Here is a 57,174-nt window from a genome sequence, read left to right as displayed (position 1 = left end):
CGGCACGGCTGCCGTTCTGGCGCGGTGACAGCGTGGGCCGGCCTGCCGAGTTGGGCGCCGCGGTCGGACGGTTCACCGGCGAGCTGGCCGCGCTGGGCCGCGCCGACTTCGATGTGCGCTGCGCAGAAACCGGTTTCGACGATTTCGCCACCGACAATCTGTGGCAACTGCTCGACGAACAACGCCAGTCCACCGGCGTGGTGCCCACCGATACCACGCTGGTGGTGGAACGGTTCCACGACGAGCTGGGTGACTGGCGGCTGATCTTGCACTCCCCGTACGGGCTGCGGGTGCACGGCCCGCTGGCACTGGCCGTGTCACGGCGGCTCCACGAGCGCTACGGCATCGACGAGAAGCCGACGGCCTCCGATGACGGCATCATCGTCCGGCTGCCCGATACGGATGAAAAGCCACCCGGGGCAGATATTTTCGTGTTCGAGGCCGACGAGATCGAGCCACTCGTCACCACCGAGGTGGGCGGGTCGGCGCTGTTCGCCTCGCGGTTCCGCGAATGCGCGGCGCGTGCGCTGCTGCTGCCGCGCAGGAATCCGGGCAAACGGTCACCGCTGTGGCATCAACGCCAGCGGGCCTCGCAGTTGCTCGACGTGGCCCGCAAATATCCCGACTTCCCGATCGTGCTGGAGACCGTCCGCGAATGCCTGCAGGACGTCTATGACGTGCCGGCGCTGACCGACCTGATGAGTCGGATCGCCCAACGCCGGGTGCGGTTGATCGACGTCGAAACCACCACGCCCTCACCCTTCGCGGCGTCCGTACTGTTCGGCTACGTCGGCGCGTTCATGTACGAGGGCGACAGCCCGCTGGCCGAACGCCGGGCGGCCGCGCTGTCCTTGGACAGCGTGCTGCTCGCCGAATTGCTCGGCCGGGTCGAGCTGCGGGACCTGCTCGACCCCGAGGTGCTCGCCGCGACCGCCCGTCAGTTACAGCATCTCGATCCCGACCGGGCTGCCCGTGACGCGGAGGGTATCGCCGACCTGCTGCGGCTGCTGGGCCCGCTCACGGCGGACGAACTGGCCGACCGCTGCACCACGACGGAGATCGGTGGCTGGCTCGAAGGCCTGCGCACCGCACGCCGGGCGCTGACGGTGACGTTCGCCGGGGCGACCTGGTGGGTGTCGATCGAAGACATCGGGCTGTTGCGCGACGGAGTCGGGGTGGCCGTACCGGTCGGAGTGCCGCTGACGTTCCTGGAGTCCGCGACCGATCCGCTGGGCGAACTGCTGGGCCGCTACGCCCGCACCCACGGCCCGTTCAGCACCGCCGAGGCGGCCGCGCGATTCGGGCTGGGACTGCGGGTGACCGCCGATGTGCTGGGCCGGATGGCCGCGGACGGCAAACTCGTGCGGGGTGAGTTCAGCGATGCCGCGGCCGACCCGGCGGCGGCACCGGGCCCGCGTGGCGAACAGTGGTGTGACGCAGTCGTTCTGAAGATCCTGCGGCGACGGTCCTTGGCGGCGTTGCGCGCCGCGGTGGAACCGGTCAGCCCCGCCGCCTATGGCCGGTTCCTGCCGGCCTGGCAGCACGTCGGATCCCCGAACAACCGCGGCGTCGACGGGCTGGCCGCGGTGATCGATCAGCTGGCCGGGGTGCCGCTGCCGGCCTCGGCGGTCGAATCCCTGGTGCTGCCACAACGGGTCGCCGACTATCAGCCGGCCATGCTCGACGAACTCCTGGCCTCCGGCGAGGTGACATGGTCCGGTGCCGGACAGATCGGGGCCGCCGACGGCTGGGTGGTCTTCCATCTGGCCGACTCGGCACCGTTGACCCTGCCCGCGCCCGCCGCGATCGAGCTGACCGACACCCACCGTGCCCTGCTGGACACCTTGTCGGCCGGCGGCGCGTACTTCTTCCGGCAACTCACCGAAGACGGCACGGAAAGCACGTTCAGCGCTGCGTTGTGGGAGTTGATCTGGGCCGGCATGGTCACCGGCGACACGTTCGCCCCGGTGCGGGCGGTACTGCACGGGTCTCGGCGGGCACCCGCACACCGGCAGCGCCAGCGTCCGCCGAAGCTGAGCCGATACCGGATCGCACATCCCGCGCCACGCACCGACCCGAAGGTCTCCGGACGCTGGTCGGCACTGCCCGCACCGGAACCGGACTCGACCGTGCGCGCCCACTTCCAGGCCGAGCTGCTGCTGAACCGGCACGGAGTCCTGACTCGCGGTGCCACCGAGGGGCTGCCCGGCGGGTTCGCAATGCTCTACAAGGTGCTCACCGCCTTCGAGGACGCCGGGCGTTGTCAACGCGGCTATTTCATCGAATCACTGGGCGGCGCCCAGTTCGCCGCGGCGTCGACGGTGGACCGGCTGCGCAGTTATCTGGACGGGGTCGACCCGGAGCGCCCCGAATGGCATGCGGTGGTGCTCGCGGCGACCGACCCGGCCAACCCATACGGAGCCGCACTGCCCTGGCCCGGCGAAGGTGACTTCCGGCCGGGCCGCAAGGCCGGCGCACTGGTGGTGCTGGTCGACGGCCGGCTGGTGTGGTTCCTGGAACGGGGCGGCCGCTCACTGCTCAACTTCGGTGCCGAATCCGGGGCCCAGCAGGCCGCCGCCACCGCGCTGGCCGATCTGGTCCGAGACCAGCGGGTGTCGTCACTGCTGGTCGAACGGGTCAACGGCGTATCCGTGCTGGACCCGGCCTCCGACGAGGGACGCGAGGCGCGCGCGGCCGCGCAGTCCGCCCTCACCGAAGCCGGTTTCGCGCGGACGCCGCGCGGACTACGGCTGCGCTGACTCGGCAGACGAAATGGCAAAATTGACGAAACGTGCCCCGGCGCGGGCCATACTGGCGGCATGGTCTCGCTCGCCGTTCACCTGATTCTCGGACTTGCCGTCATCGCCTGGATCGTCAACGCCAACCGCGACATCTTCACCCGCCCGGCGACCGGTCCGAACATCTCCGCCCTGGAGGTCACGTTCTACCTCGTCGGCATCGCCGGCACCGTCATCGGCTACTACTTCAACTACCGCTATGTCGCCGAGTACGCGACCCCGTCGAGCAATCCGATCTGGGGCCCGGGCAGTTGGCAGGAATTCATCACGCTCGGCTACACCAATCCGGCGGCGAGCTCGGCCAGCCAGGACTACACCATCATCAACGTCATCCTGCTGCCCCTGTTCACCATCGTCGACGGCCACCGGCGCGGGATCAACCGGCCGTGGCTGTACTTCGTGTCGAGCCTGTTCACCAGTTGCGCGTTCGCCTACGCGTTCTACTTCGCCACCCTGGACCGGCAGCACCGTCACCAGAAGGCGCTCACCGGGGTCGGTGTTCAATGATGGTATGCCCGAAGGTGACACCGTCTTCCACACCGCCGCCACACTGAGGCAGGCACTCGTGGGAAAGACGTTGACCCGCTGCGACATCCGGGTGCCGCGCTATGCGACGGTGGATCTGACCGGCGACGTGGTCGACGAAGTGCTCAGCCGGGGCAAGCACCTGTTCATCCGGGTGGGCTCCAAGGATGGTGGAGCCAGCATCCATTCCCACCTCAAGATGGACGGCAGCTGGCGGATCGGTCCGGGCCGGGTGGAGCCGCACCGGATCCGCATCGTGCTCGGCACGGCGGACGGTCTGGCCACCGGTATCGACCTGGGCGTGCTGGAGGTCCTCGAGCGGGCCCACGACCAGGACGTGGTCGCCCACCTGGGCCCGGATCTGCTCGGCCAGGATTGGGACCCGCGACGCGCGGCGGCGAACCTGAGCGCCGATCCCGATCGCGCCCTGGCCGAGGCCCTACTGGATCAGCGGGTGATGGCCGGGGTGGGCAATGTGTACGCCAACGAGCTGTGCTTTGTCTTCGGGCGCAGGCCCACGGCCCGGGTCGGGACCGTCCCCGATCCCCTACGGCTGGTACAGCGCGCTCGGGACATGTTGTGGCTCAACAGATCACGAACGAACAGGTGCACCACCGGTGACACCCGGCGCGGGCAGCAGGTGTGGGTGTACGGACGGTCCGCACAGCCGTGTCGCCGCTGCGGGACCTCCATCGAGATGGACCGCAGCGGCGACCGGATCAGCTTCTGGTGCCCGAATTGTCAGGCACCGTAGGTCATTTCGGGTTCGGCAGCGCCAGCCGGCAGATCTTCTTGACGACCGAGAAGAACTGCTTGGGCAGCGGCCCACCGTTGTAGGGCAGACCGTATCGCCGGCAGATCTCCTTCACCTCACCCGAGATCTCGGCATAACGGTGCGCCGGAATGTCGGGGAACAGATGGTGCTCGATCTGGAAGGACAGGTTGCCACTGAAGATGTGGAACCACTTTCCCCCGGTGAGGTTCGCCGAACCCAACAGCTGCCGGTAGTACCACTGCCCGCGTGTCTCGGCCTTGGTCTCTTCGACGGTGAACTCATGCGTGCCCTCCGGGAAATGGCCGCAGAAGATGATCATGTACGACCACACATTGCGCATCAGGTTGGCGGTCATGTTGCCCGTGAAGACGAACGGCGCGAACGGGCCGGCCAGCAGCGGGAAGGCCACGTAGTCCTTCACGGTCTGCTTCCTGACCTTCGCCCACATCTCGGTGAGCATGTCCTTCTTGTCCCGCAGCTTGATCTCACCGGAGCGGATGCGCTCGGTCTCCAGCTCGTGCAGGGCCACGCCGTACTGGAAGAACACCATCAGCAGGAACGCGTAGACCGGGTTGCCCAGGTAGTACGGATGCCACTTCTGGTCCTCACTCATCCGCAGCACGCCGTAGCCGATGTCGCGATCCAGGTCGACGATGTTGGTGTAGGTGTGGTGCATGTAGTTGTGCGAGTGCCGCCACTGGTTGGACGGGCAGGCCGAATCCCATTCGAAGTTCTGGCCGCGCAGCGCCGGATCGCCCATCCAGTCGTACTGGCCGTGCATGACGTTGTGGCCGATCTCCATGTTGTCGAGGATCTTCGACAGCCCGAGCATCACGGTGCCGATCGGCCATGCCGGCGGCAGGAACAGCAGGGCGCGGCCGCCGACCTCGAGGCTGCGCTGCATCTTGATGATCTTGCGGATGTAGGCGGCGTCACGCTCCCCCAGCTCGGCCAGCGCACGTTCACGGATGGCGTCGAGTTCTTTGCCGAACGCGTCGGCCTGCTCGGGGGTGAGCGCGTACTTCGCCGAAGGGGCGGAAACGGTGGAGCTACGGGGCAATTCGAGTGTGGTCATTGCTTGTCCTTTCGCGTCACAGGATGTTCAGGGTTCTCTACAGATCGATCTCGACATCGCCGACGGGGGCGGTGACGCAGATTCGGATGTCTTCGCAGTCGTCGGTGGACACCGTGCCGTTGAGCACATTGCGCACGGCGCCGCGGGTTTTGGTTCGGGTGCAGCTGAAGCAGATGCCCATCCGGCATCCGCTTTCCGGGTTCAGCCCGGCGGCCTCGGCCTGTTGGAGCAACGTCTGACCGCTGTCGGTCACCTTCACAGCACTGCCGGCGAAGGTGACGGTGCCACCGGTGGCTTCGGCAGGCACGGCGAACACCGGCGGGACGAAGCTCTCCGATCGTGCGTCCGGACGCAGCCCCCGCACCGCGTCGACGAGCGCGGGCGGACCGCACACGAAGATCGCGTCCGGTTCGGCCATCGCCGCAGCCAGGTGATGCGGGGCGAAGTATCCGTCCAGATCGGCGCCGGCGTCGTCGCGGGTGTAGCCGTGCAGCACCCGAACGCCGGGCATGGTGTCGAGTTCGTCGCGATAGCAGGCCTCTTCGGCGGAGCGCGCATAGTGGATGAACGCGGCGTCGCCGGTGAAGCCCTCGGCTTTGAGCGTGCGCAGCATCGACAGCACCGGGGTGATACCGCTGCCGCCGGAGACGAACAGGATGCGCCCGGGGCGCTGTGCCGGCATGAAGAAGTCGCCGCCGACGGAGTCGAGGCCGACGATCATCCCGGGCTTGGCGTTCTCGTAGAGGTAGGTCGACACCAGGCCACCGTCATGCAGCCCGACGGTCAGTTCGATGAGGCGGCCACCCTCCGCGCTGGCCGGGGAGTACGGGCGGGTGCGGCGGCGTCCGTTGATCTCCACCGACAGGTTGATGTGCTGACCGGCCATGAAGCCGGTGAAGGCCCGGTTGGGTTCCAGCGTCAAGGTGACACTGCGGGGCGTCTGGCGACGGACGGCCACCACCTTTGCGCGCGCACTGCCCTTGATCCACACCGGATCGACGATCTCGGTGTACCGGTCGACGCCGTGCGGTCCGGTGAGCAGATCCAGCAGCGGCGACCGGAGCACCCGGTCCCTCAGCTTGTGCGTCAATGTTTCGGTGAACATATGTACACTGTGGGCGCGATGAACTCGCATGGTCAAGGAAAACCTGCAGGTTGTGATGGGCATAACACAGTGAACGTTCGTACTCTGAATTCACAAACGATTGACAACGCAGCGCCGAGCGAATCGGAGGGGCATCCGGTTGTACGCTCGTTGGTTGTGGATAGTGACGTTCCGAAGTCGCGCTCCGGGCGGCCCAGTCGCTCAGGACGGCCTCGCTCGCGTGACACCTTGTCGCGCGAAGAGCGCAAAGAGGTCACCCGACGCGCGATCGTGGCCGCCGCACTGCACCTGCTCGAGGAGGGCAGCTTCACCGGCCTGAGCCTGCGGGAGGTCACCCGCGAAGCGGGCATCGTGCCCGCGGCCTTCTACCGCCACTTCGATTCGATGGAAGCTCTCGGCCTTGTGCTGATCGACGAATCGTTCCGATCACTGCGTGACATGCTGCGCGGTGCCCGCGCCGGGAAACTCGATCCCAACCACGTCATCGACTCGTCGGCGGAGATCCTCATCGCCAGTATCAGCGACCGCCGCGAGCACTGGCGCTTCATCACCCGGGAGCGTGCCAGTGGTGTGGCCATGCTGCGCTACGCCATTCGCACCGAGATCCGGTTGATCACCTCGGAGCTCGCCATCGACCTGGCCCGCTTCCCCGGGATGAAGGACTGGAGCAGCGAGGACCTCAACATTCTGGCCAACCTGTTCGTCAACGCCATGATCTCGATCGCCGAAACCGCCGAGGACGCCTCCGACCCGTCGGCGCTGGAGGAGATCAAGCGCACCGCCGTCAAGCAGATGCGGATGATCGCGGTCGGCGTCAGGGGCTGGCGCAGCGCCGAGCGGGACTGACTAGCGCGGGGTCCCCCCGCCGTCGACGATGACCACCTGACCGGTGATATAGCTACCGGCCCGAGAGCACAGCAGCAGCGCGGTACCGATCATTTCGTCCGGCGATGCGAGCCGGCGCATCAGGGTGTTCGCCGCCATCGCGTCGACGGCCTCCTGCGGATTGTTGCGCATCATGTCGGTGTCCACGGGCCCGGGTGCGAGGGCGTTGACCCGGATGCCCAGCGGGGCGAACTCGGCCGCCATCGAGCGGGTCACCGACATCAGCGCGGCCTTACCCGAGGCGTAGATGGACAACGAGGGCGCGAAGTTGAAGGCGCCCACCGAGACCATGTTCAGCACCGCCGCCGCCGGACTCTGCGTCAGATACGGCAACGCATGCTGAACCAGGAACACCGGGCCCTGCAGATTCACGGAGTAGGACTTGTTCCAGGCATCGACGGTCATCGACCCGAACGGCTGCGCCAGCGCATTGGCCGCGTTGTTGACCACCACGTCGATGCCACCGAATTCCGACACGGTGCGGTCCACCAGCGCCGCCAGATCATCGACCGCACCAAGATGGGCCGGCACGCCGATCGCCTCGCCGCCCAGGCTCCGGAGATGCGCGGCGGCCGCAGCGCACGCGTCGGGCTTGCGGCTGGCCACCACCACCCGGGCTCCGCTGAGGGCGAACCCCTCACTCAACGCCAATCCGATGCCGCGGGTACCGCCGGTGACGATGACGGTGCGGTCGGACATGTCGAACAACTGGTCAAACGCGGCACGATCCATGCCGGTCAGTAGATCAGACCTGGTCAGGCAGTCTGGTCACTTGCGTCATCAACTAGCTACGTGCCGGTAGTGTGGGCGGGCGTTGCTGTGTGCCGACTTGGCGTCCGGCAAGAGCGTCCCCTACGACGGAGGTAGATATGCAGGTCGCGGGCCGCAATCTCGGCTTGATTGCGAAATCTGCGCTGGACCGCAGGCACTACGTCGCGGCCGCCAACATGGTCCGGCTCTACGAACACCCGGCGGAGATGTTCAAGCGCTATCTGATCGGCAAGGGGACCTACCCGTACACGGTGCGCGTCCGCACCCCGCAATCATGGCTCGACCTGCGCCTGCACTCCGGCCATGACGTCCTCACCGTCAACGAGATCTTCTGCCGCAATGACTACCTGGCCGACACCTCGGACACGGTGATCGTCGACTTCGGCTCGAATATCGGCATCTCCGCCGCCTACTTCCTGACCCGCAACGCCGCCGCATACACGTATCTGTTCGAACCACTGCCCTCCAATGTGGCGAAACTCAAGGACAACCTGCGCCAGTTCGAAGGTCGCTTCGAAGTGCACCAGGCCGCGGTCGGCACCAGCGACGGCGAGGTGGAGTTCGCATGGGAGGAGTCCGGCCGGTACGGCGGCGTCGGGGCCGGCCACGGCAACACCCTGACCGTCCCGTTGGTGAACTCCCGCAACGTGCTCGAAGAGGCGATCGAAAAGCACGGCAAGATCGACATCCTCAAGATCGACATCGAGGGACTGGAAGCGGCCGTCATCGAGAACATCCCGGTCGAGCAGGCGCGAAAGATCAAGAAGCTCTACGTCGAGTACACCTTCGACCGGAATCCCCTGGCCGAGACGCACGACTACCGCGACTACGGTCCGATCGCCCAGTTCACCTTGAGAACGGTCTAGAGAACCCGACCGCTGACGAAATCGCGGCGCACACCACTGAGTGGGTCGTCGAACGCGAGCCGCTGGGCCAGCAGCTGCAGCGGAGCCGAGAAGTCACCGGGCGCCACGTCGACGACGTCCGGATAGAGCGGGTCGTTGTCGATCGGCACACCGATGGACGCCATCTGCACCCGCAGTTGATGGGTGCGCCCGGTGTACGGGGTCAGACGGTAGAGCCCGTCTTCGAGAAGCTCGACATGGGTCCGCGCGTTCGGCTCACCTGGTTCCTCGAAGGCTTGTAACCGGCTGCGCTGCTTGATGATCCGGCTGGTCAGCAGTGCCGGCAGTGCGACGGTGGGGGTCCCGCCGGCCCGGGCCAGATACGTCTTGCGCGCCCGCCCTTCGGCGAACATCGTCTGGTAGGCACCCCGGACCTCGCGGCGCACCGTGAACAGCAGCACCCCGGCCGTGAGCCGGTCCAGCCGGTGCGCGGGACTGAGTTCGGGCAGTTCCAGTTCACGCCGCAGCCGCACCAAGGCCGTCTGCACGACGTGACCGCCGCGCGGCATGGTGGCCAGGAAATGCGGCTTGTCCACGACGAGGATGTCGTGGTCGCGGTACAGGATCGGCATCTCGAAGGGCACCGGAATCTCGTCGGGCAGATCGCGGTACAGGTAGACATAGGAGTTCGGCGGCAGCACCGTATCGGCGGCCACCACGCCGCCGTTCGGTAGATACACCTCTCCGGCAAGCACTTTCGTGGCCGCGGGCTCGCCGAATCGGTCGGCGAGCTCGACCAAGACCGAGCCGCCGCGCAACCGGACGCGCGCCGGCCCGACACCGTCGCGGTCCGGCAGGGGCCGTTTCACCGGCGTATCAATTCAGCGGCACCGGTTCCAGGATCTCGGCGCGCGCCTCCGGCGCCGCGGCCCGCAGCGCATCGGCGCTTTCGTCATCCGGCTGAGTCTGCGACTGCACCTCGGCCTCCACCCGCGCCAGGTACGTCGACACCTCGCGGTCGACATCCTCGGGGCTCCAACCAAGAACGGGCGCAACGACTTCGGCCACCTCCCGCGCGCAGTTCACACCACGGTGCGGGTACTCGATGGAGATCCGCATCCGCCGGGCGAGGATGTCCTCCAGATGCAGTGCCCCTTCGGCGGCCACCGCGTACACCGCCTCCACCTTGAGGTACACCGGGGCCTCGGTGATCGGTTCCAGCAGTTGCGGATTGCCGTCAGCCATGGCCAGTACCTCGCCGATCAGCGAGCCGTAACGGTCCAGCAGGTGGCGTACCCGGTACGGATGCAGGCCGTAGTGGGCGCCGACATGCTCGGTCTGGTTGACCAGGGCGAAGTAACCGTCGGCCCCCATCAGCGGCACCTTCTCGGTGATCGACGGCGCCACCCGGGTCGGGACGAATTCGGCCGCGGCGTCGATCGCGTCCTGGCCCATCACCCGGTAGGTGGTGTACTTGCCGCCGGCGATGGCCACCAGCCCCGGCGACGGCACCGCCACAGCATGTTCGCGGGACAGCTTCGACGTGGACTCGCTCTCCCCCGCCAGCAGCGGCCGCAGCCCCGCGTAGACACCGTCGATATCGTCATGGGTCAGCGGGGTGGCCAGCACCGTGTTGACGTGGCCGAGGATGTAGTCGATATCGGCCTTGGTGGCAGCCGGGTGCGCCAGGTCGAGATTCCAGTCGGTGTCGGTGGTGCCGATGATCCAGTGCGTGCCCCACGGAATGACGAAGAGCACCGACTTCTCGGTGCGCAGAATGATCGCGACCTCACTGACGACGCGGTCGCGGGGCACCACGATGTGCACGCCCTTGGAGGCCCGCACCCGGAACCGGCCGCGCTCCTTCGACAGCGCCTGGATCTCATCGGTCCACACGCCCGTCGCGTTGACGACCACGTGCCCGCGCACCTCGGTGACGGCACCGTTCTCCGAGTCGCGCACCTTGACCCCGGTGACCCGGTCGCCCTCGCGCAGCAGCGCCACCACCTGCGTGGAGGTCCGCACCACTGCGCCGTAGTGTGCGGCCGTGCGCGCCACCGTCATGGTGTGGCGGGCATCGTCGACCACGGTGTCGTAGTACCGGATACCGCCGATGAGCGAGCTGCGCTTGAGCCCCGGCGCCAGCCGCAGTGCCCCGGCCTTGAGTAGATGCTTCTGCGCCGGAACGGATTTCGCGCCGCCCAGCTGGTCGTAGAGGAAGATGCCCGCCGCCACATACGGCCGCTCCCACCACCGTCTGGTCAGCGGGAACAGGAACGGCAGTGGTTTCACCAGATGCGGGGCCAGCGTCGTCAGCGACAGCTCGCGTTCGTGCAACGCCTCGCGGACCAGGCCGAACTCCAGCTGTTCGAGGTAGCGCAGGCCACCGTGGAACATCTTGCTGCTCCGACTCGACGTGCCGGACGCGAAGTCGCGGGCTTCGACCAGCGCGACCCTCAGCCCGCGGGTCGCCGCGTCCAGGGCCGCACCCGCGCCGACCACCCCGCCGCCGATGACCACGACATCGAACTGTTCGCTGCCGAGGCGCTGCCAGGCCGCCGCACGGTGCTCGGGTCCGAGCTGAGCTTGTCCCTTGCCTGAGATCGGGTCAGTCACGCCGGAGGCTCCTCGTGGTTACTCGTGGGTAGGCGTTGCCGTTGCGAGCCTACGTCGCGCAGCCGACCCTTTGTGGGTCCAGCGCTTCGAACTGACCTTTAGTCCAGGTCATCGTGTGCCATCAGACGTCGCGCCGCCTCGACGATCGACCCGGACAGCGACGGGTACACCGACAGCGTCTGGGCCAGGTCACCCACCGAGATCCGGTTCTGCACCGCCAGGGCGATGGGCAGGATCAGCTCGGAGGCGATCGGCGCGACCACCACACCGCCGATCACCACACCGGTGGCCGGCCGGCAGAAGATCTTGACGAAGCCGAAGCGCAGCAGCGACATCTTGGCCCTGGCGTTCGTCGTCAGCGGCAACATCAGGGTTCGGGCGGGCACGGTGCCGTCGTCGATCTTGGTCTGCGGGACCCCGACCGCGGCGATCTCGGGCCGGGTGAACGTGGCCGACGCGACGGTGCGCAGGCGGATGGGATTCACCCCTTCGCCCAGTGCGTGATACATCGCGATGCGGCCCTGCATGGCGGCGACCGAGGCCAGCGGCAACAGGCCGGTGCAGTCCCCCGCCGCGTAGATGCCGGGCGCTTTGGTGCGCGACACCCGGTCCACGGTCAGGTAGGCACCCGGGCCGAGTTCGATCCCCACGCGGTCCAGACCGAGACCGCTGGTGTTGGGCACCGAGCCGACGGTCATCAGGGCATGGCTGCCCTCGACCACGCGACCGTCGGCCAGTGTGACCTTGATCCCGTTGTCGGTACGGACCACCGAGTCGGCTCTGGCGTTCTTCACCAGCGACACGCCGCGCTCGGAGAAGGCCTCCTCCAGCACGGCGGCGGCATCGGAGTCCTCGTGCGGCAGGATCTGGTCGCGGCTGGCCACCACGGTGACCTTCACCCCGAGCTCGGTGTACGCGCTGCAGAACTCCGCGCCGGTCACACCCGAGCCGACGATCACCAGATGGTCGGGCAGCTCGGTGAGGTCGTAGAGCTGGCGCCAGTTCAGCACACGTTCGCCGTCCGGGACCGCGTTGGGCAGCACCCTGGGAGTGGCCCCGGTGGCGATCAGCACCACATCGGCCTTGAGCACCCCGACCTTGCCGTCCGGGGTGGATACTTTGACTCGGTGGCGGGCCATCCCCGGCACGCTGTCGACCAGCTCACCGCGGCCCTTGACCACGTTGACCCCGGCGTTGAGCAGGGTGGCACCGATATCGGCGGACTGCGATCTGGCCAGCGTCTTGACCCGATTGTGGATCTGCTCGAGGGAGATCTTGGCGTCGTCGATGGCGATGTCGAAGCCCAGACCGTTGGCGCGACGCAGCTCGGTGCGCACCCCCGTCGAAGCGATGAAGGTCTTGGACGGCACGCAGTCGAACAGCACGCAGGCGCCACCGATACCGTCGCTGTCGACGACGGTGACCTGAACGGCGTCCGGGCCGCGGGACGCGGCGACCAATGCGGCCTCGTAGCCGGCGGGACCGCCGCCGATGATCACGATGCGGGTGGGCACGGTGATAAACGTAGTGGGTCGCTTCGCTCCCGCCCACACGGCCGATCCCCCGGGTCGCTTCGCTCCCGCCCGCACGGCCGATCCCCCGGGTCGCTTCGCTCCCGCCCGCCGTACCAATCCCCGGGTCGCTTCGCTCCCGCCCGCCGGAGCGCCTAAAGTTGGCCCGTGCCGCTCTACGCCGCTTACGGATCGAACATGCATCCGGAGCAGATGCTCCAGCGCGCCCCGCATTCTCCGGTGGCCGGCACCGGTTGGTTGCACGGATGGCGCCTGACGTTCGGTGGCGAGGACTTCGGCTGGGAGGGCGCCCTGGCCACCCTGGTCGAGGATCCCGACGAAAAGGTCTTCGTGGTGCTCTACGACATGACCAAAGAGGACGAGGGCAACCTGGATCGCTGGGAGGGCTCCGAGCTCGGCTTCCACAAGAAGATCCGCTGCCGGGTGGACCGGCTGTCCTCGGACACCACTACCGATCCGGTGTTGGCCTGGCTGTACGTGGTCGACGCCTGGGAAGGCGGCCTGCCGTCGGCGCGCTACCTCGGCGTGATGGCCGACGCCGCCGAGATCGCCGGCGCACCCGCCTCCTATGTGCACGATCTGCGCACCCGGCCGGCCGCGAACGTCGGCCCCGGTACCTAGCCCCCGGCCCGCGAGTGTGCGTGTCTGCACGCCGACACGCCGTAATTCCTGGCAGTCAGCGCACGCTCACGCTGCCTGAGCGCGACGCAACTGCCGATCGATCCGCCCCACCAACTCCACTTGCCGATACCGCGCGTCGGCGAAGAGGATCGGCACCACGGTCCAGCCGACGTCCTGGACGGCGGCCAACCTTCGGCGGTCGCGTCGCATCTCCTCGGGCCCGCTGTGCCAGTCGACACCTTCGTACTCGGCGGCCACCCGCATCTGCGGCCAACCGAAGTCGAACCGGCGCAGCTCGCCGTTCCCGTCGATGATCTCGTACTGCAACTGCGGTACCGGCAGGCCACCGTCGATCATCACCAGCCGCGCCTCGCTCTCCATGGGTGATTCCGCCCGCCCGTCGGCCAGCGGGAGCAGATCCCGGACCGCGACGATGCCGCGCCGCCCCGCCTGTGCCTGCGCCGACCGCCACATATCGGTGCGGTTGCACGCCCCGCTGCGCAGTGCGGCGTCCAGCGTCGCCAACGCACGCGGACGGCGCAGCGCCCGGGCCACCTCCACCGCCGTCCAGTGCGCAGCGGTGGCGAGCCGACCGGCGGCGTAGGCCAGTGGTGCGCCGTCGCGCCGGTGCACCACCAAGCCGTCGGTCGATCTGAGTTGGCCCCGTGGTGGATTGAGCACGTGCAGGTCCGCCGTGTTCTCCGTGTCGAAGCCGTAGCGCGCGGCCGCCGTACCGAGACACACCGGCACCGAAGCACCGGTCGCCAGGTCCAGCCCACGCAAGCGCACGTCCTCGGTGGCTTGACCCGTTCCGTAGATGCCCTGCCACAGCCGGTCGAATTCACCGTTGCGGACGGCCGCTTCGAAGGCGCGCCTCGGCATATGGGCGAGCATCTGCGCGCTGGTGGCGACCCCACCTTGGCGCTCCAGCAGGCTGATCAACTCCGGATTCATGCCCACGATCGTCGACGCCGGACGCACCCCTCGGCCAGACCCGGATCGCACCCTGTGGATAACCGTGCGACCGCGCACCTTCACCGCCGGCGAGCGTGCGCTGACTGCCAGGAGTTGCGGCGTGTCGGTGTGCAGACACGCACGCTCGCGCAGCAGACGCTAGGCCGAGTACTGCACCAGGTTCACCATCACCCGCACCCCGACCGCCAGCGCCCGCTCGTCGAGGTCGAACGTGGGCTGGTGCAGATCCAGCTGCGGCCCGCGGCCCGACCAGACCCCGAGCCGGGCCATCGCACCGGGCACCTCTTCCAGATACCAGGAGAAGTCCTCGCCGCCACCGGACTGGTGCGTATCGGCCAGCGCGTCCGGGCCCAGCGCCTCGATGGCGTGGGTGAGGATGCGGGTGGAGGTCTCCTCGTTGACCACCGGCGGCACGCCGCGCCGGTAGTTCACCGCATGCTCGACCTTCAATGGACCCAAGATCGACGACACCGCCTCCTGGACAAGAGATTCCAGCGTCAGCCAGGTCTCCCGGCTGGCGGTGCGGACGGTGCCCGCCAACGTCCCGGTCTGCGGGATGGCGTTGGCCGCCACTCCCGCGTTCACCGCGCCCCACACCATGACGGTGCTCAGCCGCGGATCGATGCGTCGCGACAGCACACCCGGCACCCCGGTGATCAGCATGCCCAGCGCGTACACCAGATCCCCGGTCAGGTGCGGTCGCGAGGTGTGTCCCCCCGGCGAGTGCAGGGTGATCTCGATCGAATCGGCGGCCGAGGTGATCGGTCCGGGGCGGGTGGCCACCTTGCCGACCTCCAGTCGCGGATCGCAGTGCAGCGCGAAGATCCGCGAAACCCCGGACACCGCACCGGCGGCCACGGCATCGATCGCGCCGCCGGGCATCAGCTCCTCGGCCGGCTGGAAGATCAACCGCACGCCGGTCGGAAGCTCGGGCGCCGACGCCAGCGCCAGCGCCGCGCCGACCAGTACCGCGGTGTGCGCGTCGTGCCCACACGCGTGCGCCACCCCGGGCACCGCCGAGGAGAACGGCAGACCCGTGCGTTCGGCCATCGGCAGCGCGTCCATATCGGCGCGCAACGCCACCCGGGGTCCGTCGTCGGGACCGAAATCACACGTCAGTCCGGTGCCACCGGGTAGCACCTTGGGGTTGAGCCCGGCATCGGCCAACAGGTTGGCGACGAACTCGGTGGTGGCGAACTCCTGCCGGCCGAGCTCGGGGTGGGTATGGATGTGGCGGCGCCAGGCCACCAGGTCCTCGTGGTGGGCCGTCAACCACGCGTCGGTGTGCTCGCGCAGCGTCATGACTCCCTCCGCCGGGTCTGGGCGGCCAACACCCGGTCTCGTTCGCCGGCATCCTGCGCCAGCGCAACCACGGTGCGGGCCAACATGATTGCGCCTTCGGTGACGGCCTTGTCGGCAGATGGGCTCGCCGCGGCCACCGTGAACTCGGGTTGGTGGATCGACGCACCGCCGGCGTCCACCCCGATCACCGGATGGATGCCCGGCATCACCTGTGTGACGTTGCCCATATCGGTACTGCCCAGCGGCAGCGCCACCTCCAGCTCCTTGGTCACCGGGGTGCGCCCGAACCGCAGCATCTCGGCGCGAAACACCTCGGACAGGAACGCATCCGGCGCCAGCGCGTCATAGGGCGGGGCGGTCTCGGCGACGGTGTGCCCACAGCCGGTGGCCACCGCGCCGGCCGCGAAACACCCGGCCATCCGTTCCTCCAGTTCGTGCAGCGATGCCATGGTGGTCGCGCGCATGGTGTACCGCAGCTCGGTGTGCGCGGGAATGATGTTGCTGGCCTGGCCGCCCTCGGTGACCAGGCCGTGCACCATCTGCCCGGGGGCCAGCTGCTGGCGCAACAGCCCGATCGCCACCTGCGCGACGGTGAGCGCGTCGGCGGCGTTGATCCCCAGGTACGGCGCGACCGCGGCGTGCGATTCGCGGCCGGTGTATTCGACGGCCACCTCCGACAGCGCCAGGGAGCGGGCGGCGGCGATATCGACCGGACCGGGATGCAGCATCACCGTCGCCGCGATGTCGTCGAAGGTTCCGGCCTTGAGCAGCAGGGCTTTTCCACCACCGGTCTCCTCGGCGGGGGTACCCAGCAGGACGACGGTCAGCCCGAGCTCGTCGGCCACCTCGGCCAGCGCCAGCGCGGTGCCGACGGCGGAGGCGGCGATGATGTTGTGCCCGCACGCGTGCCCGATTCCCGGCAGCGCGTCGTATTCGGCGCAGATCCCGATGACCAGCGGCCCGCTGCCGTACTCGGCGCGAAACGCAGTCGTCAATCCTGCGGGCGCCGCCGTCACCGTGAACCCGCGTTCTGCGGCGAGTGCCTGGGTCTTGGCGCAACTGCGATGTTCTTCGAACGCCAGCTCGGGCTCGGAGTGGATCGCATGGGACAGCTCGATCAGATCCCCGCGACGCCGGTTGACGACATCCTCGACACTCGACAACGCGGCGACCGTGGGCATCCTGGCAGTATCTCATTCGTGACCGATCCGCAGCGCTCAGCCGATGCCGCCGCCGAAGTGATCCGGGACCGCACCGGTGTCGACGCGCACGACGTCGCCGTGGTGCTGGGGTCCGGCTGGGCGCCGGCCGTCGGGCAACTCGGGACGCCCGACGCCACCATCGCGATGGCCGACCTGCCCGGCTTCACCCCGCCGACCGCGGCCGGACACGGCGGCCAGGTGTTGTCGCTGCGCGTCGGCACCCACCACGTCCTGGTCCTGGTGGGCCGCATCCACGCGTACGAGGGCCACGATCTGCGGCACGTCGTGCACCCGGTGCGCACCGCATGCGCGACCGGGGTGCGCACCGTCGTGCTCACCAATGCCGCGGGCGGGCTGCGTGCCGACCACCACGTCGGGGAACCGGTCCTGATCAGCGATCACCTGAACCTGACGGCACGGTCACCGCTGATCGGGGCGCAGTTCGTCGATCTGGTCGACGCCTATGCGCCACGGCTGCGGGCCATCGCCCGAGAGATCGACCCGACCCTCACCGAGGGCGTCTACGCCGGGCTGCCCGGCCCGCATTACGAGACGCCCGCGGAGATCCGGATGCTGCGCACCCTCGGTGCCGACCTGGTCGGGATGTCCACGGTGCACGAGACGATCGCGGCGCGCGCGGCGGGCGCGCAGGTACTGGGCGTATCGCTGGTGACAAACCTGGCCGCGGGGATGACGGGCCAGCCGTTGTCCCACGCGGAGGTGCTCGAAGCCGGCCGTCAGTCCGCGACGCGGATGGGCGCGCTGCTGGCCGCGGTGATCGCGCGTCTCTAGCCGGCGGTTGCGGCTTCCAGCGGCTGCGGCCGCAACCCCCGCCGCTGGGTGGTGAACCGGGCCAGTAGCCGGGCCAGCAGGGGTGCGGCGAACAGCATCAGCAGGATGCGCACCACTTGCGCGGCGATGATGAACGTGACGTTGGAGCCGGTCTCGACGGCAGTGGCCAGGACGGCGTACACCCCGCCCGGGCTGGTGGCCAGGTAGCCCTCCAGCGGGGTCAGCCCGGCGAAATGAGCCAGCGCGACACCGAGGCCGGCGGTGGCGACGCCGAGCACCACGATCAGCGCCAGCGCCCACGGCAGGATGCGGGCGACCGCGCGCAGGGAGTCGCGCGTGAACGCCAGACCCGCCTGCCAGCCGATCACCAGATACGCGACCTGGACCAGCAGATCAGGCACGGTGAGGCCGAACGACAGACCGCTGAGCTGCCAAGCCACCGTGAGCGCCAGCGGCCCGAGCAATCCCGCGCCGGGCAAGCGCACCAGCTTGCCCGCGGTGGCACCGACGACGATCAGCACGATGAGCAGGCCGACGCTGAGATACCAAGGTGCCGATGGTGATTCGCCGGCCACACCGGAACGGGCATGGGACTTGTCGGCGTGGTAGACGAGCGTGACCACCACCGGCATCGACGCCGTCACCAGCGCCACCCGCAGGTACTGCACCACCGACACCACCCGATCGTCACCGCCGAGTTCGCGGGCGATGGCCACCAGACCGGATGCGCCGCCGGCGACCAACGCCAGCGATCCGGTCAGCGGGGTGACGTCACGGTGCACACCGAGCAGGGCACCGGCGAGCACCGAGAGCATCAGCGTGACCAGCGCGACACCCAGCACCGGCAACCAGTGCGGCCCGAGCGTGCCGACGGCATCCTCGGACACCATGGTGCCGATGTAGACGCCGAGCACACCTTGGGCCGCCATGCCGGCGCGGCGGGGTACGCCTGCCGGCGCGAACGAACACAGGGCCAGGGCGATGCCGACCACCAGTGCCGCGAACAGGGCCGCCGACGGCACTCCGGCCAGGGTGAGCGGGACCGTGACGGCCACGCTGGCCGCCAGCAACAACACCCACCTACCGAATCTCTTCATCTCTATATCAAGTATGAACTTGTCTTTCCTGACATTCAACTTGAGTGACAGTGTTCAAATACCAAGGTTAAACTTGCCATATGGGTTCGAATGACACGTCCGCCGCGACCGAGCTGCGGGAATCGATGATGGCGGTGACCCGGCAGATGCGCCGACACCGGCCCGATCACGGCCTCACCCGCGGCCAGCTGGAACTGCTCGGCGAGGTCAGCCGCGCCGGTTCCACCACTCCCGCCGAATTGGGCGCCCGGCTGCACGTGCGGGTGCAATCGCTGACCGACGGCATCAACGACCTGGTGAGCCGCGGACTGGCGTCCCGCCGTGCCGACGACCACGACCGACGGCGTCAGCTGATCGAGCTCACGCCGGCCGGCTCGGCGCTGCTGGACGCCGACCGAGCCGAACGCGACGCCTGGCTGCAGGCCACCATGCGCGACACCCTCAGCGAGCTCGAGTTCGATCTGCTGATGCTGGTGGCCCCGGTACTGCGCAAGCTCGCCGACGCCGACGCTCGCGCGACGGGCACAATCAGCGCATGACGGAGAAGCGCCCGACCGAAAAGACACTGGCGTTCGGCACGGCCGGCCTGCGCGGTCCGATGCGCGACGGCGCCGATGCGATGAATGTCGGCACCGTCACCCGCGCGACGTGGGCGCTGGCGCAGGTCCTCAAGGACCGTCCCCCGCAAGCGGGAGGTACCCCCAGCCTGGGCGGATCCACCGTGGTGGTCGGCCGCGACGCCCGGCACCACTCCGCCGAATTCGCCACGGCAACAGCAGAAGTGCTTGCCGCCCAGGGGTTCACGGTGGTCGCCCTGACGGTGCCCGCCCCCACCCCGGTGGTGGCGTTCGCCGTGCGGCACCTGGGTGCCGCGGCCGGGGTGCAGATCACCGCATCGCACAATCCAGCCGGCGACAACGGCTACAAGGTGTACCTCGACGGCGGCCTGCAGATCATCTCGCCGACCGACCGGGAGATCGAGGCGGCGATCGCCCGCGCCCCGGACGCCGCCGAGATCCCTCGCCTGCCGGTCGAGCCGTCCGGCCGGGATCTGTTCCGCGCGTACCTGGAACGGGCCGCGTCAGTGCGGCGCGCATCGGGCACGGTGCGGGTGGCGCTGACGCCCATGCACGGCGTGGGCGGTGAATTCGCCCTGGATGCCTTGGCTTTGGCCGGGTTCGACGACGTACACGTGGTCGAAGCGCAGTTCGCTCCCGATCCCGACTTCCCCACCGTGGCGTTTCCCAACCCGGAGGAACCGGGCGCCACCGACCTGCTGTTGACCCTGGCCGCCGATATCGGCGCCGAGGTGGCCATCGCCCTGGACCCCGACGCCGACCGGTGCGCGGTCGGCATACCAGATGAAGGCGGCTGGCGCATGCTCACCGGCGACGAAACCGGTTGGCTACTGGGCGATTACCTCTTGTCCGAGCAGGCCCACCCCGCACGCGCCCTGGTCGCCAGCACCGTGGTGTCCTCACGCATGCTGGCGGCCATCGCGGCGTCCCGCGGGGCCCGGCACGCCGAGACGCTCACCGGTTTCAAATGGCTCGCCCGCGCTTCGGCACCCGGCGCGGCACTGATATACGCGTACGAGGAGGCCATCGGGCATTGTGTCGACCCGGAGGCGGTGCGGGACAAGGACGGTATCAGCGCGGCGGTGCTGGTGTGCGATCTGGTCGCCGCGCTGCGTGCGCAGGGGCGCACGGTGCGCGACGCCCTCGACGATCTGGCCCGTCGGCACGGTGTGCACATGACGACAGCGGTGACCCGCCGTGTCGACGACTCGGGTGCGGCGATGGCCGCCCTACGGGCGAATCCGCCTGCCACCCTTGCCGGCATCCCGGTGACCGTCGAGGACCTGTCGGACCGTCGGGGCCAGCAGCGCACCGACGCCCTGGTGTTGACCGGAGCGGATATCCGGGTGGTGGTGCGTCCGTCGGGTACCGAGCCGAAACTCAAGTCCTACATCGAGGTTCACCGCGCCCCGACCGACGACGTGAGCGCGTCGAGAAGTGACGCTCGGACCCTGGTCGGCGAACTGGTCAGCGCTGCGCGGCAGTGGTGACCCGCACGGGTCAGCGCGGCCCGAACTGCCGATCACCGGCGTCGCCGAGCCCGGGCACGATATAGGCGATCTCGTTGAGTCCGTCGTCGATGGCGGCGGTCACCAACCGGATACCCGGGGTGGCCTTTTCCAGAGCGGCGATTCCTTCGGGGGCGCACACCACACAGATCGCGGTGATGTCGGTGGCACCGCGATCCTGTAGCAGGGCCAGCGTGTGCACCATCGAGCCACCGGTGGCCAGCATCGGGTCGAGGACGAACACCGAACGGGTGCTCAGATCCTCGGGCAGCGACGCCAAGTAGGGCGTGGGCTGATGCGTCTCTTCGTCCCGCGCCACCCCGACGAAGCCGACCTGGGCCTCCGGGATCAGTGCGTGCGCCTGATCCACCATGCCCAGCCCGGCCCGCAGCACCGGCACCAGCAGCGGCGGGTTGGCCAGGCGGGACCCGGTGGTTTCGGCCATCGGAGTACGGACCCGGATCTGTTCGGCGCTCGCATCCCTGGTCGCCTCGTAGACCAGCATCAAGGTGAGATCCCGCAATGCGGACCGGAAGCCGGCATTCTCGGTGCGCTCGTCGCGCAGCGTGGTCAACCGGCTGGCGGCCAAGGGGTGGTCAACGATGCGGACATCCATGCGGCGAACATTAGTGGAACCGAACCGCGCCGGCCTGCGTCATAACCCACATGCACGCCGACACCGCAGCGATCGCACATGCCGGCAGGACGCTGGCCGGCACTGCCGTCGAACTCACCGGGCTGGCCGCCGCGCTTCCTGCCGTGGCCGACACGGCGCCCGCCTTGTTCGGACCCATCGCCGACGCTCTGGTCACCGCGCTGCGTGAAGCGGTGGCCGATACCACGCGCGCGGTCGCTCAACTCGGCGATCATCTCGCGGTCGCCGGCGCCACGGCCGGTCACGCCGCGATGGCCTATCGCGACTCCGAACATCATGTCGGGCAATCGCTGTCCTCTTTCGGCGGTTGACGATGCCGAGTGCACTGGTCACCGCGCTGGCCGCGCCGCTGCACGAGCTGGCGGCACAGGTCGGCCCGGGCTGGTCCGCGGCGGCGCATCCGTCGACGATGCTCGCCGAGATGCGCGATCAGTTGATCGCCTTGGCCGGCGCCACCACGCGGGTGTGGGACGGTGGCCTCTGGGCGGGCGACGGCGGCACGGCGGCGGCGCGCTACACCACGGAGGCCGCCGGCACCGTGCGCTCCCTGGCCGACCGGGTCGGCGCGCTGTCCGATGGCATCGGCATGGTCGCCGACGCCATCGCGCGGGCCCGCGCCCGGCTGCGGGACATCATCGCCGAGTTCGAGGCTCGTGCGTCCGCACTGGAGCCGCACCTCGACGCTCCCGGGGTCGCAGACGAGCTGACCGCCCAGGCGGGGCACGCAGTGCAGGAGGCCACCGCGGTGGTCGACGCCCTGCGTGCGGAGCTGGACACGCACACCTCGACGATCAACGGCATTCCGCAGCCCTCGGTGGCACCACCGCCAGGCGGGGTCGCCGGGCCGATACCGGCAGGGTCGGGCTTCTCGGCAGCGATCCCCACCGGCGCCGGGGCGGCACCGGTGGGCGCCGGGCTGGGGACGGCGCTGACCGGCGCGCTGTCCGCGGCCCGGCCGGTCACCCGGCACCGCGGCGCAGCTGTCGGCAATCCGGCCGATTTCGGTTCCGGCGTGGCGGTCCGACTTCCCGACGGCAGCACCGCAACCGCGCCGAATCCGGTCGCGGCCAGTGCCGTACGGCATGCGCTGACACAGCTGGGTGTGCCGTATCAGTGGGGCGGTACCACTCCCGGCGCCGGACTGGACTGCAGTGGGCTGACCCAATGGGCCTACCGCGAAGCGGGCCTGGACATCCCTCGGCTCGCGCAGGAACAAGACATCGGCCGGCCCGTCGACGCCGGCTCGCTTCGGCCCGGTGACCTCGCGGTATGGGATGGTCACGTCGCGATGATCGTGTCCGGTAGCCAGATGATCGAGGCGGGAGATCCGGTCCAGTTGTCCGCGATCCGGACCACCAACGCCGGGCAGGGATTCCAGGGATTCTGGCGGCCCACCGGGTGAGCAGCGGGTGTGCCACCGGGCTCCCCAGCCGGCATCGTTACGCTGTGCGCCATGGCGGCTGACATCGTGCCGGTCCGGCTCGGACTGACCAATGGCGACCTGTACACCCTGTGGGCACCGCGCTGGCGCGATGCCGGTGACGAATGGGAGGCGCTCCTCGGCAAGGACGAGGACCTCTTCGCGTTCGCATCGGTGGCAGATCTGGTCGCCTTCGTGCGCACCAACTCGGACAACGATCTCACCGACCATCCGGCCTGGGAGAAGCTCACCAAAGCCAACGCGCACCGGCTGAGCCCGGATGAGGATCACCTCTACGACCTCATCGAGGTGCCCGGACTGGTCGCCGAGAAGCCCAACGAGGACTCCGTCGAGTCCGTGCACCGGGCCTTGGCGATCGTGTCCGCCATCGGATCGGTGTGCGACCTGCCGGTCATCACCAAGATGTTCAACGGCAACCCCGTGCTCGGCACCATCGGCGGCGGCATGGACGCCTTCGCCGGTCGCGCCGGCCGCAAGCGCTGGACCGAGATCGAGGCCGCCATCGGGCGGTCCTGGCAGTCGGTCATCGACACCATCGACGAACTGGTCACCACACCGGACGTCGACGAGGCGGCCGCCGCGAAGGCGCAGAAAGAGCTCGACGAACCCGCCCCCGAACTGGACGAGGACGCCCTCACCGTCGACGACGAGGACGACCTGGTGATCGAAGGCGAAGTCGACACCGACGAGGAGAGCGACGCCCTGGAGGCCGAGGCCCAGCGCCAGGTGCTCGGCAGCGACGAGGACTTCTGGACCGAGGTCGGCATCGATCCGGTGCGCATCATGACCAGCAGCGGCACCCTGTACACGCTGCGCTGCTACGTCGGCGACGAGCCGAAGTTCCTCGGTCGCAACGGCCGGATCAGTGTCTTCAACTCAGAACGCGCGCTGGCCCGTTACCTGGCCGACGAGCACGAGAGCGACCTGTCCGGCTACAGCTCCTACGAGATCATCCGGACCGCGGCCACCGACGGCTCGCTGCGCGTCGACGTCACCGACGACAACATCTACGTCCTCTCCGGGCTGGCCGACGACATCGCCGACGGCCCTGACGCGGTGGACCGCGACCAGCTCGACCTCGCCGTCGAATTCCTCAGGGACGTCGGCGATTACGCCGAGGAATCCATTGTCAGCAAGCGGCTGGACAGCAAAGAGCCGCTCGGCGCCCTGGTCTCCTACCTGATCGAACCGGGCAGTGTGGCCAAGCCCTCGGGACCGTACGCCAAGGCCGTCGAACAGTGGGAAGAGCTGGAGAGCTTCGTCGAATCGCGACTGCGCCAGGAATGAGACGATGAGTTTCGCGGCGGCATCCGGTCCATACCGGCATGACCGCTGAGGAACTAGTCTGCCGCTCGCTCGATATCCCCGGCGCCCGCCTGCACTACGAGGTGCGCGGGACCGGACCGCTGCTCCTGGTCCTCGGTTCCCCGATGGGCGCTGCCGATTTCCTGGCACTGGCGCACGCCATGGCTGGCGACCACACCGTGGTCACCTATGACCCGCGCGGCTACGGCCGGAGCCGGCTGGAAGATCCCGGCCAGGACGCGACACCGGACCTGCGTGCCGACGACGTGGCCGCCATCCTCGACGCGCTGGGCGCCGAGTCCGCCGATGTCTTCGGTTCCAGCGGCGGCGCCGTCACCGGGTTCGCCCTGGTCACCCGGCACCCGGGCCGGGTGCGCACGCTGGTCGCGCACGAGCCGCCGCTGCTGGAACTGCTGCCCGACGCCGACGCACAGCGCGCCGCCACCGACGAGATCATCGCGACCTTCCATCGGGACGGGGCGCAGGCGGCGTGGACGGCATTCATGGCCAACGCCGGTTTCGACGTGAGCGATCCGAACGCCGGCCCACCGCCCGGCCTGGAGCCCCCACCCGAGGAGCTCGCCACCCAGCTGGCCGAGTCGGCTCGGTTCTTCGACCACGAACTGCGTCACACGACGCGGTATGTCCCCGATATCGCGGCCCTGACCGCCGGTCCGACGCGGATCGTCGTCGGACTCGGCGCGGAGTCGGGCCACCTGCTCACCGACGCCACCACCCGCAGACTCGCCGAGCTGCTCGGGGAACAGCCGGTCATGTTCCCGGGTGATCACGGCGGGTTCCTCGGCGTACCAGGTGAATTCGCTACCACACTGCGGGCAGCGCTCAGCCGATCAGCACCGCATACCGCGGTTTGATCACCCCGTCGATCAGCGCCAGCCGCTCGTCGAACGGCAGGAACGAGGACTTCATCGCGTTGATGGTGAACCGCTCCAGGTCGCTCCAGCCGTAACCGAACGCCTCGACCAGCCTCAGCATCTCCTGGCTCATGGTGGTATCGCTCATCAGGCGATTGTCGGTGTTCACCGTGACCCGGAAGCGCAATCGGGCCAGCAGGTCGAACGGGTGCTCGGCGATGCTGTCCACCGCACCGGTCTGCACATTGGAGCTGGGACACAGCTCCAATGGAATTCGCTTGTCCCGCAAGAGCGCCGCCAACCGGCCCAGCCTCGCGGTGTCGTCCGGCCCCACCGTGATGTCGTCGACGATGCGTACCCCATGGCCCAGCCGGTCGGCCCCGCAGAATGCGAGGGCCTCGTGGATGGACGGCAGCCCGAAGGCTTCGCCGGCGTGAATGGTGAACCGCGCGTTGTTGCTTCGCATGTACTCGAAGGCGTCGAGGTGACGGCTGGGCGGGTACCCGGCCTCGGCACCGGCGATATCGAAGCCGACGACGCCGCGATCGCGGAACCGGATGGCGAGTTCGGCGATCTCGCGGGACCGGGCGGCATGTCGCATCGCGGTCACCAGGCAGCGCACCACGATGGTCCGGCCGGCGCTGGCGGCGGCCTTCTCGCCGTCGGCGAACCCGTCGAGCACCGCCTCGACGACAGCGTCCAGGGACAACCCACGGTCGATGTGTAGTTCGGGGGCGAAGCGGACCTCGGCGTACACGACGTTGTCCTCGGCGAGATCCTCGACAGCCTCATAGGCGACCCTGTGCAACGCCTCCGGGGTCTGCATGACGCCGACGGTATGGGCGAACGGCTCCAGGTAACGGACGAGGGAGCCGCTGTGCGCCGCGGTACGGAAGAACGTGGCGAGTTCGTCGACGTCGGTGGCGGGCAGGTCGTCGTAGCCGAACTGGTCGGCGAGCTCCACCACCGTTCCCGGTCGCAGACCGCCGTCGAGGTGGTCGTGCAACAACGCCTTGGGAGCCTGCGTGATCAGATCGAGGGTCAGCGGCGTATTCATCTGTCCATTTTGCTCGCCGATGGCGGCCCAGGCGCGCTGATCGCCCGCGCCGTCCCCAAATGTTCGGTTGACGGCAAGCTGTCCGCTCAGCCCGCAGCGCGCGTGACCGGCGATACGAAACCGTTCGCGGCCAGGATCTTCCTGCCGCCCTCACCGGTGAGCGCCGCGACGAACTGCGCCGCCTCATGTGCACGGTCGGTGCCCTTGATGACGGTGACCCACGACGTGACGGCGGCGCCTGGCACCGCGAACCATGACACACCGTCCCCGGCGCCCAGGGCGTGCGTCCGCAAGACGACGCCCGCGTCCATCTGTCCGCTCGCGACGGCTTTGAGGACATTTCCGGGTGTGTCGTCGGCGCTGCGCGGCTGCAGCCGGACCTTGTCACGGGCCTCCGCGGCGTCGAGTGCCGTCCCGCACGCGCTGCGTTCGGTGCACACCGCCACCCGCAGGCCGGGCCGGGCGAGATCGGCCAAAGTGGTGATGTTCCTGGGGTTGCCCACGGCGGTGGCGATGACCAGATCGTTGGCGGCGAAGGGCACCGGCGCGGTTCCCGCCTCCGCCAGCGCGGTGACGTCGGCCCGGTCGCCGGAGGCGAAGACATCGGGTGTGGCGCCGTCGGTGATCGCGCCGACGAGATCCGCCGAGTCCGCGAAGATGAACTCCACCGAGTATCCGGGGTTCTGCATCTGGAACTCCTTGCCGATCGCGGTGAAGCTCCCGATCAGCGACGATGCCGCGTACACCGTGATCGGCGTGGTAGGGGGCGGCGGCGCGTCGCAACCGGTCGTCAGCAGTACCGTCGCGGCTCCCACCGCGAACAGGTGCCGCACTCGCCGGTTCATCAGCGGTGAGACTACCGCCGTCCGGGGTCGCGCCGGCCGCTTCCCGTTCCAGTGAATTCGCTGTGAGCCATGACCGGATCGTCTGCCAATCAGCCTGCGCGCCAACCGCGGTGGGGCTCCCGGCGGCAGACTGTTCGGTGTGCTCGAGCAGAGGAACGCCATCCGCCACACGGTGGTGCCCGCGCCCGACCATGCGATCACCCGCTTCAAGGTCGCGCATGTCGCGTTGGTGTGCCAGGGACTGGCCATCGGCGTGCTGGGCGGTGTCGGGCTGGCCTGGTCGAAGGACAGTCTGCGGTTGGGCCCGGAGGGCACCCCGCTGGCCGGGCTGCTGGTCACCCCCTTGCACGGAGGCCTGCTGCTGACCGTGGGGGCGCTCGCCGTTCTCGCCTGTCTCGGGCGCCGGTCCACGATCGTCTTCACCGTGGTCGCGACCGCGGGCTGGACGGTGCTCACCGTGATCTGCGCGGTCGAAGTGGCCCGGCACGTCCCCGGGGTCCTCGGGTTCGATCCGCGCGACACCGCGCTCTACGGGGGTCTGGCGCTGTACAACCTCGTGCTGTGCCTGTGGCTGGCCCGGCCCTCGGTGGCGCTCTGGCGCGCTACCCGAGGTGATCGATGACCAGCGGGCCCAGGTCCGGCGCCGCGGCGCCGACCGACCATCCGCCGTCGAGTTCACCCAGCGCCGCACCCAACCGCTCCGGGGTATCGGTGTAGAGCGTGAACAACGTCTCGCCGGCAGCGACGGGCTCGCCGGGCCGGCGGTGAATACGCACCCCAGCGCCCAGTTGCACCGGGTGCCCGGGCGCGGCTCGGCCGGCCCCCAGCCGCCACGCCGCCATCGCCACCGCCATCGCGTCGATGTCACCCATCACCCCGCCGGCGGCAGCGGTGACGGTCTCGTTGTGCGCCCCGATGGGCAGCGGCCTGCTGAGGTCACCACCTTGGGCCGCGATCAGACGACGGAAGCGGTCCATCGCCGTGCCGTCACGCAGCGTCTGCGCGGGGTCCACGCCATCCACCCCGGCGGCGTCGAGCATCTCGGCGGCCAGGGCGAGCGTCAGCTCGACCACGTCGGCTGGCCCGCCGCCGGCGAGCACCTCCAGCGACTCGGCGACCTCCACCGAATTGCCCACCGTGTAGCCGAGCGGACGGTTCATATCGGTGAGCAGCGCCCGGGTCGGCACCCCGTAGGAATTGCCCAGCGCCACCATCGTCGCGGCGAGTTCTCGCGACTCGGCCTCGGTCTTGAGGAATGCGCCGCGGCCGGATTTGACGTCGAGCACCAGCGATTGCGCACCTTCGGCCAGTTTCTTGCTCATCACCGAACTGGCGATCAGCGGCAGCGATTCGGTGGTGGCGGTGATATCGCGCAGCGCGTAGATCTTGCGGTCGGCGGGGGCGAGATCCCCGGCGGCGAAGATGGCCGCGCCGATTTCGGAAAGCTGCTGGCGGATCTGGGTTTTGGACAGCTCGGGGGTGAATCCGGCGATGGATTCCAGTTTGTCGAGTGTGCCGCCGGTATGACCGAGGCCACGGCCGGCGGCCTGCGGAACCGCTGCGCCACAAGCCAGTACCACCGGTACCAGTGGAATGGTGATCTTGTCGCCCACTCCACCGGTCGAATGCTTGTCCACCAGCGGCAGCCCCAGGTCGGTGAAGTCGAAGCGCTCTCCCGAGGCGACCATGGCAGCCGTCCAACGGGTGATCTCGCCCGGTGTCATGCCGCGCAGGAAGATCGCCATCAGCAGGGCCGACATCTGCTCGTCGGCGACCAGACCGCGGGTATAGCCGTCGATCACCCAGTCGATGGCCGCGTCGGTGAGGATTCCGCCATCGCGTTTCGTCCGGATGACGGACGGAGCATCGAGATGCGACCCGTGATGACGCGCATCGAGATGCGACCCGTGATGACGCGCATCGAGATGCGACCCGTGACGACGTGCGTCAGACATGACGCTCCAAATCGGCAGGCCCGAAAGCGTCGGGCAACAGCTCGGCAAGCCGGCGCGGACCCTCGGGATGGTCGATCAGCAGGTCGGGTCCGCCGTGTTCGAAGAGCACCTGGCGACACCGTCCGCACGGCATCAGCGGGGCCCCGTCTGCGGCCACGCAGCTGAGCGCGACCAGCCGTCCGCCGCCGCCGGAAAACAGGACGCAGACCACAGCGCACTCCGCACAGAGACCTAGGCCATATGAGACATTCTCCACATTGCATCCGCGGATGACTCTGCCGTCATCGACCAGAGCGGCAGCCCCGACCGGGAAGCCCGAATAGGGCGCATACGCGACCTTGGAGACCTCGATTGCGTTGTCCCGCAATAATTTCCAGTCAATTCTGATACTCACCACACACTCCGCTGAACATTATCTGAATGCATTCCGAAGACTCCACTCCCGAAGGCGGCAACCAATGTAGGTAACCCTAACTTTGTGGTAGAACGGCCTCTTTGGGCTCCACGCTAGTTCTAAGTGGGCTCCATTTGGGTTTAGAGTCGCCCCGAGGTTTGGGGACGAATTACAGCCTTGTCCCCGAACGTCCACCGATGGCGTTGGAGATGTCCGAAATGAGACCGCGAATATGACCCAGACGGCTGCGGATTCCGAAACACCGGCACCGCGTTCCAAACCGGCACGTCGCCGCACCCTGTATCGCGGCGACCCAGGCATGTGGTCCTGGGTACTGCACCGCATCACGGGTGCCACGATTTTCTTCTTCTTGTTCGTCCACGTGCTCGACACCGCGCTGGTGCGGGTGAGCCCGCAGGCCTACAACGAAGTGATCGAGACCTACAAGACGCCGATCGTCGGCCTCATGGAGGTGGGGCTGGTCGCGGCGGTGCTCTACCACGCCCTCAACGGCATCCGCGTCATCCTCATCGATTTCTGGCAGCACGGTCCGCGTTATCAGCGGCTGATGCTGTGGGTCATTGCCGGAATCTGGTTGGCCGTGATGATTCCCTCCTTGGGCGTCCTCGGCATGCACATGGCGGAGCGTTTTCTATGAGCAGCGAGAATCCTTACGACCACCTGAGCGAGCGCGGCGGCCCGGCCCCGGTCATGCAGCGCAGCTACGACCGGCCCGCGGGTCTGGACAATCCGCGCGCCCCGCGCCGGCCCGGCGGTATGCCCAACTTCGAGAAGTACGCCTGGCTGTTCATGAGATTTTCTGGTCTCGTACTGGTTTTTCTCGCTCTAGGGCATCTCTTCATCATGTTGATGTGGCAGAACGGCGTGTACCGCATCGACTTCAACTACGTCGCACAGCGCTGGGCCTCGCCGTTCTGGCAGACCTGGGATCTGCTGCTGCTGTGGCTGGCTCAGCTGCACGGCGGCAACGGGATGCGCACCATCATCGCCGACTACGCCCGCAAGGATTCCACCAAGTTCTGGCTGAACACCCTGCTCGCACTGTCGATCCTGTTCACGTTGGTGCTGGGCACCTACGTGCTGCTGACGTTCGACGCGAACATCTCTTGATCGGGAGCTGCGAAAAATGATTGTTGAACACCGCTACGACGTCGTCATCGTCGGCGCAGGCGGCGCCGGGATGCGCGCCGCCGTCGAAGCCGGCCCGCGCGCCCGCACCGCCGTGCTGACCAAGCTGTACCCGACCCGCAGCCACACCGGCGCCGCCCAGGGCGGTATGTGCGCCGCGCTGGCCAACGTCGAAGAGGACAACTGGGAGTGGCACACCTTCGACACCGTCAAGGGCGGCGACTACCTCGCCGACCAGGACGCCGTCGAGATCATGTGCAAAGAGGCCATCGACGCGGTCTACGACCTGGAGAACATGGGGATGCCGTTCAACCGCACCCCCGAGGGCCGTATCGACCAGCGCCGCTTCGGCGGGCACACCCGCGATCACGGCAAGGCGCCGGTGCGCCGGGCCTGCTACGCGGCCGACCGCACCGGACACATGATCCTGCAGACGCTGTACCAAAACTGCGTCAAGCACGATGTGGAGTTCTTCAACGAGTTCTACGCACTGGACATCTCGCTCACCGAGACCCCCGGCGGCCCGGTCGCCACCGGCGTCATCGCCTACGAGCTGGCCACCGGCGACATCCACGTCTTCCACGCCAAGGCGATCGTCTTCGCCACCGGCGGGTCGGGCCGGATGTACAAGACCACCTCCAATGCGCACACCCTGACCGGTGACGGTCTGGGCATCATCTTCCGCAAGGGACTTCCCTTGGAGGACATGGAGTTCCACCAGTTCCACCCGACCGGCCTGGCCGGGCTGGGCATCCTGATCTCCGAAGCCGTGCGCGGTGAGGGCGGGCGTCTGCTCAACGGCGAGGGCGAGCGCTTCATGGAGCGCTACGCGCCCACGATCGTCGACCTGGCCCCGCGTGACATCGTGGCCCGCTCGATGGTGCTCGAGGTGCTCGAAGGCCGCGGCGCCGGGCCGAACAAGGACTACGTCTACATCGACGTGCGCCACCTCGGCGCGGATGTCCTGGAAGCCAAGCTGCCCGATATCACCGAGTTCGCCCGGACCTACCTGGGGGTGGATCCGGTCACCGAACTGGTGCCGGTGTACCCGACCTGCCACTACGTGATGGGCGGTATCCCCACCAACGTCCACGGCCAGGTGCTGCGCGACAACAACACCATCGTGCCGGGCCTGTACGCCGCGGGCGAGTGCGCGTGCGTGTCGGTGCACGGTTCCAACCGGCTGGGCACCAACTCGCTGCTGGACATCAACGTGTTCGGTCGCCGCGCCGGTATCGCCGCCGCGGAATATGCCAACAACCACAACCACGTCGACCTGCCGGAGCAGCCGGCCGAGATGGTGGTCGGCTGGGTGGGTGACATCCTCTCCGAGCACGGCAACGAGCGCGTCGCCGATATTCGCACCGCCCTGCAGCAGTCGATGGACAACAACGCCGCGGTGTTCCGCACCGAGGAGACGCTGAAGCAGGCGCTCACCGACATCCACGCCCTGAAGGAGCGCTACTCGCGAATCACGGTGCAGGACAAGGGCAAGCGTTACAACAGCGACCTGTTGGAGGCCATCGAGCTGGGCTTCCTGCTGGAGCTGGCCGAGGTGACCGTCGTCGGTGCGCTGAACCGCAAGGAATCCCGCGGCGGGCATGCCCGCGAGGACTACCCCAACCGCGACGACACCAACTACATGCGCCACACCATGGCCTACAAAGAGGGCACCGACCTGCTGTCCGACATCCGGCTGGACTACAAGCCCGTGGTCCAGACCCGGTACGAGCCGATGGAACGGAAGTACTGACGATGACCGCAGTTGCCGAACCCGAGACCAAGGGCCCCGACCTGCCGCCCGTGCCCGACGGCGCGGTGATGGTCACGCTGAAGATCGCCCGGTTCAATCCGGAGAACCCGGACGCGGCCGGCTTCCAGAGCTTCCGCGTGCCGTGCCTGCCCAGCGACCGGCTGCTGAACCTGCTGCACTACGTGAAGTGGTACCTGGACGGCACGTTGACGTTCCGCCGGTCCTGCGCCCACGGGGTGTGCGGGTCCGACGCCATGCGCATCAACGGGGTGAACCGGCTGGCGTGCAAGGTGTTGATGCGTGACCTGCTGCCCAAGAAGGCGTCCAAGCAGCTCACGATCACCATCGAGCCCATCCGCGGCCTGCCCGTGGAGAAGGATCTGGTCGTCGACATGGAGCCGTTCTTCGACGCGTTCCGCGCGGTCAAGCCGTTCCTGATGACCTCGGGCAATGCCCCGACGCGCGAGCGTATCCAGAGCCAGACCGACCGCGCGCGCTATGACGACACCACCAAGTGCATCCTGTGTGCCTGCTGCACCACCAGCTGCCCGGTGTTCTGGAACGAAGGCTCGTACTTCGGCCCGGCCGCGATCGTCAATGCGCACCGGTTCATCTTCGACAGTCGTGACGAGGGTGCCGCCGAGCGTCTGGACATCCTCAACGACGTCGACGGGGTGTGGCGCTGCCGCACCACCTTCAACTGCACCGACGCCTGCCCTCGTGGCATCCAGGTGACTCAGGCGATCCAAGAGGTCAAGCGCGCCCTGATGTTCGCGCGGTAGTTCCTTCGCTCTGCAGCCTGAAAGACACGCGAATGTGAAGCCTCTGCGGGGAATCGGCATCGATCCCGCAGAGGCTTCACATTCGGCACATCGTCAGGCGTCTTCGGCGTATGTCCCCGCGCGCTGCGCCGCTTCCGGATCGCGGAATCGCAGGGCCGCGAATCCGGCGATACCCAGTACCAGCACGGCCACGAAGACATACGGCAACAGGTTCATCGGGGCGGCCGGAACCGGAAAGATGTTGCGGTAGAACACATACGCCATCACCACCGTGCCGACCACGCCACACAGCACGGTCATCGCCAGCTTGGCGGCCCCGAGCCGGCGGATGAACAGCGGTGCGCCCACGCAGATCAGGATGTAGCTGAGCATGTAGCCGAAGGTGCCGACGGTGTCGATGTAGGTGGTTGCCAGCAGCGGCGCGGTGCCGGCCCCGACCACGGCGCAGGTCGCCACCGCCACCACGGGTGTCACCGCCACGATGCCTGACGTCGGAGTGCGGTGCCGGGGGTGGGTACGGGCCAGCCAGGCCGGCAGCACGCCTTCCTTGCCCATGCCGAACAGCAGGCGTGCGGCCACGGTGATACAGGCCATCACCACGGCCAGAAACGATGCGGCAAAGCCGATATCCAGGAACGGACCCAGGAAGTCCAGGCCGCTGCCGCGGGCCAGGTCCTCCATCGGGTCCGCACTGGCGGCCAGCGCTTCGGGGCCGCCCGCGCCGACCACCTGCGCGTAGGTGGCGAAGATGTAGAGCACCCCGGCCAGCACCGCGCTGCCCATCACCGCACGTGGGATGGCGCGATACGGTTCGGCCGCTTCGGCACCGAGTGAGGCCGCGCCCTCGAAGCCGACGAAGCCCAGGACCGCCAGCACGACGGCGAAGACGATGCCGTCGGCGTCGAAACCCTTCAGGGTGATCTGGTCGAGGTCGAAGACCTGACCGTGCGTGATCAACACGGCGATCAGCACCAGCACGATCAGCACGATCGACAGCACCTCCAGGGCGGAGGACACCCTGGCCGCCAGTCGCACGCCGACAATGGTCAGCCACGCCGCGATCAGCACCAGCACGATGTCGAGGAAGACCTGACCGGCGGGCCCGGCAAAGGTCTGCACCCCCACCGTTTCCAGTACCCGACTGGTGTAGTAGCCGGCGCCGGCCAGCGAGCCGGCGGCAATGCACACCGCACCGATGAGCAGTGCCCAGCCGGTGACGAACGCCCCACCCGGGCCCAGCGACAACCGGGAGAACGCGTACAGCGACGTGGCGCCGGCCCGCCTGCGGGCGAACACACAGACGCAGTAGCCGATGGCCATCACCCCGACCAGCGCGATGGCGAAGGACAGCCAGGCGCCGTTGCCGGCGGAGGCGGCCATCGCAGCGGGTGCGAAGGCGATGACCGCACTCGGTGCGACATTGGCGACGCTCTGCGCGCCGACCTCGAAGGTGCTCACGCTGCGCCGGGCCAACCCGTCTCCGGCGAGGACCGTGTCGTTGGCGCTCATGCCTGCGCACCCATCGACGGCACCAGCAGGGTGCGCAGCGCGCCGCCACCGGCCAGATCGTCCAGGGCGTGCTGCACGTCCTCCAGCGGACGACGGCCCGACACCATCGAATCGAGATCCAGTTCGCCCTCCATGTACAGGTCGACCAGGCCGGGGATGTCGCGCTGCGGGTCGACCGAACCATAGTTGGAGCCGAGGATGCGCTGGTTGGCCTCGGCCAGCACCAGCGGGTCGAAGCGCGCCGTCGAGCCGGTCGGTGGCAGACCGACGATGACGGCGGCACCGCCGAGACCGAGCGCGGCAATGGCCTGTTCGGTGGTGACGATCTTGCCGATGGCGTCGAAGATGTAGTCGAGCCCTTCCGGCACAAGTTCTTTGAGCGCGGCAACGGCATCGGTCGCCGCGGAGTCGATGGTGTCGGTGGCACCGAGGCGGCGGGCGTGCTCCAGCTTGCCGGCGTCGATGTCGACGGCGATGATGCGTCCGGCCTTGGCCAGCCGCGCGCCCTGGATACAGCACAGCCCGACACCGCCACAGCCGATCACCGCAACGGTGGCGCCCTCTTCGACCCCGGCGGTGTTGCGCACCGCCCCCACACCGGTGGCCACCGCGCAGCCGACGAGTGCGACGACGTCCAGCGGGGCGTCCTTGCGGATCCGCACCGCACCGGCGGCGGGCACCACCACCCGCTCGGCGAATGAGGACACGCCGAGATAGTGGTGCAGGGTCGCGCCGTCCCGACTCCACCGGCCGGTGCCGTCGAACAGCACGCCGCCGGCCGCGACCACCGTCGCGGCGACTTCGCACTGCCACGGCCGCGCACGCTCGCACTGCCGGCACGAGCCGCAACCCGGGACCCAGGACAGCACGACGTGGTCGCCGACGGCCAGGCTGGTCACGCCGTCACCCAGGGCGGTCACGACGCCGGAACCTTCGTGGCCCAACACCACCGGGGCCGGGACGTCCCACTCCCCCTTGACGACATGCAGGTCCGAATGGCACACGCCGGCACCGGCGATCGCCACCTCCACCTCGCCCGGACCGGGTGGAGCCAGCTGCACGTCCACGGTGTGCACCGCCCTCCCGGGTTCGGTGAACACCGCAGCGCGCACGGTCCGTGCGTCGTGATGGTGGGTATGACTCACAAACAGCTCCTCGGTTGTTTAATGCCACAAAACTTTTTCGAAGTTATATACCGCTAAACTCCGAACGGCAAGAGCTGTCACGGCCGGGAGGGAAGCCGATGCCACGAACTCGATCTGCGGGCGCGGCGCGCACCGCCGACGTCGACTCGATGATGAACCGGCTCGGGCCGAAGCTGCGGGCGTTGCGCACCGAGCGGGGACTCACCCTCGACGCAGTGGCCACCGAAGCCGACCTGACCAAGGGTTTCCTCAGCCTCGTCGAGCGGGGCCAGACCGCGATCTCGGTACCCAATCTGCTGCGGATCTGCGACATCCTCGGCGCGTCGGTGGGCTCGCTGTTCGACTTCCCCGATTCGGCGATGGTGCGCAATGGGCGGGGCGCGCCACTGGAGATGGGCGGCAGCGGTATTCGCGAGTATCTGCTCACCCCGGCCACCGAACAGAACGTCCAGGTGATGCGCACCGTCCTCCAACCCGGCGGCGGATCCGGCGGCGCCTACACACTGGATTCCAAGACGATCGTCGTCGTCGTCATCCGCGGCAAGCTGCGCCTGGTGGTCGACGGTCAGGAACAGCTGCTCGACACCGGAGACTGCTACACGTTCTCCGCGCAGTCACCGCACGCCTGGGACAACGCCGACACCGGCGAGAGCGAAGTCATGTGGTCGATCGCCCCGCCGCTGCCGACCGGTTCGCCGGCGCGCGGGTAGGGCTGTCACACATTCGCGGGCTACCTCGTCTGACAGATATGACAACGAGAATCGCTCCCCTGCCCCCGACACATGCAGGCCTGTTCACCCGGTTGATGTACCGGTACGCCAAGCGGCAATTCGGCGAGGTGCCCGAACCGTTCACCGTGGCGGCACATCATCCCCGCCTGCTGGTCGCCAACGGCGTACACGAGATGCTGCTCAAGAGCGGGTCAAAGAAGCTGCCGGCCGGCGTCCGTGAGCTCGCGGTGTTCTGGACCGCGCGCACCGTCGGCTGCTCCTGGTGTGTCGATTTCGGCGCCATGCTCATGCGCTTGGACAACCTGGACGTGGACCGGCTCACCTCCATCGCCGACTACGCGACGTCACCGGCGTTCGACGACGACGAACGCGCCGCGATCGCCTACGCCGACGCCATGACCACCGACCCGCACACGGTCACCGACGAGCAGGTGGCCGACCTGCGCGCCCGGTTCGGCGATGCGGGAGTGATCGAGCTGACCTACCAGATCGGCATCGAGAACATGCGGGCACGGATGTACGCGGCACTGGGCATCACCGAGCAGGGCTTCAATTCCGGCGATGCGTGCCGGATTCCGTGGACTGATGGAGCGGGGACGCGGTGAACTTGTCCGGATTCGCGATATCCCATACCGCGCAGACCAATCCGTCACGGACCGTCATCACCGTGATGCGCGGTGACAGCTCCGGATAACCGTCGGACGCGGGACGGCCCGGCGTGTAACTGCCCAGGTCCCCGTTGACCAGAGCCAGCTCAGTCGCCGAGAGCCAGTCCGGCCCATAGCGTTTGGCCAGCCCGAAGAGGAACCGCGCGACCTTGTCGGGACCGACGATGACCCGGGCCGCGGTGGGCGCGCGCCGGTTGGCATCGCCGGTGAAGGTGACGTCGGGATGCAGCAGCGCGACGACGGCGGCCATATCGCCGGCGGCCATGGCGGCCATCAGGTTGCCGACGACCTCCGAGTGCGCCGGGTCGGGCGGCGGCGCCGACGCGACCGCACGGCGCGCGCGGGAGGCCAGCTGCCGGGCGGCGGCAGCGCCGATCCCCAGGATGTCGGCGACCTCGTCGAACGGTACGGCGAATCCGTCGTGCAGGACGAAGGCGACCCGCTGATCCGGGGTCAGCCGCTCCAGGACCACCATGGCCGCAAACCGCGCGTCCTCGGCCGCCACCACGGCGGCCAGCGGATCGGCGGCACCGCCGAATCCCGTCACCACGGGCTCGGGCAGCCATTCGCCGACATAGGTCTCCCGCCGGTGCGCGGCCGAGCGCAGGCGGTCCAGCCCGAGGCGGCTCACCACGGTGGTCAGCCAGGCCCGCAGATCGGCGATCTCGGTGCCGGAATTGTGCCAGCGCAGCCAGCAATCCTGAACGATGTCCTCGGCGTCGGCATACGTGCCGGTCAGCCGGTAAGCCACGGCCAGCAGGTGGGGCCGCAGCGCTTCGAATTCGTCCGCCCGCTGCGCGGTGGTCACAGTTCACGACAATAGCGCGCGCGGCCGTGCCACCGGACACCAGAAAAACTAATTTCGTTGTTGACGCGCACTTTGACAACTGAAACCGTATTCTACGTTCTCGATATGTCAGTAATCAGCAGGGAGATGCGATGAGTAAAGGCGAACTCACCCTCGAGCCCAGCGGTTCCGGGGTCGAGAGCAAAGGACTCAAGGGCGGCGCCCTGGGTCTGGTGTCGAGCATCGTCGTCGGGATGGCCTCCACGGCGCCCGCCTACAGCCTCGCGGCGACCCTGGGGCTCATCGTCGCCAGCAGCACCGGGCTGCTCTCGGGCACCAAAGCACCTGCCATCGTGCTCATCTCGTTCATCCCGATGTATCTGATCGCCGTGGCCTACCAGGAGCTGAACAAAGCCGAGCCGGACTGCGGCACCACCTTCACGTGGGCGTCGCGTTCCTTCGGCCCGGTGGTGGGCTGGCTGGGCGGCTGGGGCATCATCGCCGCCGACGTCATCGTGATGGCCAACCTGGCCCAGATCGCCGGGGCCTACTCCTTCACCTTCGCCGGCGACCTTGGCTGGCATTCGGCGGCCACGCTGGCCAGCAGCACCCTGTGGTCCACGGTGGCCGGCGTCATCTGGATCGCGGTGATGACCTACATCTGTTACCGCGGTATCGAGGTGTCCGCACGACTGCAGTACGGACTGCTGGGCATCGAGGTCGTGGTGCTGATCGTGCTGTCGGTGGTGGCCCTGGTCAAGGTGTACACCCACACCGCCGAGGACTACTCGCTGATCCCGTCGCTGTCCTGGTTCTGGCCCGGTGGACTGGATTTCGGCACTGTCATCGCGCCCGCGATTCTGACCACCATCTTCATCTACTGGGGCTGGGACACCGCGGTGGCGTGCAACGAGGAGTCCGATGACCCGGGCCGCACGCCCGGCCGGGCCGCCGTGATCTCGACCTTCCTGCTGCTGGCCACCTACGCCCTGGTGAGCGTCGCGGCGGTGGCGTTCGCCGGCGTCGGCACCGACGGTATCGGGCTGGGCAATCCGGAGAACTCCGCCGATGTGTTCGCCGCGATCGGCCCGGACCTGTTCGGGGACAGCACACTTGGTCACATCGGCATGCTGCTGCTGTCGGCGTCCATCCTGACCTCGGCCTCGGCCTCCACTCAGACCACCATCCTGCCGACGGCCCGCACCACCCTGTCCATGGGCGTGTACAAGGCGTTGCCGGATTCCTTCGCCAAGATCCACCGCACCTACCTGACCCCCACCACATCGACCATCGCGATGGGCATCGTCAGTGCCGTCTTCTACGTGCTGTTCACCGTCATCAGCACCAATCTGCTGACCGCGCTGATCGGCTCGGTGGGCCTGATGATCGCGTTCTACTACGGACTCACCGGCTTCGCCTGCGTGTGGTTCTACCGCAAGACGCTCACCGGCAACCTCCGCGACTTCGTGATGCGCGGCGTGGTGCCGTTGCTCGGCGGCGTCATCCTGCTGGTGATGTTCGGCTACGGCCTTGTGCAGTACGCCAAGCCGGACTGGCTGACCGACGACGACGGCAACAACGTCACCATCTTCGGGTTCGGCGCGGTCGCCGTCGTCGGGATCGGCGCCCTGGTGCTCGGCCTGATTCTCATGCTGGTGTGGCGCATCATGGCGCCCGGTTTCTTCAAGGGGCTCACCCTGCCCCGGCGCAGCCACGACCTCGTCCTGGAGACCGCCGCGGACCAGGCCGCCGTCGAAGCGCGGTTCGGCCTGCCGGACTCCGGTGACATGCCGACCGTCATCGCGCCCGACCTGTCGAACCTTCCGCCCGGGGTAACCGCGATCAACCCCGAAACGGGCGAGGAGTTCACCCGGGAGCGATGAGTTGCCCAACCCGCACTTGTCCTCTCGTGCAGTATTGATACCGAACCACTGAACCGGGCAGAGCTGCCCGTTGGAAGGAGTCACCAGCAATGAGCACGACGCTGTACGCGGTCGTCGATCCCTCGACCGGCGAGTTGGTGAAGGAATACCCGACCGCCACCGACGCCCAGATCGAGGCGGCCGTGGCCGCCGCCGCCAAAGCCCACCGCGAATGGTCACGCACCAGCACCGTCGCCGACCGCGCGGCGCTGATCCGCCGGGTGGCCGAACTGCACGTCGAGCGAAAAGACGAGCTGGCGCGCATCATTCAGCGCGAGATGGGCAAGCCCCTGGACCAGTCCGTGGGCGAGGTCGAGTTCAGCGCATCGATCTACGAGTACTACGCGGACAACGCCGAGAAGTTCCTCGCCGACGAACCCATCACGCTGCTCGACGGCGACGGGTCGGCACTGATCCGTCGTAGCTCGGTGGGCGTACTGCTGGGCATCATGCCCTGGAACTATCCGTACTACCAGGTGGCCCGGTTCGCCGGACCGAACCTGACCCTGGGCAACACGATCGTGCTCAAGCACGCCCCGCAGTGCCCCGAGTCCGCCGCGGCGTTGCAGCAGATCTTCACCGACGCCGGCTATCCCGAAGGCGCCTACGTCAACATCTACGCCACCAACGAACAGATCGCCGGGATCATCGCCGACCCGCGCATCCAAGGGGTGTCGCTGACCGGCTCCGAACGGGCCGGCGCGGCGGTGGCCGAGATCGCCGGACGCAACCTCAAGAAGGTGGTGCTCGAACTCGGCGGCTCGGATCCGTTCATCGTGCTGAGCTCGGACGACCTCGACGCCACGGTGGAGGCCGCGGTCGACGGCCGCTTCGAGAACACCGGCCAGGCCTGCAACGCCGCCAAGCGCATCATCGTCGCCGAGTCCGTGTACGACACCTTCCTCGACAAGTTCACCGCAAAAGTGCTCGCGAAATCCGAAGGGCTGGCTCCGCTTTCGTCGGTGGCCGCGGCCGAGCGACTGGAGGACCAGGTGAATCGGGCCGTCGAGGCCGGTGCCGAACTGACGACCAACGGCAGCCGCAAGGGCGCCTTCTACCCACCGGGTGTGCTCACCAACGTGCCCGCCGACTACCGCGAGGAACTCTTCGGTCCGGTGGCGTCGGTCTACAAGGTCGCCGACGAGGACGCGGCAATCGAACTGGCCAATGACACGCCGTTCGGCCTCGGCTCGTATGTCTACACCACCGACGACGCGCAGGCCGCCCGGGTCGCCGACAAGATCGAGGCGGGCATGGTGTTCGTCAACGCCGTCGGTGCCGAAGGCGTCGAGCTGCCGTTCGGCGGGGTCAAGCGGTCCGGCTTCGGCCGCGAACTGGGCCGCTTCGGAATCGACGAGTTCGTCAATAAGAAGCTGATTCGCATCGGCTGATCTCGGGTGATTTGTGCACGTTTACCGGCGTCGAGCGCCGGTAAACGTGCACAAATCGCGGGTCAGCGCTTCGTGAAAATGGTCCGGTGCCAGCCCTTTTCGGCCACACCGGTGATATCGCTCATCACGTGCTTGATGGTGAGGTACTCCTCGAAGGAGTAGTCGCTCATATCCTTACCGAACCCGGACGCGCCGACGCCGCCGTGCGGCATCTCCGAGATGATCGGGATGTGGTCGTTGATCCACACGCAGCCGGCGTCGATCTCACGCGATGCGCGCTGGGCGCGGTAGACGTCGCGGGTCCACGCCGAGGCGGCCAGCCCGTAGTCGGTGTCATTGGCCTGACGCAGCGCGTCATCGTCATCGGTGAAGGCGCGCACCGTCAGCACGGGCCCGAAGATCTCGTCCCGGTAGATCTCGGAATCCTCTGCGACATCGGCGATCAGCGTCGGGCGGTAGAACGAGCCGGGCAGATCGGGGATGACGCCGCCGGTGACGACGCGGCCGCCCTGGGCGGGTGCCCGCGAGACCATACCGGCCACCTTGTCCCGGTGTGCGGTGGTGATCAGCGGGCCCAGATCGGTGTCGGGATCGTGCGGGTCGCCGACCACGATCTTGCCCATCACCTCGGCCACCCCGGCGACGAAGTCGTCGTAGAGGTCGCGGGCGACGATCGCGCGGGTGGCCGCCGTGCAGTCCTGGCCGGTGTTGATCAGCGCCCCGGCGACCGCACCCTGGATGGCGGCATCGAGATCGGCGTCGTCGAACACGACGAACGGCGCCTTGCCGCCGAGTTCCAACTGGGTGCGGTGTCCGTGCGCGGCCGCGGCGGTCATCACCTTGCGGCCCACGGCCGTCGACCCGGTGAACGTCACGACGTCGACGTCACGGTGCCCGGCCAACGCCGTGCCGACATCGGCGCCCGACCCGGTGACGACGTTGAGCACCCCGGCGGGCAGGCCGGCCTCGGCGGCGATACGGGCCAACGTGAGGGTGGTCAACGGGGTGATCTCGGCGGGTTTGATGACGACGGCGCAGCCCGCGGCCAGTGCCGGGATGACCTTCCACACCGCCATCTGCAGCGGATAGTTCCACGGCGTGATGGTGGCCACCACGCCGACGGCCTCGCGGCGGATGCTGGAGGTGTGGTCGGCCGAATACTCGGCACTGGCTTTGCCTTCCAGATGCCGCGCCGCACCGGCGAAGAACGCCACGTTGTCGACACTGCCCGGGATGTCGAACTCGGTGGCCAGCCGTACCGGCTTGCCACACTGGGCCACTTCCTCGGCGATGAACGTCGCCGCGTTGGCCTCCATCAGTTCGGCGAGCTTGGCCAGCACGCCGGCCCGCTCGACGGGCGCCGCCTTGGCCCAGCCCGGTTGCGCGGCGCGCGCGGCGGCAACGGCGGCGTCCACATCCGCGGGAGTGGCCAGCGCATACGTCGACACCACCTCACCGGTGGCCGGACTGATCACCGCGAAGGGCTGACCGCCGGTCTTCACCGCCTCGCCGTTGATCCAGCTACCAGCGACAACAGGGGTTTCAGTGAGGGCCACGGGGCACCACGCTACCCGAGGTCTGCTGCGCATTCCACCGGTTGAGGACACCGGAAACGCGCGATTTAATCGAAATGGTTGCCTCAAACTACGGATTCCGTGCACAATCGTGTGCATGTCGAACCCAGATTCACAGCCCGGCGCCTCCGCCGTCTCCCTGCGAATCAACCACTCCCGGCCAGGCGCGGCATTCCAGCTCGACGAGCTGTCCAAGTCGATCATCGAGAAGCTGCAGCAGGACGGCCGACGTTCGTACGCGGGCATTGGCAAGGCCGTGGGTCTGTCGGAGGCCGCGGTACGCCAGCGCGTCCAGCGGATGGTCGACGCCGGCGTCATGCAGATCGTCGCCGTGACCGACCCCATGCAGCTGGGCTTCGCGCGCCAGGCCATGATCGGCATCCGCTGCACGGGCGACACCACCAAGGTCGCCGACAAGCTCTCCGCCATCGAGTCCGTGGACTACGTGGTGCTCACCGCCGGAACCTTCGACGCCATCGTCGAGGTGGTCTGCGAGGACGACGGCGACCTACTCGACCTGCTCAACACCAAGATCCGTGCCGTTCCAGGGGTGATATCAACCGAGACTCTTGTCTATCTCAAACTTGTCAAACAGCAATACAACTGGGGCACGCGATGACAACAACCGATGTAGCACAATCCCTTTCAACCGATCTGGCCGCCAAGGCCAAGCGCCACCTGTGGGGGCATTTCGCCCGGCACGGTGCCGATATCACCCCGCCCATCATCACCCGCGGTGAGGGCGTCCACATCTTCGACGACCAGGGCCGCCGTTATATCGACGGGCTCTCGGGCCTGTTCGTGGTCCAGGTCGGACACGGGCGCACCGAACTGGCCGAGGCCGCCGCAAAGCAGGCCGAGCAGCTGGCCTTCTTCCCGCTGTGGTCCTATGCCACCCCGACGGCGATCGAGCTGGCCGAACGGCTGGCGCACTACGCACCGGGTGACCTGAACCGGGTCTTCTTCACCACCGGTGGTGGCGAAGCGGTGGAGAGCGCCTGGAAACTGGCCAAGCAGTACTTCAAGCTCACCCGCAAACCCGGTAAGCACAAGGTGGTTTCGCGGGCGATCGCCTACCACGGCACCCCGCAGGGCGCGCTGGCGATCACCGGCATTCCCGCCTTCAAGGAGCCGTTCGAACCGCTCACCCCGGGTGGCTTCCGCGCACCGAACACGAACTTCTACCGGGCGCCGGAGGCCTACGCGCACGACGAGAAGGCGTTCGGGCGGTACTGCGCCGACCGGATCGCCGAGGCCATCGAGTTCGAGGGACCGGACACGGTGTGCGCGGTGTTCCTGGAGCCGGTGCAGAACGCCGGCGGTTGCTTCCCGCCGCCGCCGGGATACTTCGAGCGGGTCCGCGAGATCTGCGACGAGTACGACGTGCTGCTGGTGTCCGACGAGGTGATCTGCGCCTACGGCCGCATCGGTTCCATGTTCGCCTGCGACGATCTCGGCTACGTTCCCGACATCATCACCAGCGCAAAGGGTCTGACGTCGGGTTACTCACCGATCGGCGCGATGATCGCCAGCGACCGGCTGTTCGAGCCGTTCAACGACGGCAAGACGGTGTTCGGGCACGGCTACACCTTCGGCGGGCATCCGGTCTCGTCGGCGGTGGCGCTGGCCAACCTGGACATCTTCGAGCGCGAGGGCATCAACGCCCACGTCAAGCAGCAGGCCCCGGCGTTCAAGGCCACCCTGGAGAAGCTGTACGACCTGCCCATCGTCGGCGATGTCCGCGGTGAGGGTTTCTTCTACGGCATCGAACTCGTCAAGGACAAAACCACCAAGGAGACGTTCAACGACGAAGAGTCCGAGCGGTTGCTGCGCGGCTTCCTGACCCCCGCGTTGTGGGAGGCGGGCCTGTACTGCCGCGCCGACGACCGTGGCGACCCGGTGGTGCAGCTGGCTCCCCCGCTGATCAGCGGGCAGAAGGAGTTCGACGCGATCTACGACATCCTGCACGGGGTGCTGAGCGAGGCCGGTCGCCTGCTCTAGATCACGGACGTCGCGGCGGCCGGGCGGGAAACCGCCCGGCCGTCGCCGTCTGCGGACTACCGTCGGTGAGGTGTCGGCCGCTGTCGAGAAACCCACCATCCATCCCGTCCGCTGGCAACCACCGCCAGTGGACCCGCTGCCGGACTACCCGCTCCCCGAGCTCACCCTCGTGCCGATGCCCGGACACGGACCCGAGGATGTGGTGACCGATGCCCAGGGCGGGCTGTGGACCGGCCTGGTCGATGGCCGCATCGTGCGCCTGGACCCCGACGGGGCCGCGACCGTCGTCGCCGACACCGGCGGGCGACCACTGGGCATGCACGTCGCCCGCGACGGCCGGATCCTGGTCTGCGACAGCCACCGCGGGCTGCTGGCCTTGGACCCCGACACCGGCGAGCTGACCACGCTCACCCGGACGGCCCCAGTCGATGGCGCAGGCTCCGCGCCGCGCAGCCGACCCCTGCGGTTCTGTTCGAACGTCACCGAAACAGACGACGGCACAATCTATTTCACCGAGTCCACCAGCGACTACCACTACGAGTGGTTCAGGGCAGCGATCATGGACGCGCGCGGCGCCGGCGGCCTGTACCGGCTGAACCACGACGGCACCGTCGACACCCTGGCCGGCGGACTGTATTTCGCCAACGGTCTCACGGTCACCGCCGACGGTTCGGCGCTGGTATTCGCCGAGACACAGGCCCGCAGACTGTCGAAGTACTGGCTGACCGGTCCGCAGTCCGGCACCGTCACCCCGCTGGTACAGCACCTGCCGGGCATGCCGGACAACATCTGTACCGGCGCCGACGGCCGGATCTGGGTGGCGCTGGTCTGCCCGGTCAACAAGCCCGCCGACTGGCTGGCCGCCCGGCCGCCGGTGCTGCGCAGGGTGGTGTGGAGACTGCCCGCGGCCCTTCAGCCCCAGATGCCCTCAGAAGTGTGGGCGGTGGCCTTCGACCCGGACTCCGGCGCCCCGGTGGCCGGCATCCACGGTCGCCACCCGCGCTTCGGTCAGGTCACCGGACTGGTCGAGCGGGACGACCGGCTGTGGCTGAGCACCATCGGCTCGGACGCGCTCGCGCATTGCGCCCTGCCGAAGTAGTCACCTTTGTAACTTAAACCCCACCAGTCACAGCGCGGCTCCTCGAGATCGGCGCCGTCGTCACCTAATCTGCTGACACGATGGCGACCACGAAAACCCCGCTCCACCGCGCTGCAGCCCTGGCTGCAGCGCTTTTCCTGGCCGTCGGACCGGCCCTGGCACACGCCGAGCCCGGCCCGCCCGATCCCTGCCCGTTCCGGGTGACGACCCCACCCGCCGTGGACTCATCCGAGGTGCCCAAGGCGGGCGACCCGCCGGCCCCGCTGCCCGTGCCCGCCACCCCGCTGGGCGGGGACGCCATGGGCAACTGCGGAGTGGTCGTGGCACCCGACACCCCGCCCCTGCCCAACGACATCTCGGCCGAGGCCTGGGTGGTCGCCGATCTCGATACCGGCGATGTCATCGCCGCCAAGGACCCGCACGGCCGGCACCGCCCCGCCAGCATCATCAAGGTGCTGATCGCCATGCAGGCGATCAACGAGCTCCCACTGAACCGACAGGTCGTCGGCACCTCCGACGATGCGGCCGCCGAGGGCACCCGGGTCGGCGTCGACGAGGGCGGGCGGTACAGCGTCAACGACCTGCTGCACGGCCTGCTGATGCACTCCGGCAACGACGCCGCACACGCGCTGGCGGTGCAGGTCGGCGGCATGGACACCGCCCTGCAGAAGATCAACACGCTGGCCAACAAACTCGGGGGTCGGGACACCCGCGCCGCCACACCGTCGGGCCTGGACGGACCGGGCATGAGCACGTCGGCCTACGACATCGCCCTGTTCTATCGCTACGCGTGGCAGAACGACACCTTCGCGCACGTCGTGGCCACCGAGAAGTACCCGTTCCCCGGGCACCCGGCCCGCCCGGGCGAGGACCACGACCATCCCGGTTACGACCTGGAGAACGACGTCAAACTGCTCTACAACTACCCGGGCGCCCTCGGCGGCAAGACCGGCTACACCGACGATGCCGGTCAGACCTTCGTCGGCGCCGCCAACCGGGACGGCCGCCGCCTGGTCGCGGTGCTGTTGCGCGGCACCCGCGAACCCATCGCGCCCTGGGAGCAGGCCGCGCACCTTCTGGACTACGGCTTCGCCACGGCACCGGGTACCAAGGTCGGCAAGCTGATCGAGCCCGATCCCTCCCTGCTGGCCAAGGCCAAGCAGGACAGGCCGGATCCCACCGCCGTGGCGGCCACCGCGCTACCGCCCGCCGACGCCGTGCCGGTGCGGGTGGGTGTCGGTCTGGTCGGCGCGATCATCGTCTTCGCGCTGATCATGGCCGCCCGGTCGATGAATCGCCGACCTCAGGCCTGACCCGCCAGCCGGGCCACCACCTCCGCCGCCCCGAGTTCCTCCCCCAGCTCGCCGACGCCCTGACCGGCGTTGACCGCCGAACCGCGCAGCACGCGCTCGGGAATGGTTACCGGCCAACGGTATCCGGCGGCGATGTCGAATTCCCGGGTGAGTTCGGTCTCGGTGCCCGCCAGCAGTTCGCCACGGGCCCCCGGCGGCGTCAGAGCCTCGTGGCACAGCGTGAACGCCGTCCCCACCCACACCCCCGCCGCCCCGGCGGCCAGTGCGGCGGATACCGCGGCGGCCGATCCGATCCCCCCGGCGGCAAGCACCGGGACATCGACGGCATCGAGGACGTCGGCGAGTACCACCCGAGTCGGCGACACCGGCTCGCCGTGGCCCCCACCCTCGGCGCCGCGGGCCACCAGGACATCCACCCCGGCGGCCAACGCGCGCTCCGCGGCGCCCCGATGCGCCACTTGGGCGCACACCGGGACACCCGCGGCGTGCGCGTCAGCCACCCAGGACCAGTCATCTCCGAAACTCACCGCGAGCAGCGTGGGCCGCGCCGCCACCGCGATCTCGAACAGCTCGGGCTGCTCGGACATCACCCAGTGCACCAGCCCGATGCCGAACGGGCCGCCGTGGTCGCCCAGTTCGGCAAGCTCCCGGCGCAATGCCCCCGGGGTGGCCGCGCTGCCCATGCCGATCATCCCCAACCCGCCCGCTTTCGACACCGCGGCGGCCAACCGCCCGCCGGCCGCGCCGCCCATCGGGGCGTTCACGATCGGCACCGAGATCCCCATGGCCTCGCACCATGCCTGGGCCGGTGTCATCGCGAACGGCGGCACCATCGCGAAATACCCAACGCCCCAATCGCTCCCGCCGCGAACGCGACCGCCGCACCGTGGACTCCGACTCCCTCGCGCACCTGCACCCGCGGGGTGATGGCCGCCGGACCGGGCGGCCCGACGGGCGCCAGCAACATGCTCTCGGCCGATGTCGCCGCCCACGCGGTGGCGAACAGGATGAGCCGGGCGGTCACGTAGGCGAACACCATCAGACCGAGCACCGGACCGAAGGTGGCGCCGGCCGGTCCGTGCACGACCGAGCCCAGATAGATCGACCCGACCTGCTTGAAGATCTCGAACCCCACCGCAGCCAGCAGCCCGCCCTGTACCGAGCCGCCGAAGGCGACCGGCTCACGCGGCAGCCGGGCGATCATCCAGGTGAACAGCAGCCAGGACACCAGCGCCGAGAGCAACCAGGACACCGCGCCCAACAGCCGGCCCAGCGTCGTGATGTCGTGCAGCCCCACCCAATCCAGCACCCGCGTCATCACCGACTTGTTGGCCAGCGCGGTGAGCGCGATGGTGAGCACCATGGCGACGAACACCGACAGCAAGGCCGCCAGATCCGACAGCTTGGCGCGCACGAAACCGTCCTTCTCGGTGCGCTGCTCCCACATCTGGCTGAGCGCCTCGCGCAGGTTCGACATCCAGCCCAAGCCGGCCCAGGCTGCGGTGGCCAGGCCGATGACACCGACCGTGCCGCGGGAGGAGATCGCCGAGTCCATCAGCTGCACCAGTTGGGTGCCGAAGTCACCCGACACCGTCTCCTTGATCCGCAGTTCGATATCGGCCATCAACTGCGGCCGGCTGGCCAGCACGAAGCCGGCGGCCGCGAAGCCCACCATCAACAACGGAAACAGCGCGAACACCGTGAAGTAGGTGATGCCCGCGGCGTAGAAATCGCCCTTGCGGTCGTTGTAGCGTTGCTGGGCCCGCATGATGCGGCCCAACCACGGGAATCGGGCGCGCAGTCGGTCCAGCACACCCGGCTTGTCGTCCGGCTCAGCCATGGCGGTTTCTCCCCGGGTGTCAGCGCGTGGGCGGCAGGAAGCCCACCCTGTCATATACCCGCCGCAGCGTCTTTTCAGCGACCTCGCCGGCGCGCGCGGCACCGGCGGCGAGCACCGCCTGGAGTTCGGCCGGATCGGCCAGCAGGTCGTCGACCCGGTTCTTGATGGGGGTGACGAATTCGACTACGGCGTCCGCTGTTTCGGACTTCAGATCGCCGTAGCCGCGCCCCGAGTAACCCTCGACGAGCTTGTCGACGTCGGTACCGGTCACCGCGGACTGGATGGTCAGCAGGTTGGACACCCCCGGCTTGTTCTGCGGATCGAACCGGATCTCGCGCTCACTGTCGGTGACCGCCGAGCGGATCTTCTTGGCGGTCTTCTTCGGATCGTCGAGCAGGCTGATCAACCCGGCATCGGTGGACGCCGACTTGCTCATCTTCGCCGTCGGGTCCTGCAGGTCGTAGATCTTGGCGGTGGCCTTGGGGATCATCGCCTCAGGCACCACGAAGGTGCCGGGGAACCGACCGTTGACCCGCGCGGCGACGTCGCGCGCGAGCTCCAGATGCTGACGCTGGTCCTCCCCCACCGGCACCACGGCCGTGTCGTAGAGCAACACGTCGGCGGCCATCAACACCGGGTAGGTGAACAGACCGACGGTGGTCGAGTCGGCGCCCTGCTTCTGCGACTTGTCCTTGAACTGCGTCATCCGAGAGGCCTGGCCGAATCCGGTGAAACACCCCAAGACCCACGCGAGTTCGGCGTGCGCGGGCACGTGACTCTGCACGAACACCGTCGCCTTGGCGGGATCCACCCCGAGGGCCAGGTACTGCGCCGCGGTGGCCAGCGTGCGCGCGCGCAGCACCTCGGGATCCTGCGCGACGGTGAGGGCGTGCAGGTTCACGACACAGAAGTAGGCGTCGTAGTCGTGCTGCAGGCCCACCCACTGGTTGACCGCCCCGAGCGCGTTACCGAGGTGCAGGGAGTCTGATGTGGGCTGCGCGCCGGAGAAGACGACCTGGCGAGCGGAGCTGCTGGAATCACTCATGATGTGTTGATTTTGTCATGCGCGGATTTCGGGCTGCACCGACTACTATTTGCGACACCGTCAATTAATTGGGAGGGTCGTGTACCGCTTCTTGGTCGGCCTGTTGGTCTTCGCCCTCGCCACCGCGTTCAGTGTCGGAATCGCCCACGCCGCACCGCGATCCGCGGGCCGCGCCGTCGTCATCGTGTCCGGCGGCGACGCCACGAGTCCGTTCACCACGCCCGACCAGGCTTGTGCGTCGGGGCTGGCCGCCGGAAACACCGATACCGAGCTGCGCCACTACCTGCTCGGGCAGGGCTACACCGTGTTCACCTCGCCGGCGATGGCCGGTCGCGGCCCCGTCGTCGACCAGGGCGGTTTCGGCGCCTTCGGGGACTGTCCGATCCCGCTCCCGGAGAACATGACCGTCAACTCGACCGCCAGCATCGACACCGCCGGTGAACATCTGGCCCGATTCTTCGGCCACCTGCACGAGCGCTACGGCGTCGACGAGATCGACATCGTCGGCCACTCGATGGGCGGGCTGTATTCCCGGTCGGCCATCCGGGTCTTGCAGAGCCTGGGATCACCGATCCGGATCCGGTCGCTGACGACCCTCGGGACCCCGTGGCAGGGGTCCTATCTGTCCGATTACGCCAACGGGATCACCCCGAGGTCGGACTGCCTCGGGGACACCTTCTGCGAGACCGCCATGGACAATATGAAGGCCGAGGTCGAACGGCTGATGGCCGGCTCGGGACGCGAGGTCAACCAGGCCTACCTGATGGGCCCCGACGGCTGGAACGACTACCAGGCCGGGGTGCTGGACAAGATCCCGGTGACCCTGATCGGCGGCAACCGCTTCGCCGCACCGGCGGGCGCGGGCCCGGTGAATCCCACCGTGTGGCCCAACGACGGGCTCGTCGCGCTCTCGAGTGCGCTGGCCACCGAGATCAGCGACCGGGTACTGCCGCACCGGCGCTGCCTCACCTTCGACGACACCCACAGCATCTTCGTGTCCGATCTCGCCGGGCTGCCCTGGCAGACGGGACTCACCTGGGATCCACGGGTTCTGGATGCGGTGCGTGCGGCCATCGACGGTGCCGACAGTGCGCTCAGCGCACCCGGCGACCCGCACTGCCCGGTCAGCTGAATTCGACCGTCACCGGCGCGTGATCCGACCACCGCAGCGCATACAACTCGGCACGCTCGACATGAGCGGACACCGCCCGTTCGGCCAGTCGCGGATCGGCCAGGTGATAGTCGATGCGCCAGCCGGCGTCGTTGTCGAAAGCCTTACCGCGCCATGACCACCAGCTGTAGGGGCCGGCGACGTCGGGGTGCAGCCTGCGCACCACGTCAACCCACCCGGTGGCCATCAGCTCGGTCAGCCACTGCCGCTCGCCGGGCAGGAAGCCGGCTTTCTTGACGTTGGCCTTCCAGGCCTTGATGTCGTTCTCGGTGTGGGCGATGTTCCAGTCACCGCACAGTACGGTGTCGCGGTTGCCGCCCAGAAGTTCCGCCATCCGGGCCTCGATGGTCGCCATGAAGCGTTCCTTCTCCAGCTGTCGGTCGGTCTCGGCCTCCCCGGTGGGCAGGTAGACGCTGGCGACGGTGGCGCCCTCGGTGTCCACCTCGATATAGCGGCCGTGCGCGGCGAACTCCTCGGATTGCAGCACCCGCACACCGGTGAACGGGGTCCGCGACAGGACGGCAACACCGTTGCGGCCCTTCACATGCGGCTCCGCCGACGCCAGATGCCAGCCGTCTGCCAGGGCCGGCGCCAGCGCGTCGCGCAGCTGCTCGTCGTCGGCGCGGGTCTCCTGCAGACAGACGATGTCGGCACGGGACTCCTTCAACCAGGGCAACAGACCGAGGTTCTCACTGGATCGTTGCTTGACGGCCGCGCGGATGCCGTTGACGTTGACGGTGGTGACGATCACGCCAGCACCCTAGTAGAGGCCACCGACAGCCGGTCGGCACCCCCGCACCCACAGATTCTTGCGGTACCGCCGGTATCACCTTAGTGTCGGGCGCTATGACCGAACGCACACCGATCCACCTCGGATCGGGTGAGCCCATTCTGATGCTGCACCCGTTCCTGTGCTCCCAGAACGTCTGGCGGACGGTGGCCACCCGACTCGCCGGCACCGGCCGTTTCGAGGTGCTGGCGCCCACCATGGTCGGCCACCGTGGCGGTCGCCGCGCACCGAGCTGGCTGCTCGACACCGTCGCCCTGGTCGACGACATCGAGCGACGTATGGACGAAATCGGCTGGCGCACCGCGCATATCGTCGGCAACTCACTGGGCGGCTGGGTGGCCTTCGAACTGGAGCGCCGGGGCCGGTCACGCACCCTGACCGCGATCGCCCCGGCCGGCGGGTGGAGTCAGCATTCGCCCGGCAAGTACGAGACGGTGCTGAAATTCATCCTCGGCGGGCCGGCCCTGCTCGCCGCGCGCCTACTCGGCCCTCGCATCCTGGAGTTGCCGTTCGTCCAGCGGATCGCCACCCTGCCCGTCAGCGGGCCCGCCGACGGGCCCAGCCGTCCCGATATGGTCGCGCTCCTCGAGGACGCCACGCACTGCACGGCGTACTTTCAGCTGCTACTCAAGACGCTGCGACTCCCCGGCCTGCTGGAGTTGGCCGATGTCGGCGTGCCGACGCACCTGGTGCTGTGCGAGAAGGACCGGGTCTTCCCGACACCGCGTGGGCACCGCTACTTCCTCGACAATCTGCCCCGCGATACCCGCGTGACCAGACTGCCGGGCTACGGCCACATCCCGATGCTCGAAGCGCCCGGCCACGTCACCGAGCTGATCGCCGACTTCGTCGACGCGCACACCGAACCCGAGCGCGCGGCGTCGCCGGCGGGCTGACCGGCAGCCTCAGCTCTTGACGGCCTCCAAGGCGGCGTTGAACGTCTTGCTCGGACGCATCACGGCCGCCGTCTTCTCCGGATCCGGGAAGTAGTACCCGCCGATGTCGGCGTGCCCGCCCTGGACCTCGTTGAGCTCGGTCACGATGGCGTCCTCGCTGTCGGCCAGGGACTTGGCCAGCGGAGCGAAGTGCGCGGCCAGTTCGGCGTCCTCGGTCTGTTCGGCCAGCGCCTGCGCCCAGAACAGCGCAAGGTAGAACTGGCTGCCCCGGTTGTCCAACTCACCGGCCTTGCGGGACGGATTCTTGTTCTCGTCCAACAGCTTGCCGACGGCGCTGTCCAGCGTGTCGGCCAGCACCTTGGCCTTGGCGTTGCCGGTCTTGTTGCCCAGATCCTCCAGGCTGGCACCGATCGCGAGGAACTCGCCGAGCGAATCCCAGCGCAGGTGATTCTCTTCGAGCAGCTGGCTGACGTGCTTGGGCGCCGAACCACCGGCACCGGTCTCATACAGTCCGCCGCCGGCCATCAGCGGCACCACCGACAGCATCTTGGCGCTGGTGCCCAGCTCCAGGATCGGGAACAGGTCGGTCAGGTAGTCGCGCAGGATGTTGCCCGTCGCGGCGATGGTGTCGAGCCCGCGGATGACTCGCTCCAGGGTGTACCGCATGGCCCAGACCTGCGGCAGGATCGTGATGTCGAGGCCCTCGGTGTCCTCGTCCTTGAGATAGGCCTTGACCTTCTTACGCAGTTCGTTCTCGTGCGGACGTTCGTCGTCCAGCCAGAACACCGTGGTCATACCGGACAGCCGGGCCCGGTTGACGGCCAGCTTGACCCAGTCCCGGATGGCGGCGTCCTTGACGACCGGCATCCGCCAGATGTCACCCGCTTCGACGTTCTGCGAGACCAGCACCTCGCCGGTCGCGATATCGACGATGTCGGCGACGCCGTCCTCGGAGATCTCGAAGGTCTTGTCGTGGCTGCCGTACTCCTCGGCCTGCTGTGCCATCAGGCCCACGTTGGGGACCGTGCCCATGGTGGTCGGATCGAACTGGCCGTTGGTCTTACAGAAGTTGATCATCTCCTGGTACATCCGGGAGAAGGTCGACTCCGGGTTGACGGCCTTGGTGTCCTTGGTGCGGCCGTCGGCGCCGTACATCTTGCCGCCGAGGCGGATCATCGCGGGCATCGAGGCGTCCACGATCACGTCGGACGGCGAGTGGAAGTTCGAGATGCCCTTGGCCGAGTCGACCATCGCGAGCTCCGGCCGGTGCTCGTGGCAGCGATGCAGATCCTCGATGATCTCCTCACGCTGCGACGCCGGCAGTGACTCGATCTTGCTGTAGAGGTCGGAAAGACCGTTGTTGACGTTGACGCCCAGCTCGTCGAACAGCGCCTGATGCTTGGCGAAGGCGTCCTTGTAGAAGATCTTCACCGCGTACCCGAAGACGATGGGGTGGCTGACCTTCATCATGGTGGCCTTGACGTGCAGCGAGAACATCACGCCGGTCTTGTAGGCGTCCTCGATCTGCTCCTCGTAGAAGTCGCACAGCGCCTTCTTGCTCATGAACATGCTGTCGATGATGTCGCCGGCGTCGAGCTTGACCTCGGGCTTGAGCACGACGGTGGCACCGCTCTTGGTGGTCAGGACCATCTTGACGTTGCGCGCCTTGTCCAGCGTCAGCGATTTCTCGCCGTGGTAGAAGTCGCCGTGCTTCATGGTCGCGACGTGGGTCCGGGAGGCCTGCGACCACGCGCCCATGCTGTGCGGGTGCTTGCGGGCGTACTCCTTGACCGCCTTGGGGGCGCGGCGGTCGGAGTTTCCCTCGCGCAGCACCGGGTTCACCGCGCTGCCCAGGATCTTGGAGTAGCGGTCCTTGAGCACCTTTTCTTCGTCGGTCTTCGGGTCGCCCGGGTAATCCGGCAGGGCGTAGCCCTTACCCTGCAATTCCTTGATCGCGGCCATCAGCTGCGGCACCGAGGCGCTGATGTTCGGCAGCTTGATGATGTTGGCGTTGGGATCCTGGGTCAGCTCGCCGAGGGCGGCCAGGTTGTCGGGCACCTTCTGTTCGTCGGTGAGGTAGTCACCGAACTCGGCCAGGATGCGCGCCGCTACGGAGATGTCGCTCGTCGCCACGTCGATACCGGCGGCGTCGGCGAAGGTGCGGATCACCGGAAGGAAGCCGTAGGTGGCAAGAAGCGGCGCTTCGTCGGTCAGCGTGTAGATGATTGTCGGCTGCTGGGCGCTCATGGTTGTTCTTCCGGCCTCACTGTCTGTATCAGATATACGGCGTGCGACACGGACCCCAAAAGCGACGTGCCCCTTGGTGTTGGGCGCCTTTTCCTTTGGCGTGTCACTGTTCTTCTGGGACCTTCCAGGTTCTGGCAGGTCTCGACGGCAACACTACAAGGGCCCAGGCAGCCATGAGGGGCCAACCTTGGCTACTGGCCAGTAGCTTGTGGCCCGCCCGAAGGTGGGGCTTTGCCCCGTGTGCGCGAGCCGCCCCCGCGACACGCTTACCACACCCCGTCGACAAACCCGGTGGCCGACGCCCGAGGTGGTGAGTTAGGCTTTGTATCGGTCATGAGTGCCAGCATCAAGCCCCGGCTTGCTGGCCGGCAACCCTCCAACCGCGGTGGGGTGCTCCGGGTGAAGACCAGGTTGAGCAGTCGTCGGGATGTTTCCGAACGACCGCAAGGCAAGCGCGGGTCCGTTCTATCGGGCCCCTGAGGTAGGGAGACCTGATGGAGGTAAACCATGTGCTGTTGTCCGTGAATCCAGTCGGTAAGCCCCTCGCGGGTTACCGCCGTCTTCCATGACGTCACCCACCGGACACCCCTTCCCCTCTTTCGCACAGGAGAACCGCTCATGACCGAACTCGAGAACAACCCCGACGACCTCACCGCCGCCTGGTCGTTCGAGACCAAGCAGGTACACGCCGGCCAGTCCCCCGATGCCGCCACCAACGCACGCGCGCTGCCGATCTACCAGACCACGTCCTACACCTTCGACAGCACCGACCACGCCGCCGCGCTGTTCGGGCTTGCCGAGCCCGGCAACATCTACACCCGGATCGGCAACCCGACCACCGATGTCATCGAGCAGCGGGTGGCAGCGCTCGAAGGCGGCGTCGCGGCGCTGTTCCTGTCCTCCGGGCAGGCAGCCGAGACCTTCGCCATCCTCAATCTCGCGGCCGCCGGCGACCATATTGTGTCCTCCCCCAGGCTCTACGGCGGCACGTACAACCTGTTCCACTACACGCTGCCCAAGCTGGGCATCGAGGTCAGCTTCGTGGCCGACCCGGACGATCTGGAGTCCTGGCGGGCGGCCGTGCGGCCGAACACCAAGGCCTTCTTCGCCGAGACCATCTCCAACCCCCAGATCGATGTGCTCGACATTCCCGGCGTCTCCGCGGTGGCGCATGACAACGGCGTGCCCCTGATCGTCGACAACACCATCGCCACCCCCTACCTGATCCAGCCCATCGCGCACGGCGCCGACATCGTCGTGCACTCGGCCACCAAGTACCTGGGCGGACACGGTTCGGCGATCGCCGGCGTCATCGTCGACGGGGGCAGGTTCGACTGGACACAGGGTCGCCATCCCGGTTTCACCGAACCGGACCCGAGCTACCACGGTGTCGTGTTCGCCGACCTCGGCGCGCCCGCCTACGCCCTCAAGGCCCGGGTACAGCTGCTGCGCGATCTGGGCAGCGCGCTGTCCCCCTTCAACGCCTTCCTCATCGCCCAGGGATTGGAAACGCTGAGCCTGCGCGTTGAACGGCATGTGTCCAACGCCCTGCAGGTGGCCGAGTTCCTCGCCGGGCATCCCGACGTCACGTCGGTGAACTATGCGGGGCTGCCCACCTCACCCTGGTACGACCTGGGCCGCAAGATCGCCCCCAAGGGCACCGGCGCGGTGCTGGCGTTCGAGCTGGCCGGCGGCATCGCCGCAGGTAAGGCCTTCGTCGACGCGTTGACGCTGCACAGCCACGTCGCCAATATCGGTGATGTGCGTTCACTGGTCATCCACCCCGCGTCGACCACGCACCAGCAGCTGACCCCGCAGGAGCAGCTGACCAC

Annotated in this window: 51 protein-coding genes, 2 pseudogenes and 1 riboswitch (2 of these 54 cut by a window edge); of the genes and pseudogenes, 29 read left to right on the top strand and 24 right to left on the bottom strand. The window is 68.1% G+C overall.

Annotated features, from left to right (window positions below):
- The 3 genes in view from FHU31_RS08150 to nei2 are tightly spaced (at most 60 nt apart) and all read left to right on the top strand, a layout consistent with a single transcriptional unit that may run on beyond the window.
- Positions 1 to 2,759, top strand: partial view of an ATP-dependent helicase gene (locus tag FHU31_RS08150; protein ID WP_167157319.1) — the 3' portion only. The gene continues 1,762 nt to the left of window position 1, outside the view; only the last 2,759 of its 4,521 coding nucleotides appear in the window; the start codon falls outside the window, past its left edge; it ends in the stop codon at positions 2,757 to 2,759.
- 60 nt (positions 2,760 to 2,819) lie between these two features.
- Positions 2,820 to 3,305 (top strand): DUF2834 domain-containing protein, encoded by a 486-nt coding sequence (locus tag FHU31_RS08145; RefSeq protein ID WP_167157318.1) that lies wholly within the window; start codon positions 2,820 to 2,822, stop codon positions 3,303 to 3,305.
- Between the two features lie 4 nt (positions 3,306 to 3,309).
- Positions 3,310 to 4,077, top strand: coding sequence for an endonuclease VIII Nei2 (gene nei2, locus FHU31_RS08140; protein ID WP_167157316.1), 768 nt, complete (start codon positions 3,310 to 3,312; stop codon positions 4,075 to 4,077).
- Between the two features lies 1 nt (position 4,078).
- Here nei2 and FHU31_RS08135 read toward each other — a convergent pair whose 3' ends face one another.
- On the bottom strand, positions 4,079 to 5,173 hold the full coding sequence (locus FHU31_RS08135) for a fatty acid desaturase family protein (RefSeq protein WP_167157314.1): 1,095 nt from the start codon (positions 5,171 to 5,173) through the stop codon (positions 4,079 to 4,081).
- Positions 5,174 to 5,210: 37 nt separating this feature from the next.
- A complete protein-coding gene (locus FHU31_RS08130; protein ID WP_167157312.1) occupies positions 5,211 to 6,278 on the bottom strand; it encodes a ferredoxin reductase in 1,068 nt (355 codons plus the stop codon).
- Positions 6,279 to 6,434: 156 nt separating this feature from the next.
- Here FHU31_RS08130 and FHU31_RS08125 point away from each other — a divergent pair, with 156 nt between their 5' ends.
- The gene (locus FHU31_RS08125; RefSeq protein WP_167157310.1) at positions 6,435 to 7,124 is read left to right on the top strand and encodes a TetR family transcriptional regulator; all 690 of its coding nucleotides are present in this window, start codon (positions 6,435 to 6,437) and stop codon (positions 7,122 to 7,124) included.
- On the opposite strand, the gene FHU31_RS08120 is transcribed toward FHU31_RS08125, so the two are convergent.
- Positions 7,125 to 7,895 (bottom strand): SDR family NAD(P)-dependent oxidoreductase, encoded by a 771-nt coding sequence (locus FHU31_RS08120; protein ID WP_167157308.1) that lies wholly within the window; start codon positions 7,893 to 7,895, stop codon positions 7,125 to 7,127.
- Positions 7,896 to 8,032: 137 nt separating this feature from the next.
- Between FHU31_RS08120 and FHU31_RS08115 the strand changes: the two genes are divergently transcribed.
- Positions 8,033 to 8,800 carry an FkbM family methyltransferase gene (locus tag FHU31_RS08115; RefSeq protein WP_167157306.1) on the top strand — a complete coding sequence of 256 codons (768 nt, stop codon included), beginning with the start codon at positions 8,033 to 8,035 and terminating at the stop codon, positions 8,798 to 8,800.
- Here FHU31_RS08115 and FHU31_RS08110 read toward each other — a convergent pair.
- From FHU31_RS08110 to FHU31_RS08100, 3 genes are all read right to left on the bottom strand, one after another.
- Positions 8,797 to 9,648: a pseudouridine synthase gene (locus tag FHU31_RS08110; protein WP_167157304.1), complete on the bottom strand. Its 852-nt coding sequence runs from the start codon at positions 9,646 to 9,648 to the stop codon at positions 8,797 to 8,799. The two genes, FHU31_RS08115 and FHU31_RS08110, sit on opposite strands and share 4 nt — an antisense overlap.
- 7 nt (positions 9,649 to 9,655) lie before the next feature.
- On the bottom strand, positions 9,656 to 11,395 hold the full coding sequence (locus FHU31_RS08105) for a glycerol-3-phosphate dehydrogenase/oxidase (protein WP_167157302.1): 1,740 nt from the start codon (positions 11,393 to 11,395) through the stop codon (positions 9,656 to 9,658).
- 98 nt (positions 11,396 to 11,493) lie between these two features.
- A complete protein-coding gene (locus FHU31_RS08100; protein WP_167157300.1) occupies positions 11,494 to 12,909 on the bottom strand; it encodes an NAD(P)H-quinone dehydrogenase in 1,416 nt (471 codons plus the stop codon).
- Positions 12,910 to 13,074: 165 nt separating this feature from the next.
- Between FHU31_RS08100 and FHU31_RS08095 the strand changes: the two genes are divergently transcribed.
- Positions 13,075 to 13,548 (top strand): gamma-glutamylcyclotransferase family protein, encoded by a 474-nt coding sequence (locus FHU31_RS08095; RefSeq protein ID WP_090356048.1) that lies wholly within the window; start codon positions 13,075 to 13,077, stop codon positions 13,546 to 13,548.
- A gap of 66 nt (positions 13,549 to 13,614) precedes the next feature.
- Here FHU31_RS08095 and FHU31_RS08090 read toward each other — a convergent pair whose 3' ends face one another.
- From FHU31_RS08090 to FHU31_RS08080, 3 genes are all read right to left on the bottom strand, one after another.
- Positions 13,615 to 14,502: a type IV toxin-antitoxin system AbiEi family antitoxin gene (locus tag FHU31_RS08090; protein ID WP_167157298.1), complete on the bottom strand. Its 888-nt coding sequence runs from the start codon at positions 14,500 to 14,502 to the stop codon at positions 13,615 to 13,617.
- A gap of 159 nt (positions 14,503 to 14,661) precedes the next feature.
- Positions 14,662 to 15,825: a M20 family metallopeptidase gene (locus FHU31_RS08085; protein WP_167157296.1), complete on the bottom strand. Its 1,164-nt coding sequence runs from the start codon at positions 15,823 to 15,825 to the stop codon at positions 14,662 to 14,664.
- Positions 15,822 to 17,006 (bottom strand): M20 family metallopeptidase, encoded by a 1,185-nt coding sequence (locus FHU31_RS08080; protein ID WP_167157294.1) that lies wholly within the window; start codon positions 17,004 to 17,006, stop codon positions 15,822 to 15,824. The genes FHU31_RS08085 and FHU31_RS08080 overlap by 4 nt, the downstream gene beginning before the upstream one ends.
- An 18-nt stretch (positions 17,007 to 17,024) precedes the next feature.
- Here FHU31_RS08080 and FHU31_RS08075 point away from each other — a divergent pair, with 18 nt between their 5' ends.
- Positions 17,025 to 17,819, top strand: a complete 795-nt coding sequence (locus FHU31_RS08075) for a purine-nucleoside phosphorylase (protein ID WP_167157292.1) — start codon at positions 17,025 to 17,027, stop codon at positions 17,817 to 17,819.
- On the opposite strand, the gene FHU31_RS08070 is transcribed toward FHU31_RS08075, so the two are convergent.
- The gene (locus tag FHU31_RS08070; RefSeq protein ID WP_167157290.1) at positions 17,816 to 18,916 is read right to left on the bottom strand and encodes an AbrB family protein; all 1,101 of its coding nucleotides are present in this window, start codon (positions 18,914 to 18,916) and stop codon (positions 17,816 to 17,818) included. The genes FHU31_RS08075 and FHU31_RS08070 overlap by 4 nt on opposite strands.
- Positions 18,917 to 18,996: 80 nt before the next feature.
- Between FHU31_RS08070 and FHU31_RS08065 the strand changes: the two genes are divergently transcribed.
- Entirely contained in the window at positions 18,997 to 19,455 is a 459-nt protein-coding gene (locus FHU31_RS08065) for a MarR family winged helix-turn-helix transcriptional regulator (RefSeq protein ID WP_167157288.1), read from the top strand.
- Positions 19,410 to 20,984: pseudogene (locus FHU31_RS08060) on the top strand (phospho-sugar mutase); the annotation flags it as partial. The gene FHU31_RS08065 and the pseudogene FHU31_RS08060, both read left to right, overlap by 46 nt.
- Before the next feature lie 10 nt (positions 20,985 to 20,994).
- On the opposite strand, the gene upp reads toward FHU31_RS08060, so the two are convergent.
- The gene (upp, locus tag FHU31_RS08055; protein ID WP_167157284.1) at positions 20,995 to 21,618 is read right to left on the bottom strand and encodes a uracil phosphoribosyltransferase; all 624 of its coding nucleotides are present in this window, start codon (positions 21,616 to 21,618) and stop codon (positions 20,995 to 20,997) included.
- A 50-nt stretch (positions 21,619 to 21,668) separates the two neighbouring features.
- Between upp and FHU31_RS08050 the strand changes: the two genes are divergently transcribed.
- The 4 genes from FHU31_RS08050 to FHU31_RS08035 are packed head-to-tail and all read left to right on the top strand — an operon-like array spanning position 21,669 to position 25,278.
- Positions 21,669 to 21,968 carry a hypothetical protein gene (locus tag FHU31_RS08050; protein WP_167157282.1) on the top strand — a complete coding sequence of 100 codons (300 nt, stop codon included), beginning with the start codon at positions 21,669 to 21,671 and terminating at the stop codon, positions 21,966 to 21,968.
- A 2-nt stretch (positions 21,969 to 21,970) separates the two neighbouring features.
- Entirely contained in the window at positions 21,971 to 23,059 is a 1,089-nt protein-coding gene (locus FHU31_RS08045; protein ID WP_167157280.1) for a C40 family peptidase, read from the top strand.
- A 51-nt stretch (positions 23,060 to 23,110) separates the two neighbouring features.
- Positions 23,111 to 24,385 (top strand): protein export chaperone SatS, encoded by a 1,275-nt coding sequence (gene satS / locus FHU31_RS08040; RefSeq protein ID WP_167157278.1) that lies wholly within the window; start codon positions 23,111 to 23,113, stop codon positions 24,383 to 24,385.
- 38 nt (positions 24,386 to 24,423) lie between these two features.
- On the top strand, positions 24,424 to 25,278 hold the full coding sequence (locus tag FHU31_RS08035; protein ID WP_167157276.1) for an alpha/beta fold hydrolase: 855 nt from the start codon (positions 24,424 to 24,426) through the stop codon (positions 25,276 to 25,278).
- On the opposite strand, the gene FHU31_RS08030 is transcribed toward FHU31_RS08035, so the two are convergent.
- Both FHU31_RS08030 and FHU31_RS08025 read right to left on the bottom strand, forming a co-directional pair.
- Positions 25,247 to 26,335, bottom strand: a complete 1,089-nt coding sequence (locus FHU31_RS08030) for an adenosine deaminase (protein WP_167157274.1) — start codon at positions 26,333 to 26,335, stop codon at positions 25,247 to 25,249. The genes FHU31_RS08035 and FHU31_RS08030 overlap by 32 nt on opposite strands.
- Before the next feature lie 86 nt (positions 26,336 to 26,421).
- Complete coding sequence (locus FHU31_RS08025) at positions 26,422 to 27,180, bottom strand: extracellular solute-binding protein (RefSeq protein ID WP_167157272.1); 759 nt, start codon at positions 27,178 to 27,180, stop codon at positions 26,422 to 26,424.
- 139 nt (positions 27,181 to 27,319) lie between these two features.
- Between FHU31_RS08025 and FHU31_RS08020 the strand changes: the two genes are divergently transcribed.
- Entirely contained in the window at positions 27,320 to 27,802 is a 483-nt protein-coding gene (locus FHU31_RS08020) for a hypothetical protein (protein WP_167157270.1), read from the top strand.
- On the opposite strand, the gene FHU31_RS08015 is transcribed toward FHU31_RS08020, so the two are convergent.
- Complete coding sequence (locus FHU31_RS08015) at positions 27,783 to 29,135, bottom strand: thymidine phosphorylase (protein ID WP_167157268.1); 1,353 nt, start codon at positions 29,133 to 29,135, stop codon at positions 27,783 to 27,785. The two genes, FHU31_RS08020 and FHU31_RS08015, sit on opposite strands and share 20 nt — an antisense overlap.
- Complete coding sequence (locus FHU31_RS08010; protein ID WP_409371206.1) at positions 29,128 to 29,529, bottom strand: cytidine deaminase; 402 nt, start codon at positions 29,527 to 29,529, stop codon at positions 29,128 to 29,130. Before FHU31_RS08010 ends, FHU31_RS08015 begins: the two co-directional genes overlap by 8 nt.
- A 232-nt stretch (positions 29,530 to 29,761) precedes the next feature.
- Between FHU31_RS08010 and sdhC the strand changes: the two genes are divergently transcribed.
- The 4 genes from sdhC to FHU31_RS07990 are packed head-to-tail and all read left to right on the top strand — an operon-like array spanning position 29,762 to position 33,213.
- A complete protein-coding gene (sdhC, locus tag FHU31_RS08005; protein WP_090356090.1) occupies positions 29,762 to 30,187 on the top strand; it encodes a succinate dehydrogenase, cytochrome b556 subunit in 426 nt (141 codons plus the stop codon).
- Complete coding sequence (locus FHU31_RS08000; protein ID WP_167157266.1) at positions 30,184 to 30,660, top strand: succinate dehydrogenase hydrophobic membrane anchor subunit; 477 nt, start codon at positions 30,184 to 30,186, stop codon at positions 30,658 to 30,660. Before sdhC ends, FHU31_RS08000 begins: the two co-directional genes overlap by 4 nt.
- Positions 30,661 to 30,676: 16 nt before the next feature.
- Positions 30,677 to 32,431: a succinate dehydrogenase flavoprotein subunit gene (gene sdhA, locus FHU31_RS07995; protein WP_167157264.1), complete on the top strand. Its 1,755-nt coding sequence runs from the start codon at positions 30,677 to 30,679 to the stop codon at positions 32,429 to 32,431.
- 2 nt (positions 32,432 to 32,433) lie between these two features.
- On the top strand, positions 32,434 to 33,213 hold the full coding sequence (locus FHU31_RS07990) for a succinate dehydrogenase iron-sulfur subunit (protein ID WP_167157262.1): 780 nt from the start codon (positions 32,434 to 32,436) through the stop codon (positions 33,211 to 33,213).
- 93 nt (positions 33,214 to 33,306) lie between these two features.
- On the opposite strand, the gene FHU31_RS07985 is transcribed toward FHU31_RS07990, so the two are convergent.
- Positions 33,307 to 34,722 (bottom strand): APC family permease, encoded by a 1,416-nt coding sequence (locus tag FHU31_RS07985; protein ID WP_167157260.1) that lies wholly within the window; start codon positions 34,720 to 34,722, stop codon positions 33,307 to 33,309.
- Positions 34,719 to 35,834 carry a Zn-dependent alcohol dehydrogenase gene (locus FHU31_RS07980; protein ID WP_167160771.1) on the bottom strand — a complete coding sequence of 372 codons (1,116 nt, stop codon included), beginning with the start codon at positions 35,832 to 35,834 and terminating at the stop codon, positions 34,719 to 34,721. Before FHU31_RS07980 ends, FHU31_RS07985 begins: the two co-directional genes overlap by 4 nt.
- A 131-nt stretch (positions 35,835 to 35,965) precedes the next feature.
- On the opposite strand from FHU31_RS07980, the gene FHU31_RS07975 reads away from it, so the two are divergent.
- Positions 35,966 to 36,577: a helix-turn-helix domain-containing protein gene (locus FHU31_RS07975; protein WP_234901156.1), complete on the top strand. Its 612-nt coding sequence runs from the start codon at positions 35,966 to 35,968 to the stop codon at positions 36,575 to 36,577.
- A 5-nt stretch (positions 36,578 to 36,582) separates the two neighbouring features.
- Positions 36,583 to 37,203: pseudogene (locus FHU31_RS07970) on the top strand (carboxymuconolactone decarboxylase family protein); the annotation flags it as partial.
- On the opposite strand, the gene FHU31_RS07965 reads toward FHU31_RS07970, so the two are convergent.
- Positions 37,148 to 38,074: a sigma-70 family RNA polymerase sigma factor gene (locus tag FHU31_RS07965; RefSeq protein WP_167157256.1), complete on the bottom strand. Its 927-nt coding sequence runs from the start codon at positions 38,072 to 38,074 to the stop codon at positions 37,148 to 37,150. The pseudogene FHU31_RS07970 and the gene FHU31_RS07965 overlap by 56 nt on opposite strands.
- A gap of 131 nt (positions 38,075 to 38,205) precedes the next feature.
- On the opposite strand from FHU31_RS07965, the gene FHU31_RS07960 reads away from it, so the two are divergent.
- Together FHU31_RS07960 and FHU31_RS07955 are read left to right on the top strand one after the other, a co-directional pair.
- Entirely contained in the window at positions 38,206 to 39,936 is a 1,731-nt protein-coding gene (locus tag FHU31_RS07960) for an APC family permease (protein WP_167157254.1), read from the top strand.
- Positions 39,937 to 40,025: 89 nt separating this feature from the next.
- Positions 40,026 to 41,366, top strand: a complete 1,341-nt coding sequence (locus tag FHU31_RS07955; protein ID WP_167157252.1) for an NAD-dependent succinate-semialdehyde dehydrogenase — start codon at positions 40,026 to 40,028, stop codon at positions 41,364 to 41,366.
- Between the two features lie 62 nt (positions 41,367 to 41,428).
- On the opposite strand, the gene FHU31_RS07950 is transcribed toward FHU31_RS07955, so the two are convergent.
- Positions 41,429 to 42,922, bottom strand: a complete 1,494-nt coding sequence (locus FHU31_RS07950; protein ID WP_263987898.1) for a gamma-aminobutyraldehyde dehydrogenase — start codon at positions 42,920 to 42,922, stop codon at positions 41,429 to 41,431.
- Positions 42,923 to 43,037: 115 nt separating this feature from the next.
- On the opposite strand from FHU31_RS07950, the gene FHU31_RS07945 reads away from it, so the two are divergent.
- The 4 genes from FHU31_RS07945 to FHU31_RS07930 all read left to right on the top strand — a co-directional run bounded on the left by FHU31_RS07945 (position 43,038) and on the right by FHU31_RS07930 (position 47,353).
- The gene (locus tag FHU31_RS07945; RefSeq protein ID WP_167157248.1) at positions 43,038 to 43,559 is read left to right on the top strand and encodes an Lrp/AsnC family transcriptional regulator; all 522 of its coding nucleotides are present in this window, start codon (positions 43,038 to 43,040) and stop codon (positions 43,557 to 43,559) included.
- Positions 43,556 to 44,941, top strand: coding sequence for an aspartate aminotransferase family protein (locus FHU31_RS07940; protein WP_167157246.1), 1,386 nt, complete (start codon positions 43,556 to 43,558; stop codon positions 44,939 to 44,941). Before FHU31_RS07945 ends, FHU31_RS07940 begins: the two co-directional genes overlap by 4 nt.
- A gap of 70 nt (positions 44,942 to 45,011) precedes the next feature.
- Positions 45,012 to 46,040 (top strand): SMP-30/gluconolactonase/LRE family protein, encoded by a 1,029-nt coding sequence (locus tag FHU31_RS07935; RefSeq protein WP_263987897.1) that lies wholly within the window; start codon positions 45,012 to 45,014, stop codon positions 46,038 to 46,040.
- Between the two features lie 80 nt (positions 46,041 to 46,120).
- The gene (locus FHU31_RS07930) at positions 46,121 to 47,353 is read left to right on the top strand and encodes a D-alanyl-D-alanine carboxypeptidase (RefSeq protein WP_167157244.1); all 1,233 of its coding nucleotides are present in this window, start codon (positions 46,121 to 46,123) and stop codon (positions 47,351 to 47,353) included.
- Here the strand turns inward: FHU31_RS07930 and FHU31_RS07925 are convergent.
- The 3 genes from FHU31_RS07925 to trpS are packed head-to-tail and all read right to left on the bottom strand — an operon-like array spanning position 47,344 to position 50,238.
- The gene (locus tag FHU31_RS07925; RefSeq protein WP_167157242.1) at positions 47,344 to 48,138 is read right to left on the bottom strand and encodes a nitronate monooxygenase; all 795 of its coding nucleotides are present in this window, start codon (positions 48,136 to 48,138) and stop codon (positions 47,344 to 47,346) included. The genes FHU31_RS07930 and FHU31_RS07925 overlap by 10 nt on opposite strands.
- A 26-nt stretch (positions 48,139 to 48,164) precedes the next feature.
- Positions 48,165 to 49,193, bottom strand: coding sequence for an inner membrane protein YhjD (gene yhjD / locus FHU31_RS07920; protein WP_167157240.1), 1,029 nt, complete (start codon positions 49,191 to 49,193; stop codon positions 48,165 to 48,167).
- 19 nt (positions 49,194 to 49,212) lie between these two features.
- Positions 49,213 to 50,238 carry a tryptophan--tRNA ligase gene (gene trpS, locus FHU31_RS07915; protein WP_167157238.1) on the bottom strand — a complete coding sequence of 342 codons (1,026 nt, stop codon included), beginning with the start codon at positions 50,236 to 50,238 and terminating at the stop codon, positions 49,213 to 49,215.
- 79 nt (positions 50,239 to 50,317) lie between these two features.
- Between trpS and FHU31_RS07910 the strand changes: the two genes are divergently transcribed.
- Positions 50,318 to 51,370 carry a lipase family alpha/beta hydrolase gene (locus FHU31_RS07910; RefSeq protein ID WP_167157236.1) on the top strand — a complete coding sequence of 351 codons (1,053 nt, stop codon included), beginning with the start codon at positions 50,318 to 50,320 and terminating at the stop codon, positions 51,368 to 51,370.
- On the opposite strand, the gene FHU31_RS07905 is transcribed toward FHU31_RS07910, so the two are convergent.
- Positions 51,363 to 52,160, bottom strand: a complete 798-nt coding sequence (locus FHU31_RS07905; RefSeq protein ID WP_167157234.1) for an exodeoxyribonuclease III — start codon at positions 52,158 to 52,160, stop codon at positions 51,363 to 51,365. The genes FHU31_RS07910 and FHU31_RS07905 overlap by 8 nt on opposite strands.
- A gap of 95 nt (positions 52,161 to 52,255) precedes the next feature.
- Here FHU31_RS07905 and FHU31_RS07900 point away from each other — a divergent pair, with 95 nt between their 5' ends.
- Positions 52,256 to 53,095, top strand: a complete 840-nt coding sequence (locus FHU31_RS07900) for an epoxide hydrolase EphH (RefSeq protein ID WP_167157232.1) — start codon at positions 52,256 to 52,258, stop codon at positions 53,093 to 53,095.
- A 9-nt stretch (positions 53,096 to 53,104) separates the two neighbouring features.
- Here the strand turns inward: FHU31_RS07900 and FHU31_RS07895 are convergent, their stop codons facing one another.
- Complete coding sequence (locus FHU31_RS07895) at positions 53,105 to 55,342, bottom strand: NADP-dependent isocitrate dehydrogenase (RefSeq protein ID WP_167157230.1); 2,238 nt, start codon at positions 55,340 to 55,342, stop codon at positions 53,105 to 53,107.
- Positions 55,343 to 55,671: 329 nt separating this feature from the next.
- A riboswitch (SAM riboswitch) is annotated at positions 55,672 to 55,803 on the top strand.
- Between the two features lie 157 nt (positions 55,804 to 55,960).
- Here FHU31_RS07895 and FHU31_RS07890 point away from each other — a divergent pair.
- Positions 55,961 to 57,174: the 5' portion of a bifunctional o-acetylhomoserine/o-acetylserine sulfhydrylase gene (locus FHU31_RS07890; protein ID WP_167157228.1), read on the top strand. The gene runs 127 nt beyond the window's last position; the window shows 1,214 of its 1,341 coding nt (coding positions 1-1,214); its start codon is at positions 55,961 to 55,963; the stop codon falls past the right edge of the window.

It is taken from the genome of Mycolicibacterium fluoranthenivorans, assembly GCF_011758805.1.
GTDB classification, from domain to species: Bacteria; Actinomycetota; Actinomycetes; order Mycobacteriales; family Mycobacteriaceae; genus Mycobacterium; species Mycobacterium fluoranthenivorans.
Note: the sequence above shows the minus strand (reverse complement) of the source record. Positions and strands in the feature narration are given on the sequence as shown.

Coding starts and splice junctions, on each gene's coding strand:
- FHU31_RS08145 (WP_167157318.1), top strand. CDS start 2,820: ATGGTCTCGCTCGCCGTTCACCTGATTCTCGGACTTGCCGTCATCGCC.
- nei2 (WP_167157316.1), top strand. CDS start 3,310: ATGCCCGAAGGTGACACCGTCTTCCACACCGCCGCCACACTGAGGCAG.
- FHU31_RS08135 (WP_167157314.1), bottom strand. CDS start 5,173: ATGACCACACTCGAATTGCCCCGTAGCTCCACCGTTTCCGCCCCTTCG.
- FHU31_RS08130 (WP_167157312.1), bottom strand. CDS start 6,278: ATGTTCACCGAAACATTGACGCACAAGCTGAGGGACCGGGTGCTCCGG.
- FHU31_RS08120 (WP_167157308.1), bottom strand. CDS start 7,895: ATGGATCGTGCCGCGTTTGACCAGTTGTTCGACATGTCCGACCGCACC.
- FHU31_RS08115 (WP_167157306.1), top strand. CDS start 8,033: ATGCAGGTCGCGGGCCGCAATCTCGGCTTGATTGCGAAATCTGCGCTG.
- FHU31_RS08090 (WP_167157298.1), bottom strand. CDS start 14,502: ATGAATCCGGAGTTGATCAGCCTGCTGGAGCGCCAAGGTGGGGTCGCC.
- FHU31_RS08085 (WP_167157296.1), bottom strand. CDS start 15,825: ATGACGCTGCGCGAGCACACCGACGCGTGGTTGACGGCCCACCACGAG.
- FHU31_RS08080 (WP_167157294.1), bottom strand. CDS start 17,006: ATGCCCACGGTCGCCGCGTTGTCGAGTGTCGAGGATGTCGTCAACCGG.
- FHU31_RS08070 (WP_167157290.1), bottom strand. CDS start 18,916: ATGAAGAGATTCGGTAGGTGGGTGTTGTTGCTGGCGGCCAGCGTGGCC.
- FHU31_RS08065 (WP_167157288.1), top strand. CDS start 18,997: ATGGGTTCGAATGACACGTCCGCCGCGACCGAGCTGCGGGAATCGATG.
- upp (WP_167157284.1), bottom strand. CDS start 21,618: ATGGATGTCCGCATCGTTGACCACCCCTTGGCCGCCAGCCGGTTGACC.
- FHU31_RS08050 (WP_167157282.1), top strand. CDS start 21,669: ATGCACGCCGACACCGCAGCGATCGCACATGCCGGCAGGACGCTGGCC.
- FHU31_RS08045 (WP_167157280.1), top strand. CDS start 21,971: ATGCCGAGTGCACTGGTCACCGCGCTGGCCGCGCCGCTGCACGAGCTG.
- satS (WP_167157278.1), top strand. CDS start 23,111: ATGGCGGCTGACATCGTGCCGGTCCGGCTCGGACTGACCAATGGCGAC.
- FHU31_RS08035 (WP_167157276.1), top strand. CDS start 24,424: ATGACCGCTGAGGAACTAGTCTGCCGCTCGCTCGATATCCCCGGCGCC.
- FHU31_RS08030 (WP_167157274.1), bottom strand. CDS start 26,335: ATGAATACGCCGCTGACCCTCGATCTGATCACGCAGGCTCCCAAGGCG.
- FHU31_RS08025 (WP_167157272.1), bottom strand. CDS start 27,180: ATGAACCGGCGAGTGCGGCACCTGTTCGCGGTGGGAGCCGCGACGGTA.
- FHU31_RS08015 (WP_167157268.1), bottom strand. CDS start 29,135: ATGTCTGACGCACGTCGTCACGGGTCGCATCTCGATGCGCGTCATCAC.
- sdhC (WP_090356090.1), top strand. CDS start 29,762: ATGACCCAGACGGCTGCGGATTCCGAAACACCGGCACCGCGTTCCAAA.
- FHU31_RS08000 (WP_167157266.1), top strand. CDS start 30,184: ATGAGCAGCGAGAATCCTTACGACCACCTGAGCGAGCGCGGCGGCCCG.
- sdhA (WP_167157264.1), top strand. CDS start 30,677: ATGATTGTTGAACACCGCTACGACGTCGTCATCGTCGGCGCAGGCGGC.
- FHU31_RS07990 (WP_167157262.1), top strand. CDS start 32,434: ATGACCGCAGTTGCCGAACCCGAGACCAAGGGCCCCGACCTGCCGCCC.
- FHU31_RS07985 (WP_167157260.1), bottom strand. CDS start 34,722: ATGAGCGCCAACGACACGGTCCTCGCCGGAGACGGGTTGGCCCGGCGC.
- FHU31_RS07975 (WP_234901156.1), top strand. CDS start 35,966: ATGCCACGAACTCGATCTGCGGGCGCGGCGCGCACCGCCGACGTCGAC.
- FHU31_RS07960 (WP_167157254.1), top strand. CDS start 38,206: ATGAGTAAAGGCGAACTCACCCTCGAGCCCAGCGGTTCCGGGGTCGAG.
- FHU31_RS07955 (WP_167157252.1), top strand. CDS start 40,026: ATGAGCACGACGCTGTACGCGGTCGTCGATCCCTCGACCGGCGAGTTG.
- FHU31_RS07945 (WP_167157248.1), top strand. CDS start 43,038: ATGTCGAACCCAGATTCACAGCCCGGCGCCTCCGCCGTCTCCCTGCGA.
- FHU31_RS07940 (WP_167157246.1), top strand. CDS start 43,556: ATGACAACAACCGATGTAGCACAATCCCTTTCAACCGATCTGGCCGCC.
- FHU31_RS07930 (WP_167157244.1), top strand. CDS start 46,121: ATGGCGACCACGAAAACCCCGCTCCACCGCGCTGCAGCCCTGGCTGCA.
- FHU31_RS07925 (WP_167157242.1), bottom strand. CDS start 48,138: ATGGGGATCTCGGTGCCGATCGTGAACGCCCCGATGGGCGGCGCGGCC.
- yhjD (WP_167157240.1), bottom strand. CDS start 49,193: ATGGCTGAGCCGGACGACAAGCCGGGTGTGCTGGACCGACTGCGCGCC.
- trpS (WP_167157238.1), bottom strand. CDS start 50,238: ATGAGTGATTCCAGCAGCTCCGCTCGCCAGGTCGTCTTCTCCGGCGCG.
- FHU31_RS07900 (WP_167157232.1), top strand. CDS start 52,256: ATGACCGAACGCACACCGATCCACCTCGGATCGGGTGAGCCCATTCTG.
- FHU31_RS07895 (WP_167157230.1), bottom strand. CDS start 55,342: ATGAGCGCCCAGCAGCCGACAATCATCTACACGCTGACCGACGAAGCG.